The sequence below is a fragment of the Streptomyces sp. NPDC054961 genome (assembly GCF_053609145.1).
This window is the reverse complement of sequence record NZ_JBSGWY010000053.1, coordinates 1-51492: the sequence shown is the minus strand read 5'-3', so window position 1 is coordinate 51492 and position 51492 is coordinate 1. Positions and strand designations below refer to the sequence as shown.

Genomic DNA, 51492 nt, shown 5'->3' with positions numbered 1-51492 from the left:
CGCGTGGGGGGGGCCCCCCCCCCCCCCCCCCGCGGGGGGGGGGCCCCCGGGGGGGGGCCCCCCCCGCGCGGCGGACGTGGTGATGCCGGCCCGGTCCGCACGCCGGTAGCCTGCCTCGTCACGATCAGGCCAGAAGGGGTCCCTCAACATGACCAGCACATCGTCGTCGTTTCCCGAACGGATCGAGATCGCGCAAGAAGGTCTCGTCCTGCGCGACTGGACGGAGACGGACCTGGCCGCGATGCCGGAACTCTTCGACCATCCCGACATCGCGTACTGGACGCCGATCGTCTCCCCGTTCGACGACGCGGCCGCCCGCACGCGCCTGGACCGCGCCCGGAAGCTGCGCGCGGACGGAACGGCGATCCTCCTCGCCATCACCGTCGACGGCGGCGCCCCGCTCGGCGAGGTGATGCTCCGGCGCGCCCCCGAAGGAACCGAGATCGGCTACGCGGTCGGTCCGGCCCACCGGGGCCGGGGGCTGGCCGTGCGGGCGGTGCGGGTGATGGCCGCCCATGCCTTCGAACAACTGGGGGCGGAGCAGGTGATCCTGGAGCTGGAGGCCGCGAACACCGCCAGCGTCGCCGTGGCCCGGAAGGCGGGCTTCCGGCTGCTCGACGTCCCACTGATCACCGGCGAGGAGAAGGGACGCCCCTTCGAGCTGCAGACGTGGGGTCTCAACCGCCCCGGATCCGCCCCGGCATGAGAAACCCCGGACGCGGACGGGTCAGGGGGTGCGGGGTCCGCTCTTCACGGTCGTCCAGCTGCCGCCCTTCACCGCGTACACGGTCAGTTGGCGGTTGACGGTGTCGCCGTACTCGTCGAAGGCCACGCGACCCGTGACCCCGTCGAACGCCAGCCCCGACACGGCCTGCGCCATCTTCTCCCGGGCATCCGGGGGGAGGGTGCCGCCGTGGGCCTCCACGACGGCCTTCACCGCCTCGATGACGGCCCAGGTCGCGTCGTACGCGTAGGGGCCGTACGAACCGGCCGCCTCCGGGTATCCCGCCTTCTGGTACTGCGCGAGGAAGTCCCCGCCCTTGGCCAGCGCTTCGGCGGGAACGCCGATGCCGGTGGCGAGGTCGCCCTCGGCCTTCGGGTTCGTCGTGATGAACTGCTGGTCGAAGACGCCGTCGCCGCCCATCAGGGGGATGGTCACGCCCGCCTGCTTGAGCTGCTGGGAGAGCGGCCCGGCGGTGGTGTGGTAGCCGCCGAAGTACACGGCGTCGGCGCCGGAGCTGCGCACCTGGGAGGCCAGGTAGGAGAAGTCGTCTTGCGCGGGATCGACTCGGTCCGTACCCACGACGGTCCCCCCGAGCTTCGTGAACTCGGCCCTGAGACCGGAGGCGAGCCCGGTGCCGTAGGCGCTGCCGTCGTCGACGACGTAGAGCTTCGTCTTTGCGGCCCCGTCGTGGAGGTAGCGGGCGGCGAAGGGCCCCTGGTCGACGTCCGTGGCGACGGTACGGAAGTAGGTCTCGTACGGGCGGGACTTGGCGTTCGTGGCCCACTGAGGGCCCAGCGTCAGCACGGGGTTGGTGTTGGCCGGTGACACGTTGACCAGGTTCGCCCGTCCGAGCGGTTCCGCCATCGTCTGCGCGACCGAGGAGTTGACCGGCCCGACGATCCCCAGCACCTTCTCGTCCGCGATGAACCGCGCGGCGTTCGCCTGGCCCTTGGCGGGAACGGCCTCGTCGTCCAGGGCTCTGATCTCGAAGTTGACGCCGGGTACGTGACGGGTCTGGTTGGAGGTCCTGACCGCGAGGTCGGCGGAGTTCTTGATGCCGAGGCCCATGGCCGACAGGTCACCGCTGAGCGGCGCGTCCACCCCGATGACCACGGTGACGGGGGAACCCGCGGAGCCGCCGCCCGCCCCGCCGTCGGGCGGGGTGTCACGGGTCAGCTTCCAGGTCAGCACGGAGCCGGCCACGAGCGTGGCCATGGCCACCGCCAAGACGGCCGAGCGCCGCGTGAGGCCGGGCCGCCGGGCCGACGTCGCCCCGTCCCGCCCCTGGCGGTCCGTTCCGCCGAGCGGGAACACGTCCTCGGCCGGGGGTACGGCCACGGGCGGGCTGGTCGGCCGCTCCGGCACGGGTCGGCGGGGGGTGTCGGCCGTGTGCGCCGCATCCTTGGCCGTGGGCGTGGGCGTGGGCGTGGCCGTGGGCGTCGGCAGCGGTGACGGGGACGGGGACGGGGCGGGCTCCGCCGGGGTCCGGGCGTGCTCCGTCTCCGCCTCCGGGACGGGGGCCGGCCCGGGCCCGCGCGGGACGGCCTCCGCGGTCGTGTCCGCCCGGGACCGGGAGGACCGCAGCGCCGACGCCAGCAGGTCTGCGGCCTCGGCGGCACCGATGCGCTGCGCCGGGTCCTTGGTCAGCAGCGCGTCCAGCACCGGCGCCAGCGGGCCGGCGTGGGCCGGCGGCCGGTGGGGGCGGGTGAAGACGGCGACGGCAAGGGCGTGGAACCCGTCGGCCTCGAACGGCGGGTGCCCCTCGACGGCGTGGTAGAGGGTGGCGCCGAGCGCCCACAGGTCGTTGGCGGGAGTCGGGCGCTTGCCGTCCAACTGCTCCGGCGCCATGTACTGCGGGGTGCCGATGACGGTCCCGCTGTGGCTGAGCTTGGTCGTGGCGTCCGCGAGGTGGGCGATGCCGAAGTCGGTGAGGACGACGCGGTCCTTGGTCAGGAGCACGTTGTCCGGCTTGATGTCACGGTGGACGATCCGCGCGTCATGCGCTTCGTCGAGCGCGTCGAGCACGGCGGCCCCGATCTCCGCCACCCGCTGTACGGGCAACCGGCCCTGCCGGCGGATGGCCGCGGCGAGCGACTCCCCCCGGATGAGCTCCATGACGATGACGGGGGCGCCGCGGTGCTCCACGACGTCGTGGATGGTGATGATGCCGGGATGGCTGAGAGTGACCGCTGCCCGGGCCTCGCCGGTGAAACGCCGGAGCAGGGTCGCGCGGTCGCCGTCGTCCAGGCCCGCCGGGAAGAGGATCTCCTTGATGGCGACCTCGCGTCCGAAGAGCTGCTGGTCGATGCCCCTCCAGACCCGGCCCATGCCGCCCTGGCCGATGCGTTCGACCAGCTGGTACCGGCCGGCGATGAGTTCGGAGTTCTGCTCGGTCACGCGCACACTCTAGGACCTGATGGGCCGGTCGGGTGACGGAACCATGGCTTGATCACGCACCCCGGCCCGGTGGGCGCGATGAGGCGGCCGAGGGTGCGGGCCCCCTGCCCGTGGCGTCGCCGCCCGGCTGTCCGGATGGACCGTCCGACCTGGTGCGTGCCCAGGGCGGCGGGCCGGTCGTGGACGTGGGTGTGGGACGGGCAGGATCACAGGTCACTTGCGGAGGCTGGACCTGGACGCGTTCGGCATCGATGTGGCCCGTTGTGATCACCCCGGCGTGCGGTTCGACCTCGGTTCCATGACGGACCTCACCTTGGCCGATGCCTCGGTGACCGGCCTGGTCGCCTGGTACTCGCTGATCCACGTTCCTGACGCCGAGATCAGCTCGGTGCTCGCGCATTTCCGTCGCGTGCTCCGGCCCGGTGGGCCGCTGCTCCTCGGCTTCCATGTGGGCGATGAGTCGCAGTTGAAGACCGAGGGTTATGGCGGGCACCCGATGAAGGTCCATGTCCATCGCCGGCAGCACGACCGGACGATCGCCTGGCTCGACGAAGCCGGCTTCGCCGTCGAGGCCCACACGACCCTCACCTCGGCCGAGAGCAAGCTCGGAGGGATCATCCTCGCTCGCCGTCAGCCCTCGGCCACGCCGCGCTCGCCGTGAGCGCGGGCGGCACACGCGAAAAGGACGCCGCGGAGAGCGGCCACCGCTCCTTGCCGCGACGCGTCGACTTGGGGCCATTGCCCGGCTCGTCCCTGTTCCGATTCTGCGGGCTTCCTTAGGGGACCCTGAAGAACCCCTCCAGGGCGCTCTTTTCGCTGGTCACGACCCTAGGCTCGGGCGGACCCCGTCCTCCCCTCTCCAGTGAGGTGTTACCGGCATGAGCCGCAGCCGAACTCCCGGAACCCCGTCCCGCGTCGAGGCGCGCCGGAAGAAGACGGCGCGCACGCGCATCGTTCTGTGCGTCACCGCGGCCGCCGCGGCCGTGGCGGTCGGGGTCGCAGTGGCCGACTCCAGCGGTGACGACCACACGGACCAGCGGGCCGGCGGTGCGGCCGGTACGGCGTCCGCCGCGGGAGCGATGCCGACGGCGGCCCCCACTGACGCGGCCCCCACGGGCACCCCCGAGGCATCGGCCTCGATGAGCACCGGCCCGTCCGGGACGCCCGACACCGGCGCCACGGCATCGACCCCTCCGGCCGGTCCCGCGACACCGGCGAGCAGCGCTCCGGCCAAGTCGGCAGCGGCCCAGCCGGCCAAGCCGGCGCCCAAGCCCGCCCCCACGAAGAACGGCGGCTCCGGCGGCTCCGGCGGTTCGGGCACCGTCAACGCCGACGCCGAGTCCGCGGTCCTCGCCCTGGTCAACAAGGAGCGGGCGGCGGCCGGCTGCGGTCCCCTGGCGACCAACGCGAAGCTGAGCGCCGCCGCACGGACGTACAGCGACACCATGGCGCGCAGCGGCGTCATGTCCCACACCGGACCCGACGGGTCCACCATGGCCGGCCGGGTGGAAGCCGCCGGATACCAGTGGTCCCGCCTCGGCGAGAACATAGCCCGCGGCCAGGCCGACGCCGATTCGGTCATGAACGCATGGATGAACAGCTCCGGGCACCGGGCCAACATCCTCAACTGCGATTTCCGGGAGATCGGCATAGGCGTCCACAAGGGCGACGGCGGCCCGTGGTGGACGCAGGACTTCGGCACCGGGAAGTAGCAGAGCCCCCCAGCCCCGCCCTGCCCCGCCCTGCCCGCCCGTCCCGCCACCCGTCCGGCACAGCCCCACCCGCCCGCCGACCGGCGCCGGCACGACCTCCGACCCCTTCCGGGGACGGGGGACGTCGGCGTTTCCGGGCCGTCCGTCCATGCGCCCGCCGGCGCCCCCACCGGGCGGCCGTGGACGTTCGAGGGGGACCGGTGACGGGCCGCCCCGCGCGTCGGCCACTATGGGGCCGTGCCCCGAACTCCGCGCTACCTGCTCATATGGCTGTCGTGCACGGCGGCCAGCGTCACCGCCGTCCTCGCCACGGTCCAGTTCGTGGTCGGGTCGACCAGGCATACGCCCCCGGTCGCGCGCTCCGCCCCCGTGGTCATCGACACTCCCCCCGCCTGGCAGGCGGGCAGCCAGGCGCCGGACCAGCCCTCACCCACCGCGACCACCTCCGCGAGCCCCTCCCCCACGCCGACGCAGCCGCACTCCTCCTCCCCCGCCACCCCCTCCCGCGCCAAGGCCTCGTCGGGCGCCCCGGGGACCAGCGCTCCGAGGACCGGCGTCGACTGCGAGCAGGGCGGGGCGGGCCTGCACACCGTCCCCTCGCAGGGCGGCAAGGTCACGGTCCGGTACGGGGCCCGCGGCGTGTGCCTGATCTCGGCGGTGCCCAGCACCGGCTTCAAGGCGACCACCTCGCAGACCGCCGACGACACCCTCACGGTCACGTTCACCAGCGACGACCACCGGTCGGAGATCACGGCGACGGTCGTACCGGGGGCCAAGGCCAGCGTCCGCGAGACCTCGTTCTGAAGCCCGGTCACGGCAGCCGGTCCGCTGCCCCTTTTACGGGGGTTCACCGTCCTGTGTGTGCTCATGCACCGCGTTCCGCCGAAGGGGAAGGTGAGCTGTTCCTTAGGGCAACCTCAAGATCGCGCCGACGGGGTTCCGCGGGCCCCGAGCGGTCCTATGCTCGCGTCAGCCGAGTGGCCTCGGGCACCGGGGCAACAGCCCCGTGAACCGCGGGCCCCCGGTTTCACCGAGCCGGGGTGCGTCCAGCCCACCCCGCAGTCCGAACCTTGCCTTGGGGTGTCTCCGCCATGAGTTCTCGCATGCTCCGATCCGCCCGCACCGAACGCCGTACGACGCCTCCCCGCTCCGCCTCGCCCTTCGGGAGGCGCCTGCCCCTGGTCGCCGCGGCCGTGGTGGCGGCGGGGCTGACCGCCGCGTGCGGGCCCTCCTCCGAGCCCGCTGGGTCCTCCGCGCCGGTCGGCGCCGGGCAGTCGTCCACGGCGCTCCCCACCGGGACGGCGTCGGCGAGCACGTCCCCCGAGGCCTCCCCGACCGCGTCGCCCTCGCCGTCCGCGTCCGCCACCCCGGCCGGCGCCTCGCCGAGCCCCTCCCGCACCGGATCGGGATCGGGCGGCTCGGCCGCGACGCCCTCCAAGCCGCCGCGGACCTCCGCCGCGCCCGCGCCGGCCTCCGTACCGGGCCCCGGCTACGACAGTTCGGCCGACGCACAGAAGCTGATCGACGCCGCCCTGCGCGCGGCCAAGTCCGACGGGCGGCCCGTGCTGCTCGACTTCGGCGCGAACTGGTGCGGCAACTGCAAGGCCGCCGACAAGGTGTTCGCCCAGCCGCCGACCTCGGCGATCCTCGGGGCCTCGTACCACCTCGTCAAGGTCGACATAGGCGGCAACAGCTCCGCCAACTCGGCGCTCCTGCGCAAGTACAGCCCCTCGGGCGGGACGTACACGATGCCGGTCCTGGTGGTCGTCTCCCCTTCCGGCACGCTGCGCACCGACACCCATGTCACCGGCAACCCCTCCCTGACCTCGGAGGGCATCAACTCCTTCCTGCGCAAGTGGGCTTCGTGAGACGAGGGATACGGGCGGCCGCCGTCCCGGCCGGCGCCGGCCTCGCGGTCGCGGCGGGCCTGATCCTGGCCGGCGTCTGCACGGACGACGGCGGGGCATCGGGCGGCAGCGGGGCATCGGGCGGCGGCGGGCCGGTCGGGCTCAGGGCTGCCGCCGGGGCCACCGTCGTGGACCGGGGCGCCCGCGAGGAGACGCCCGCGCTGGCCGGCGACGACCTGGACGGGAATCCGGTCTCCCTGACCGGGTTCCGCGGCCAGGTGGTCGTCCTCAACGTCTGGGGTTCCTGGTGCGCTCCCTGCCGTGCGGAGGCCGACGACCTGGAGCGGCTCAGCCGGCAGACCCGGGGCGACGGGGTCCGGTTCCTCGGGATCAACACCCGGGACCGCGACCGGGCCGCGGCGCAGTCCTTCGTACGCGCGCACGACGTGAGCTTTCCCAGCCTCCACGACCCCACCGGCGAGCTCCTGCTCCGCTTCCCTCCCGCGGTGCTCAATCCGCAGGCGCTGCCCTCGACCCTCGTCATCGACCGCCGTGGACGGATCGCCGTCGCCATCGGCGGCGCCGTCACCGCCGAGCAACTGCGGCCCCTGCTCACCCGCGTGGTGGAGGAGGAGGGATGACGGCCGTCGTGCACGGGCCGCTCGCCGCTGCCGCGGACGTCTCCTCCCTCGTCAACGGAACGGTCCTGATAGCCGCCCCGGTGGCCTTCGTCGCGGGGCTCGTCTCCTTCCTCTCGCCCTGCGTGCTGCCGCTCGTACCGGGCTACCTCAGCTACGTGACCAGCCTGTCGGTCGCCGACCTGGCCGACGCGCGCGGCGGACGCCGCAGCCGCATGGCGACCGGCGCGCTCCTGTTCGTCCTGGGGTTCACGGCGGTCCTGGTTTCCGGAGGCGCCCTGTTCGGATACTTCGGCCGCACCCTGCTGGCCCATCAGGAGGTGGTCACGCAGGTGCTCGGCGTCCTCACCGTGCTCATGGGGCTGTCCTTCATGGGCTTCCTGCCGGGCTTCACGCAGCGGGAGTTCCGCAGCCACCGGCGCCCCGCGCTGGGCCTCGCCGGAGCGCCCCTGCTGGGGGCGGTCTTCGCGGTCGGCTGGACCCCCTGCATCGGCCCGACGCTGGCTGCCGTCCAGGCCCTCGCCTGGACCGGGGCGAGCGCGGGCCGCGGAGCCCTGCTGATGGCCGTCTACTGCCTCGGGCTGGGGCTGCCGTTCGTCCTGGCCGCGCTGGCCTTCCGCCGGGCCCTGAGCGCATTCGGCCTGGTCAAGCGCCACTACGCGTGGGTCCTGCGGATCGGCGGGGGCATGCTCGTGCTCGTCGGCGTGCTGCTGGCCACCGGCGTGTGGAACGACCTCGTCTACCGCATGCAGGTGTGGAGCGCGCACTTCAGCACGGCCCTGTAGGACCCGGGCGCCGTCCCCACCGGGGCCCGTCAGCCGATCCGGCACACCACTCGCGACGCAAAGGCACACACATGAACGTTTCCCCACAGGTGGGCCGCTCCCGGCGGGCCCGCATCGCGGCCGCCCTCGTCCCACTGGCCGCGCTCGTGGCCTGCGGCGGGGCACCCGCCGGGGCGTCCGGCGGCCCCGGCCCCGCGTCCACGACGCGGTTCTCCGAGAACGGGGTCACCGTCGCGCTCTCGCTGTCCGACTGGCACGCCTCCCAGGGAACCCTCACCGTGGTCTTCACGCCCGAGGCCAAGGGATTCCACCTCTACAGCACCGATGTGCCACCCACCGGCATCGAGGGCGTGGGCCGGCCGACCACGGTGGCCGTCACCGGCGCCCTGGGGGCGGAGGGCAAGCTGCGGGCCGCCGCGGAGGTACGGTCGATCGAGGTTCCCGGGGTCGACGCCCCCGTCCCCGTCTACCCGGACGGACCGGTCACCACGACGCTGGCCGTCCGCGCCTCGGGGAACGGGGAGGCGACGGTACTGCTCGGCTACGCGAGCTGCAGCACGCGCGACGGCTGCACCATCCCGGTGTCCGACCACCCCGTACGCCTGCGCGTCACGGACGACGGCCCGACGTTCGTCGCCCCGTAGCGGGCGTACGGGGCGGGCCCCGGCGCGCAGGCGGAGTTCGACGCCCCACGACACGGGCCCCCCACCCCGTGCGCCCCGAGGTGGTGACCTGTCCGCAGCCCGCCCCGGCCGAGCCCCTAAGGTGTCCGCATGCCGAGCGTCCTGGTCGTGGAAGACGACCCCAGCATCCGCCAGTCACTGATCGAGGTCCTGGCGGAGCACGGGTATGCCGTACGCAGCGCGGCCGACGGGTTCGGCGCGTTGCGGGAGGTCACGCAGTCACCCGTCGACGCGGTGGTCCTCGACCTGGGGCTGCCCGATCTCGACGGAGGGGACGCCCTGCGCATGATCCGCGGAATCTCCTCCGTACCCGTGCTGGTGGCGACCGCCCGCGACGACGAGGCGGAGATCATCAACCTCCTGAACGCGGGCGCCGACGACTACCTGGTCAAACCCTTCTCCGGCGGGCAGCTCCTCGCCCGCCTCTCCGCCGTCCTGCGCCGCACCAGCAGCGCGCCCCCCGCCGGCGGGGTCGCCGCCGGGGCGGCGGTCGCGTCGGCCGCCGAACCGCTGCGCCCCACCACCGTGGGCGAGCTGTCGGTGGACCCGGGCGCGCGCACCGCGTACCTGGCCGGACGGGAGCTGCGCCTCACCCGCCGGGAGTTCGACCTGCTGGCGTTCCTCGCCCACCACACGGGTCAGGTCGTCTCCAAACGGCGCCTGCTGACCGAGGTCTGGCGCGAGCCGTACGTGGACGACCAGACGGTCGACGTGCACCTGTCGTCCCTGCGCCGCAAGCTCGGCGAACGCGCGGCGGCCCCGCGCTACTTGCTGACCGTCCGCGGGGTCGGAATAAAGCTGGTGGCACCGCGTTGAGACGCTCACTGGCCGGCGTGGCGCTCGCCGTGACCTCCATGGTCGCCCTCTCCTTCCTCATCCCGCTGGCCGCCCTGGTGATGTCGCTGGTCAAGGAGCAGGGCGTCACCGCCGCCGAACAGCGCGCCGCCGCCCTGGCACCGGTCCTCACCCTGACCACGGATCCGGACGCCCTGCGGGAGTCCGCGGCGAGTCTGGACGCGGCGGAGCACCTGGTCGTCCATCTGCCGGGGGCGGGAGCCCTGGGCACGTCCAAGGCCCCCGCGGCCCTGCTCGAACGGGCGCAGCGGGGACGCGAGTCGATCTCGCAGGAGGTACCGGGCGGCTGGATCTGCCTGCAGCCGGTGGTGCTGCCGGGCGACGAGGTCGCCGTCATCGAGAACTTCGTGCCCGAGGCGGAACTCACCCGCGGGGTGAAGGAGTCGTGGGCGGTGATGCTCTTCCTCGCCGTGGGGCTGATCGCCGGTTCCGTCCTGGTCGCCGACCGCCTCGGCTCGAAGGTCGTCCGCTCCTCGAAGCGGCTCGCACAGGCGTCGCGCGCGCTCGGCCAGGGCGACCTGGACACCCGTGTGGACCCCATGGGCCCCAGGGAGTTGCGGGACGCGGGCGTCGCCTTCAATGCGATGGCCCACCGGATGAACGAGCTGCTCGCCGTCGAACGCGAACTCGTCGCCGACCTCTCCCACCGGCTGCGGACCCCTCTGACCGCCCTGCACCTGGCCTCGGAACGCATGGCCGGCACACCGGAGTCGGCCAGGGTCGAGGCGGCGGTCGGTGAGCTGGAGGCGGAACTCCAGTCCATCATCGCCACGGCGCGCACTCCGCTGGCCGTGGGCCCCATGGGCCAGGGCATGCTCGGTGCGGAACCGGCCGCGGGGCGGCCGGCAGGCGGGGCGAGGCCGTCCGGCCCCCGCTGCGAGGCGGCCGAAGTCGTCCGGCGCCGGACCGCCTTCTGGACGGTCCTGGCGGCGCAGCAGAACCGGTCCTGCTCCCTCGACCTCACACAGGAGCCGGCGGCCGTCGGCCTCTCCGACGACGACGTCGCCGCGGTGGTGGACGCGCTGATCGGGAACGTCTTCCGCCACACCCCCGCCGGGACCCCGTTCGGCGTCCGCGTCGTCCGCACGGCCCAGGCCGTGGAGCTGGTCGTGGAGGACGGCGGACCGGGCATCCCGGAACCGGACCGGGCGCTCTCCCGGGGGAGCAGCACCGCTTCCACGGGGCTGGGCCTCGACATCGCGCAACGGGCCGCGAGCGCAACGGGCGGCACGATGCGCATCACCCGCGGGCCGCTCGGAGGGGCGCACATCACGGTGACGCTCGCCCTCGCCCCGCCCGCCCCGTCCGGACACCGCTCCCGCATCTCCCGGCGCCGCAAGCGATAGGCCGTCCTCCCCTACGCCCACCGGCCCCGCATGCGCCGCGGCCCGGAGTCAGACGGCGGCCCGGCGCCTGCCCCGTTGGCGGCGCGGGTACGGGAAGAGCCGCGGCGAGCGCTTGGCGGCCACGTCCTCGACCCACCCGAAGGCCAGCACCAGCAGGCCGAGCAGCACGATGGCCACCAGCAGGGTGAACCAGGAGCTGGCCAGCAGCCACTGGAAGTTCCGGTAGAAGAAGTGGACGGTCCACAGGGGGTCGATCAGCGGGACGGCGACCACCAGCGCGGCCTCGTGCCAGAGGTAGACGCTGACCGCGCGTCCGTTGAGCAGGCTGACCAGGCCGTTCCAGCGTTCCAGTGGCTTGGGCCACCGCTCCCAGGACGGGCTGACGTGCAGCAGGAGGGCGACGAAGCCGAGGGACCACAGGGCCTGGGCGATCGGCCAGGACTCGATGTCGGTCGGTTCGCCCGGATCGACCGGCCGGGTCTGCAGGTACCAGAGGCCGGCCACCATGATCAGGGGCGCGATGGACGGCAGTACGTACTGCGGGATCTTCTTGAGCAGCCCCTCCTGATGGGCCATGCCGAGGATCCAGCAGGCGCCGAACGTGGCGAAGTCGTTGGCGGTCTCCCAGACCCGGCTGTAGACGAACTCCTGGTCGGCGAAGAACCCGTTCATGACGATCACCACCGCCAGGGGCGCGGACAGCGTCAGCTTCGGCCATCGTCGCAGTGCCCGGAGCATCAGCGGTGAGAGCAGGACGTACCAGAGGTAGGCCCGGAGGTACCAGAGCGGGACGGTGATCTGCGCGGCCCAGCTGTGCTCCACATGATGGTGGAAGCCGGCCAGTTCGTCCGCGTACGGCGGGGTGCTCAGCGGCAGGATCCAGAACGCCAGCTTGGCCCACCACCAGGTGGGGTGGCCCTCGGAGTCGGGGCCCCAGCCGTCGAGGATCTGGAGGGTGACCACGACGGCGCCGAACAGCCACATGGGCGGCAGCAGCCGGCGCAGTCGGCCGCGGATCACGCCGAGAGCGGGACGGCTGAGCGAGCGGGTCATCAGCGAGCCGGCCAGCGCGAACATCACGCCCATCGAAGGGAAGGCCAGGGGAAGCCAGAACCAGCCGAAGTTGTGGTAGATCACCACGCGGACCAGCGCCAGCGCGCGCAGCAGGTCCAGGTAGCGGTCCCGGCCGCCCGTGCGCGCGGCCGGTGCCTCCGGTTCCGGTGCCGTCTCCGGCTCCGGCTCCGCCCCCTGTCGCAGAGCGGCGGGAACTCTCAACTGGACGGTGTCGTGACCGCGCCCGAGCTCGATGGATGCGGTCACGGTCGGGCCTCCACGGGTACGGCTACCTCGCCGGTGCGCCGGAGCTTCTGCCAGCGCAGTCGGCCACCGGTCATCGCCGTGATCGCGGACTGCAACAGGACGATGTACATCAGCTGCCGGTAGACCAGTTGCTGGATCGGCAGGCTGATCAGGTGCCACGGCTTCTCGCGGTCCAGCCGGAAGGCGTACCAGGACAGTGCGCCCTGGAGCAGGATGAAGCCGCCCCAGCTGGTGAGGGTGACCGGGGCGTCCCCGAACAGCACGCCGTAGAGCAGGAACATGTCGACCAGCGGCGCCAGCATCGGGGCGACCACCCCGAACAGCACGACGAGCGGCAGCCCGATCCGGCCGAAGCGCCCGGCCGGGCCGCGGGAGGTCACGGAGCCGCGGTGCTTCCACATCGCCTGCATGCTGCCGTAGCTCCAGCGGTAGCGCTGGGACCAGAGCTGCTGGAGGCTGGCGGGTGCCTCGGTCCAGGCGCGGGCGTGCTCGGCGTAGACGATCCGCCAGCCGTCGCAGAGCACCGCGATGGTGATGTCGGTGTCCTCGGCGAGGGTGTCGTCACTCATCCCGCCGGCGCCTCGCAGGGCCTCCTTGCGGAAGGCGCCGACCGCGCCGGGGATGGTCGGGATGACTCCCAGCATGTCGTACATCCGGCGGTCCAGATTGTGGCCGAGGACGTACTCGATGTGCTGCCAGGCGCCGATGAGGCTGTCGCGGTTGCCGACCTTGGCATTGCCCGCGACCGCGCCGATCGCCGGGTCGCCGAAGGGCTGGACCAGCTCGCGCACGGTGGACGGCTCGAAGACGGTGTCGCCGTCCATCATCACGACGATGTCGTACGAGGCGGCCGCGATGCCGGTGTTGAGCGCGCTGGACTTGCCGCCGTTGACCTTGCGGATCAGCCGTACGAACGGCAGGTCCATCGCCTCGACGATGTCCGCGGTGCCGTCCGTGGAGCCGTCGTCGATGACGATCACCTCGATCGGGTGGTCGCAGGCGGCCAGGGAGTTGAGGGTGTTGGCGATGCACTCGCGCTCGTTGTAGGCCGGGACCAGTACGGTGACCGGCTCGGTGACGGGCCGCCCCCAGATGTCCCGCCGCTTGGAGCGGCGGGCGTGGATCGGTGCGAGAACGAGCATCAGCGCGAACCGGCCGAAGTTGAGGAAGCCGACGAGGGCCAGCAGCCAGACCAGCACCGGCAGGGTGAGCACGGCGACGTGCGTGGCCCAGATGAATCCCTTGCCCGCCCACAGCTGGAGACCGTGCACCGGCACGGTGGCGCTGGGGGCGCCCAGTGCCTCGGAGATGGTGGTGAAGCGGTAGCCCTGGGCCTGCAGCTTGTCGATGATCTGCCCGAGCGCGGTGATGGTCTGGGTGCGGTCGCCACCCGCGTCGTGCAGCAGGATCAGCTCGCCCGCACCGGGCTTGGAGGGCATCGCCGCCTTGACGATCTCCTCGACGCCGGGACGCTTCCAGTCGTCGGTGTCGCGGTCGATGAACGCGGTGAGGTAGCCGCGCGCGCCCACGTACTTGACCACCGGGTAGTTCCAGTCGTCCATCGCGGAGGCGTCGGAGGAGTACGGCGGCCGGAACAGCGCGCTGTGGACACCCGCGACACCGGCCAGGGCCAGCTGCGTCTGCGCCAGCTCCCAGCTGATCCGGGCGTGGGACTGGTACACGAGGTCGGGGTGCGTGAAGGTGTGCACGCCGAGTTCGTGGCCGCCCGCGACGATCTGCCGGATCAGCTCCGGGTTGCGCGTGGTCATCGCGCCGGTCACGAAGAAGTCGGCACGGATGTCGCGGTCCGCGAGCACCTTGAGAATCTTCGGCGTCCACTCCGGCGAGGGACCGTCGTCGAAGCTCAGCACGACGGTGCGGTCGGGGATGTGATAGCTCACGGGGTGCGCGTTCTTGGCGCCCCGCGCGTCGATGACCGGGCCACCCTTGAGCAGGCTCTGGGGCACGGTGTCCTTGTCGACCGAGATCGCGATCCGGGAGTCGTGGAACGCCTCGTTGGTGGCGAGGCCGCGCAGGACGAGGAGCGCGAGCAGGCAGGCCAGCAGCGACAGCGGCATGAAGAAGCGCAGCGGCGGGGCGGCCAGTCGGCGCGGCCTCGACAGGGACTGCCGGCGGCGCTGGTGGCGGGACAATGACGCTCCTGGAGATGGGTGGTGCGGAAGTTCAGCGGCGCTTGGCCGGTTGGCCCGAAGGCGACGCCCCGTGCGGCGTGGCGGCCGCCGGCTTCGACACGGCGGTCGCGGTCTTCGACGCGGTGGCCGCGGGCCTCGATGCGGTGGCCCCGGGCTTCGACGCGGTGGTCGCGGGTTTCGACGCGGCGGCCGAGTTCTTCGTCTGGGGCGTCGCGGACCGCGCGGCCGTCCGGGGCGAGGACGACGTGGCCGACGGCGTGGGCGACGGCGCGGCCGGCCACGAAGGCTGCGCGGGTACGCCCATCGCCGGGGCGTCCGCCTGCACACCGATCAGGCTGCTGCCCATGGCGACCGCCAGGATCGCGCCGATGACGGAAACCGGCCAGCCGAGGCCTCGCAGCAGACGCCCGCGCAGACCCGACTGGTCGACGAACACCGGGGCTGGAGCAGGCTCCTCGAAGTTCGATCCGGACACGTCAGGCGACGCCTGGTGGGCCGATTCACGGGAGACGGGAGTGATGACTGGGCGCACCTTGCGAGGCCTTTCAGTGCACGGCACGAAGACCGGGGGACAGCAGGGCGCACGCTAATGCACTGGCCTGAATCAACATGGTCTCGATGTCTGGATTTAGCCGATCCGCGCAGATGTTGTTCTCGGATCGAGACCCAGATCGGCAGTACCGGCCAGTAGACGCGCCAGTACGGTCGCCGGGGGTGCGAAGTCCGCCTCGGCGTTCGTGCAGGTCAGCCCGCACCCTAGGATGACCCCCTCGTCCGACCCGTCGTCGATCCCCGTGCAAGGCGTGTGCAGGCACCGCCTCTACGCCCCCAGGAGCCCGTGTGAGCCAGCCCCGCCGCACCTCTCGTCGCCGCGCGTGGATCGCGCTCACCCTGCCCGCCCTGCTGTGCGTGCTCGCCGCGTGTTCCGGCGGCCCCGCCGGCCCCGGTGACGATGCCGCCGCGACCGCCCCCAGCGCGTCGCCGACCCCGTCCGGACCGCCGGGAACCCTGTTCGACGCCTTCCGCTACAGCGGCCCCGAAGACCCCGCGCTCACCGCCCACGGCTGGGAGGTCCGGACCGGCGGGGGCGGCCCGGGGATCAAGGACACCTGGTCCGCCGGCGGCGTCGGCTTCCCCTCCGACCCGACCGCGCAGGGGGGCACGGCCCTGCAACTGCGTTCCTCCACCGACGGCACGAAGCAGGGCACCCAGCAGGCCGAGGTGCAGAGCACCGGCAAGAACCTCTTCACGGGGACCTTCGCCGCTCGGGTCCATTTCAGCGACAAGCCCACGACCGGCCGCAACGGCGACCACGTCGTCCAGACCTTCTTTCCGATCTCCCCCTCGGACTCCTCGCCCGACTACAGCGAACTCGACTACGAGTACCTGCCGAACGGCGGCTGGGGTTCGGTGGGCCCGCGGCTCGACACCGTCACCTGGTACAAGGCCGATCCGCCGGACCGGGTCAGCCACACGCTAAAGCAGCACCTCGAGGGGTGGCACGTCCTGCTGGTCACCGCCGTGAACGGAAAGGTCACCTACTCCCTGGACGGCAAGGAGGTGTTCACGAGCTCCGGCACGTACGTCCCGCGCGAGAAGATGGACGTTCACTTCAGCAACTGGTTCATCGACCTCCCCTTCACGGGTGGTCCGCGCGCCTGGGACGTGAAGGTCAACTGGTTCTACTACAAGGCCGATGAGGCCCTCTCCCAGGCCGATGTCCAGAAAACGGTGGACGGCTTCTACAGCGCCGGTACCCACTTCGTGAACACCGTGCCACAGTCCTGACCCCGGTCCGGGCCCGTCCGACGCGCGCCCGCGTCCCGGAGAAGCCGCGCGGCGCGTGGAGGGCGTCCTCCGCTCACTCCACGATCGCGATCGCGATCGCCGCACCGTCGTGCCGGAGGACGTCCGCGTCCGCCGGACCGTCCGCCGTGTGCTCCCAGACGCGCACGTACGCGGCCTTCGCGGCCCAGGCCCCCAAGTCCGCGGTGTCGGCGCTGTAGTCCTGCCAGGTCCTGCCCCGCTCGCCGCGGCGGCTGTCCGGCCTGGACTCCCACACGGTGACGGTCGTGACCCGGCGCAGCTCTTGCCGGAACAGGTCGTCGGGGTCGGCCGGCGAGCTCGGGGCCCGCAGGGATCCGAGTCGGCTCAGGCCCAGGTAGGCGAGCGAGTACGCGACGGCCTCCCCGCCCGCGTCCCACGGGTCGGGCGGCAACGTGACGGCGTTCCCCGCGTAGTACGTCGCCTCGTACAGCGTGGCGTCGTACGGCGTGGTGTTCTGCGGCGTGGCGTCGTGCGGCGTCGCCGCGGTCGTCGGGCCGGCGTGGTCTGCCATGACCCCATTGTCCGCCGTTTCCGGCGGCTCGCCCGTGTTCCTCCCCCGCCCCGGACGGGGACCACGTGCGCGGGGCGTGCGAGCCGTCGGTTCACACGGTGCGGGTGACGGTGACCAGGACGGTGACGGGAACGCTCGCGCCCTGCTGGGTCAGGCAGGCGGTGACCCCGGTCCGCACGGCCTCGCGCACCTGTCGGGCGACGTCGACGAGGCGACGGTCGGCGTGCAGGACGCAGCGCACCTCCACGTGCCATCCGCCTTCCGGGGTGTGCCGGCAGCGGATGCCGGCCGCCGCGCCGTGCGCGGTGGTTCCCGCCGTCACGGCGCGGGAGGCCGCGAGAGCCAGCCGGTCGGCGAGCGCGGGCTGGAGCGCGGCCACACCGGAAGCTCCGAGGGCCGCCTCGGCCGCCGCCTGCTGGATGTACTCGCGGTGGGAGGCGTTCATCGGTCGCTCAGCTCGAACCGCTCGGCGCGCGGCCCACGGAGGGGTTCCAGTACGGCGTTGATTTCCAGGTCGACGGCGGTGACGGTGAGACCGAGGGAGTGCTCAGCCGCGTAGAAGACGGCCTGGCGCACCTTCTCGGCCCGTTCCCGCAACGGCTGGTCGAGCGCGGCCGCCACCGTGATGGCGACGACGTGGACGGGGAGCCCCTCGCGCACCGGGATCAGGCGGCAGCTGGCAGCGCGGGCGCCGGGGACGGTGTCGGCGGCCCGGCGCAGCACTTTGGCAGCGGCGGTCTCGGCGATGCGCAGATTGCGATCGGGATCGTCGAGCCAGAGCATGGCCCCCAGGCGTACCTCGGCCCGTACCGCGTTGATGACGCGGTTGGCGAGGCGGTGGCCGTCGGGCTGTTCCTCGGCGCGCAGCGCACGAGTGGCCCGGTCCAGGGCGGCCAGCCCTCGGACGGCCTCCAGGCAGTACGGGCAGCTGACGCCGTGCGGGTCCGCCGCACCGGCGGGGTCGCGGGCCCGGTCCCAGGCGTGGCCGAGGGAGCGGCCACAGGGCAGCGGTTCCGCGGCGGCCGGCGGCTCGGCGTCGGGGATCCGGGGCGCCCGCGCCCTCGTGGCGCCCACGCTCTCGGGCTCGTCGTGGAAGGTGGGGTGCGGGTCGTCTAGCGCCATGGGCGCATCGCCTCCATCAGAGCGCGTCGTGCGCGAAAGAGTCTGCCGCGCACCGCCTGTTCGCTGCTGCCCACCACGTGGGCGATCTCTTCGTAGTGCAGGCCGTGCAGTTCGCGCAGGACCCAGCACGCGCGCAGCTCGGGGCGCAGTTCCAGGAGCGCTCGCGCCAGCGCGGCCCCCGCCGCGTCCGATTCGGCGACCCTGGGCGGTGAGCTGTCCGCATCCACGGCAGCGGGTTCGGGGACGACGTCCAGGGGCAGAGGGCGGGGCCGCTGACGCAACGTGTTGAGGCAGCGGTTCGTGACGATGCGGTACATCCAGGTGCCGAACGAGGCGCCGTGGTGGAATTCCGGCAGCCTCCTCCAGGCGCTGAGGAAGGAGTCCTGGACGGCGTCCTCGGCGTCCGCGCTGTTGCCGAGCAGGCGCTGGGCGAGGGCGAGCAGGCGGCCACCGTGCCGGCGGACCAGTACGGCGAAAGCTTCCTCGTCGCCTTCGGAAGCCCGTACCGCCAGGACACCGTCGTCCAGGCGACCGGCGGCGTCCCGGTCCGCGGCGACGTCGGCGATCGGCCGCGGCGCCGGCCGTGGTGCCGGCCGCAGCGGGAGGGCCTCGCCGCCGTACCGGGGCGGGGCGGGTCTGGTCCGATTGCGCATCCGCCGCTCGCTTTCTGCCGGAGACGGTCGTCGCGGCCCGCGTACGCACTCCTCGATGGTATGCGGCGTGCGTCGCACGAGCCCGGTGAGGAATACCGCCGCGGTGTGTCTAAAGCATGAGGGCACCGCACCGGCGCCCGAACGGACACCCTGGGGAGATCCTCATGTCGGACACCATCAACCCCATCGCGGGCGGGAGCGGCCCGCGCCCTGCGGGCAAGGCCCTCACGGGCCACACCGGCGCCGGGACGGATCCCGAGACGCGGGGCCGGACGACCATCGCCGACAGCGTCGTCGAAAAGATCGTGGGAATGGCCACCCGTGAGGTGCCGGGCATCCACAGCCTCGGCTCGGGCATGGCCCGCACGCTCGGAGCGGTGACGGACAAGGTCCCCGGCGGGCGCACCAACGTGGGGCGCGGCGTGAAGGTCGAGGTGGGCGAGCGGCAGGCCGCCGTCGATCTCGACGTGGTCGTGGAGTACGGCGTCGCCATCGTGGACATCGCCGCCGACGTCCGCACCAGCGTCATCACGGCCGTGGAACGCATGACGGGTCTGGAAGTCGTCGAAGTGAACATCACCGTCGACGACGTCCACCTGCCCGACGAGGAGGACGACGACGAGGGCGAGGGCCGCGTGCAGTGACCCCTCCCAGCCCGCGGCGTCCCGCCGTCGGGCCGAGAAGCGAACGACGTGAAATCAAGGTGAGTGAGATGAGCGCAGCAACGACGGGCCTGCTCGCCGGCATGGCCCTGGGCTTCGCCGCATTCTTCGGCGGCTTCTGGGCGTTCCTGCTGGTGGCCTTCCTGGGCCTGCTGGGCCTGATCATCGGCCGCGTGCTGCAGGGTGACCTGGACCTCTCCGACCTCACGCGCTCCCGGAACCGGCAGTGACCTCGCAGCCCGCCGCTGCCTCCCCCGGCGGAGCAGCAGCCACCCGGCCGGTCCTGCCGGCCGCGGAACGCGGCGCCACAGTGATCCCGGTCAAGGTGGTGGCCCGCATCGCGGCCCGCGCCGCGCGGGAGGCTCTGGCGACGAACCCGGACACGTCAGACGTTCACACGAAGCTGGGCGCTCCGAACGCCTCGGTCACCGTCGGGAGCGGCACGGCCCGTCTGGCACTGACGCTGGACCTGCCCTACCCGATCGACCTCGCCGGCGCCTCCCGCCAGGTGCAGGAGTACGTCAGCGAGCGGGTCGCCCGTCTGACCGGGATGCGCGTCACGGAAGTCACCCTCGCCATCGAGCACCTGGTTCCCTCCGGCGGCCCGGCAGGCCGACGCGTGCAGTGAACCGCCCGCAGGCACACCGGGAAGGAGAGCCGGTATGAAACGGGACCAAGACCCACCGGCCGGGACGGAGCAGGCCGGCGCGACCGACGAGGCCACCTCCCGCACGGTGGGACAGCCGGCACAGGAGCCTTCGCCCGGTCCACGACCGCCCGTCGGGCGCCCGTGGTCCGCACGCCGGATACCCGCCGCGGTGACCGCCCTGCTCATCGGGGCCGTGGCGGGGATCCTCCTGTTCGACATCGTCAGGGCCCGTACGGGCCGGGCCACCGCGGCATGGCGCACGGACCTGGCCGACGAACTGGCCACGCGCCCGCTGGATGACACCTGGATACGGATCGGGGCGGTCGTCATGGGCCTCCTCGGACTCTGGCTCCTCGTCCTCGCCCTCACCCCTGGCCTGCGGCACCAGTTGCCCCTCGCCTCCCCCGACGCGCGGACGCGCGGCGTGCTGGACCGCGAGGCCGCGGAACTCCGTCTGCGGGACGCCGCCCTGCGTGTCCCCGGGGTCAGCGCGGCCAGGATCCGGGTCTCCCGACACCGTGCCCGCGCACGGGCGGACGTGCGTTTCCGTTCCCCCGCCGACGTCAAGGCCGATCTCCTGGTCGCTCTGCGCGAGGAGATCGACCGGCTTGCCCTCGCCCGCCCTCCCGGGCTCGCCGTGCACGTACGCCCACGCCGGAAGTGACCGCTCGCCGACATGGCACGGCCGAGCAGCGAAAGACAGGAAACGGATCCCATGAAGAGGAAATCCGCAGTCAACCGCGTCCTGCTGGCCCTGACAGGCATCGTCCTGCTCGGCGCAGGCATCCTGATCCTGGCGGGCGGCTTCGACCTGTACCGGCGCTGGCGGGTGACACCACCCGAGGGCTGGCGCCTGAGCATTCCCCAAGCGGTCCTGCTCTCCGACGCCGATCGCACCCGCTGGATGGACGAAGGTTGGTGGTGGCCCACCGTCATCGCCGTTCTGGCCGTCGTCGTGCTGCTCGCCCTGTGGTGGCTGCTGGCGCAACTGCGCCGCACGCACCCGGGCCACATCCCCGTGGGGGGACCACCCGCCGTGGACGGTGTGGAACTGCGCGAGCGCGTCCTCAGCGACGCTCTGGCCGCCGACGCCGGACAACAGCCCGGCGTCCACAAGGTCCGGGCACGGATGGACGGTTCGGCCAAGCATCCGGAAGCCCACCTCGACCTCACCCTCACCCCCGACGGCGAGCCCGGCCCGGTCCTCCAGGCGCTGGGCGACGGCGCGTTGGAACGCGCCCGCCGATCCACCGGCCAGACCCTGCTCCCCGCGACGGTGCAGCTGCGGGCAACTCCCCACAAGGCCCACCGCGCCGACTGAGCCACCTGCCCGACCGCGCCCCGCGGACCCGCGGACGGGCCTGCTTGTGTACGACCGTGCCCCGGCAGGGGCGTGGGAGGTGAAAGAGATGGCGGCAGGCAAGACCGGCGGTCGTGCTGGCCATCGCCGACATCGATCTCGTCCGTCTCGATCTCGGCCCGCTAGGGCCTCTCTTTCCGCCGCGGAACTGAACCGAGCCGAACTGAGCTGAGCCGAACTGGACAAGTGAACCGAATCGCGCACGGGCCGGAGGGCTCGTCGTGCGTCGTGCTGCACCCGAGTGGAGTAGAGCACCAGCTCGGCGCCGGGAATCCGGCCGCCCGCCGCGCGATGATCACAGCAGGGGGCCTTCGACCGCCGGCACGCGGACGTGCCCGAGCGCACCAGCAACGACGCCGCGGCCGCCACGGCCGGGATGGAGAAGTACACCGATGACCAGCCAGCACGACGGTAACGAGCCCTCTTCCCCCGCTGGAGATCCGCCGGAGAAGGAGCGCACGCAGGGCGCACCCGGCCCAGCCGGAGACCCGTCAGCCGACGGCAGGACCACGGCCAAGGAGAAGACCGCCGAGCTCAAGGAGCACACCATCGCCAGGGCCAGGCAGGCCGGCGCCCAGGTCCGTGAAAAGGCCGGCCACGCGACGGAGCTGGCGAAGAGCAAGACGCCCGAGCCTCTCCTGAGCACGGCAACCCACACCGCGGCGCACGTCCGCGACACCGCGGCGCACGTCCGCGACAGCGCATCCCGCGCCGGACACCTCGCAGCCGACAAGACCCCTGACGCCGTCCGCGAGAGGGCCTATCAAGCGGCGCACGCGGCGGGATCCAAGTGGACCCCCGTGCTCTCGGCGGGGCTCGCCCTTCTCATCTTCCTCCTCGTGCGCCACAGTCGGCGGAACCGCTGAAAGCACCGAAGGGACCGCTCGGCCCTGCCCACGCCGGGGTACGGGGCGGGGGCAGGGTCTGGGTCGGGGTCTGAGTGGGGATCGGGGGCGGGGTCTGGGTCGGGGTCAGCCGCAGATCGCCGGGGCGGGCGACGGGGGTACGGCCTCCAGCCGGAAACCCGTGACGAGGTCCGGGCGGATCCGCAGGGCGCTGGTCGTCTGTGGTGCCGCCCAGGGGCGCAGGAGGCCGGCGTACCGGTCGGCATCCTGCGCGCCGTCGACCGGTCGGGCGTAGCCGGTGACGACGACGCTCCAGCCGAGGTGGGTCTCGGGGTCGATGACGTCCGCCTCGTACGCCACCACCACGCCGGGCGCGTCGGCGGGCGCGTCGCCGGGCGCCGCCCATGAGGCGGGCGCCCCGCCTTCGGGGATCCGGATGATGATGTCCTCGCCCTCGACGCGGTGGTTCACCGGCCGGACGGCGGGCAGCGCGTGCCGCGTGAAGACGATGCGCCCCAGCGACACCGTGGCGAGGAGCCCGAGGGCCTCCGCCGTGTCCAGCTCCCGCATGTGCCGGGCGGCCGCGGTGCCGCCGGTGCGCCCGGCGGGACGCCGTATGCCTTCCTGGTCCATGATGCGTACCTTCGTCCGGCCCCGCTCGGTCATCACGTTTTCCGGCCTCTCCGCCCTCCTCTTGATCCACCGGTGGGACCAGGGCCACAAGGTCCCCTGCCGGGGCGCGGACCCGATCGGCTCGGCGCTCACGAGACGACGAGCCTCAGGTCGCGGTCGGCACCGAGCACCCGGATGGACTGGACCACCCGGGATGGCACGTCGCACAGGAGGAGCCGCGTCCCCGCCGCACGGCAGTGACCGTCCAGCCGGGTCAGGAGGTCGATGCCCGCACTGTCGCAGAAGGAGAGGCCGCGCAGGTCCAGCACGAGGTTCCGGTGCCCGGATCCCGCGAGTTCGCACAGGCGCGGCCCCAGCTGCCCGGCCGTGTAGAAGTCGAGCTCTCCGGCCAGGGCGACGCGCAGGCCGCGGTCGTCCCGGGCCACGGTCCTCAGGTCGATCAAAGCAGTCGTCATGGCGGCCTCCGCGCTGCGTGCGGCTCCGTGGAGTCGCACCCTTCCCGTGCGCCCCCAGTCCATCCGGTGCCGCGCCCGTCCGGGAAGGTCCGGCAGGCCCTCCGGACAGGGCCGAAGGTCCCTTCCCGGAGGGCCCGGCCGGTCCCCGTCGCCGGGAGCCGCCGCCCGACGAGGGCCGGTCCGGCCCGCCGGAGCAGCGGGCGGCGGCCTCCACGGCCGCGTCGACGCTGCGGCTCGTGCACGCGGCTCGTGCACGCGGCCGACCGGGCCGCTCGCCCCCTCCCCGGCTCGCCGGGTGCACCTGTCACCCTCCTGGGACAATGCGGAGGGAAGCATGCTCACGCGACGTCATGCGGATCAGGCGGCGACCATGTCCGACGTACCGAGCGCCTCCGCGCAGGCGCCCATCAAGGTGTTCCTGCTCGACGATCACGAGGTGGTCCGGCGGGGGCTGCGGGACCTGCTCGACGCCGAGGCGGACATCACCGTCGTGGGCGAGGCGGGCACGGCGGACCAGGCCCTGGCCCGCGGACCTGCGCTGCGCCCCGACGTCGCGGTCCTCGACGTCCGGCTGCCCGACGGTGACGGGATCACGGTGTGCCGGGAGCTGCGCTCCCGGTTGCCCGACCTGGCCTGCCTGATGCTGACGTCCTTCGACGACGAGGACGCCCTGCTGGACGCGATCATGGCAGGGGCGGCCGGGTACGTACTGAAGCAGATCAAGGGGACGGACCTGGTCTCCGCCGTCCGGACGGTCGCCACCGGGCAGTCGATGCTCGACCCGGCGACGACCGCCCGCCTGATGCACTCCCTGCGCGACCCGGATGCCTCCAAGACGCCCGAGGACACTCGCCTGGCCGCCCTCTCCGAACGGGAGCGCGCCGTCCTCGGACTGATCGGTGACGGCCTCACCAACCGGCAGATCGCCACACAGCTCTACCTCTCGGAGAAGACCGTCAAGAACCACATCTCCCGGCTGCTGGGCAAGCTGGGAGTCGAACGGAGGGTCCAGGCAGCAGTCATCGCGGCTCAGGTCCACGACCAGGGGCACGACCAGGGGCACGACGGTGCGGGGCCGTCCGCGAGGGCGGCCGGGCGGACAGGTTCCGGATCGTCCGGTCCGCCACGGTGACCCTGGACGCTCGTGTGCCGGGCCGGGCAGGCAGGGCCGGGCGGGCAGGGCGGGTGGGCAGGCAGGCGGGCCGCCGACGGCTGTGGTCACGGCGGCGGCGCGGCGAGCGGCACCCACCACTCGAGACGCGTGCCCGGCTCCTGTGCGCCGCGCGAGGTGACCTCCATGCGGCCGCCGAGCCGTTCGGCGGGCTCGGCGAGATTGCGCAGCCCACTGCGCGGGCCTCCCTCGGGCAGGCCCACTCCGTTGTCCGTCACCAGCACGGTGACGACGCCGCCCTCCACGACGATCGACGCCTCCGCGCGCGTGGCCCTGGCATGGCGCGCGGGCGATCATCTCGTCCGGGCTTCCCGGGGTGCCGGACTGCTCGTCGTGGGCCGCCGTGCGCACCGCTCCCCCCTCGGCGCGCACCTGGGCGCGGTGACTCACGCGGTCCTGCACCACGCGGCCGCTCCCGTGGCCGTCGTCGCCCACGAGTGACGGACGACGTCGTTGTCGGTCCGGGGACGTTCAGCGGCACCACCCTGCCGTGCCCGGGCCGCAGCCCGTGACGGAGCCGATCGGTCCCCGATGGGACCAGTCGGCCCTTCCCCGGAACCCTGCCACCGGCGGAGTCTGGAACAGTCGGCCATCACGGCCCAGGAGGAACGCCATGTCGAACCGGATCACCGTGGGTCTGGACGGAACGGACGTCGGCAGCGCCGCAGCCGACTGGGCGGCCCACGAGGCCGACCTGCGCGGCGCCGGCCTGGAACTCGTCCACGCCGAGGACTGGGCGCAGTACGGACCCTTCGCCGTTCCGCTCCCCGAACCGCGCCGTCAGTGGGCGAAGGACCTCCTTTCGCTCACCCGGAACCGGCTGCTGCGCGAGCACCCCGCGCTCGAGATCAGTACCCGCGGCACGGAGGGCGTCGCGGCGGCTTCGGCCCTGGCCTCGGCCGCGGCGGACGCGGACCTGCTCGTTCTCGGCTCGCGTGGTCGCGGCTCCCTCGCCGGATTCCTCATGGGCTCGACCGGCTCGGCGACGATCCCCGAGACCGACACCCCCGTGGTCCTCGTACGCTCCGCCTCCGTCGACGGCTCGCACCGCCCGGCCGCGCACGTGGACGACGCCGGGCCGGTGGTCCTCGGCGTGGACGTGCGCAGCGACTGCGACCGGCTCCTCGCCTTCGCCTGCGAGGAGGCGGAACGGCGGGACTGCCCGCTCGTCGTCGTCCACGGCTGGTCGCTCCCGCCCGGCTTCTCCCACGCTCCCGGTCCCGGTCTCGGCTCCGGTGCCACCGGGGATGCGTCCGACGGCCTCCAGGGCGGCCTCCGCACCCTGCTGAGTCCCTGGGAGCAGAAGTACCCGCGACTCGCCGTCGATGCGCGCGCGGTCATCGGGAAGCCCGCCCTCCAGATCCTGGACGCCGCATCCGGCGCGGCACTCGTCGTGGTCGGACGGCGCATCCGCCGCTCGGCGCTCGGCCCCCGTATCGGCCCCGTCACCCACGCGGTGATGCACCACGCCACCTCACCGGTCGCCGTCGTGGCACACGACTGAGCCCCCACGACTGAACCCCACCGCGGAGACCCCACAGACAGGACCAGTCCCGTGACCGCACCCCGCATCACCACCGAGACCGTCGCCCAGCTCGTCGGTGACGCCGTCACCGCCCCGTCCATGCACAACGCCCAGCCGTGGAAGTTCGTGTACCGCTCCGACAGCGGCACCGTCGAGCTGCACGGTGATCCGGAACGCGCCATGACGCGTAGCGACCCTGACCACCGCGCTCTGCACGTCGGTTGTGCGGCAGCCCTGTTCAACCTGCGCGTGTCCGCGGTCCACCGCGGCCTGCGGGCGCGCGTGCGGCTGCTGCCCGACGACGCGCGACCGTGGCTGCTGGCCGAGGCGGTCATCGACGGCCCCTCCGGCGAGGACGACGAGCTGGCGGCCCTGCACGACGCTCTCGGCCGCCGGCACACCAGCCGCTTCCCGTTCAGCGACGAGCCGGTGCCGGACGCCGTCATGGACGGCCTGAGGAGCGCCGCCCGTCTGGAGGGCTGCCGGCTGACCCTTCCGGGCGACTGGCACCTGGAGACCGTGCTCGGGCTGGTGCGCGACGCCGAGCACCGGGAGGAGACCGACCCGCTCGTCCGCGCGGAGACCTCTGCCTGGACCTCCGCGCAGCCCACGACCGGCACGCGCCACGACGGCATTCCCGCCGCCGCCTTCGGTCCGCGCAGCTCCGGAAGGCCCTCCCCCGTACGCGACTTCGGACGCGACCGGCCCACGCCGGACCGCCCCTGGGCCGTGTTCGAGAAGCGCCCTCAGCTCGCCCTGCTCGGCACCTCGACGGACACGCGGGTCGACTGGCTGCGGGCCGGCCAGGCGCTGGAGCGCGTCCTCCTCCAGGCAACCGCCGACGGCCTCGCGACGTCGATGACCTCCCAGCCCCTGGAGTGGCGGGAGCTGCGGTGGACGGTCCGCGACCCCGCCGAGGCCATGGGCCACGTCCAGATGGTCCTGCGCCTCGGCTACGGCCCGCAAGGACCGGACACCCCCCGCCGCCCCGTCGACGAGGTCCTGACGGTCGCATGACGCCCCGCAGACGATCCGCTCGGCGAACGATCCGCTCGGCGCCCGCCGGAGGCCACCTCCGTGCCCGCCGCTCGGGGCGCGAGGGCTAGCACGGCGGTGCGGAACGCGATGCCGGCGTGGAGCCGGCCTGGCCGTATCACCGGCCCTCCGGCCTGTTTCAGGACGCCTTCCGGTCGGCGGGCTTCTCGATCTCGGTGGTCATCCGTGCTCCCCGGAAGAGCACCGGGAGCCACAGGAGGCATGCCAGCAGGGGGACCGCGGCGTAGGTGGCCATGCCCGCACTGGAGCCCAGCCCGTCCATGAGCGTGCCGAGGACGAGGTAGCCGATGCCGATGAGCGCCGACTCCACGCATGCGATCATCGACAGCAGGCTCGCCCGGTGGCGCGACGGCACCGCCTCGTTGAACACGTTGTCCACGATCACGGCGGTGATCTCAGGGACTCCGACCAGGACCAGGAACGCGGCGATGGTGACCCAGACGAGGCCGAGGCCGCTCAGGCCGAGCGCCACGGCGAGAGCCAGGAGAGACACCGGGACGATGACCCGGTAGCCGACGCGCCGGTCCGCGCGGTCCGACAGCAGGGGAGTCAGCCCGCCGGCGAAGAATCCCGCCGATATGACCACGCTGACCCATGCGGTGCCCGCTCCCTGATCGGAGAGGGTCTTCTGCGTGAAAATGATGTACGGCGTCAACGTCGCATGCATCAATCCGGACACCACGACGAGCGTCACGAGTGCTGGCGTGGCGACCCGGAGCACGGCCCTCCATGCCGTGGCGTCGCCGTGCCCCTCCTTGGCTCCGTCCCGCTCGTCCACCGCGTCCGCGCCGCGGATCTCGGGCACCCGCGAGGTCAGCACCACCACGGCCAGGACGAGGCAGGCCGCCGGCCCGGCGTAGACGATTCCCCAGGAGATCTGCTGCAGTTGGCCGCCGAGGACGATGGCGACTCCCGAGGTGACCGTCCCGAGCATGGTGAACCGAGATCTGATCTTGACGTAGCCGGCCGTTGCACCACGACGCACGAGCAGGTCGTACAGCAGGGCGGTGTCCGAACCGGATACGCATGCCATGCCCACGCCCTGCCCGATGAACAGCGTCAGGAACACCCAGTAGTGGGTGGACGTCACCTGACCGAGCAGACATCCGGCTATCAGCACCTGGCCGATCACGATGCTGGCACGCCGGCCGATTCGGTCGGCGATGATTCCCGTCGGCAACTCCGCAAGTCCGCTGACCAGGTAGAGCAGCGTCTGGAGCAGGGCCACTTGCCCTGCGGAGAAGCCCCGTTGCTGCAGGAAGAGGACGAACACGCCGCGCTGGAACAGGGCGTTGGCGAGCACGGCGTACACGTAGAACGGGCGCGTGACGCTCCGTGCTCCATCGTCGACTGCAGCCGACCCGTCAAGGGCCTCCCTGGTGCCGGTCATACTGCGGACTCCCCCTGGTGACTCCGGTGATCATCGATCCGGCCGGGGCGGAATGCGGTACGAGGCGAGGCGGCGCCAAACCTGACCCCAACTGGTCATCCATGGGAAGCGCCGGCACCCCGGAGATGATCTCCACGGAACCCCTGCCGGCCCTCCGGCTGAAACGATCTCCACCCTACTGGCCTCGGCCCTGGCGGTGCAGCTGACTATCGCCGCGGCCCCTGCTCCATCGAGCACGACGCGGGCGTTCGCCCAGTGCCGCAGCGGGCGCGGCCAGGTGTGCCGCGGCAAGGCACCCTCGGGGCCCTGCATGCACAGGGCAGTGCGGATGGAGTCCAACCCGTCACACACGTAGGCCATGTCCTCACGCTGCTCCGATGAGTTGTCCCACGAAGCTGTCCCCCGCAGCCGACCCGCCGCGGCCGACCGGCACAGTGCCAGGACCGGTACTCCGCTGCTCCGCAGGAGACGCGGTTGCCCGGTCCGCCGTCCGGAGCCTGCCACGCCAGCACGGCGCACAGCTCGACCCGCCGAAGCCGGGCCCCGACGGCAGCCCGGTGAAGTGCTCCCATGCCGCCCAATACCCACCGGGGCCGATTCACTGACGGTCCTCTGACGCGGTCGGCCGCGTTTCTGACGCGTTGCTGACGCCTCGTGTCCCCGGCCGTCAGTACTCCGTATGAACTCCGGCCGGCGCCGTCAAGATCCTGTCAGGGGCCGACCACAGAGGCACTGGACCGGGGATAGCTTTCGAGTGGCCGCCCCGGACTGCCTCCCCGCATCCGGGCACCATCCTTCTCCCTTGACGGCTCCCCCAGGAGGGCCCCATGTGCCTGTTCCAGTACGACGACGACCCCGAGCCCGAGGAACGCGTCCCGGCCGGACTCTTCTACGTGCCCGTCCGGCCGGGAACTGCCGAGGTGGTGGTCCGCCTGTTCCGTACCCCGCTGGGTGCGCGGACCGCGGTCGGGTTCACGGACCCCGGCCGACTGGCGGCCACGCTCGGCGCGGAGCACCCGTGGATCAGGATCTCCGAACCGGCGCTCCGGGCGATGTCCGAGCCGCTCGGGGTGGAGACGCTGACCGTGGATCCGACGTTCACCGCACCTGCGGTCATCAGGTCCGTCACGGGGTCCGTCACCGGGTCCGTCACCAGTGGTTCCCCCTCGCTCGCCCCCAAGCCTCGGCGAGCCTCTTCGGCCCCGGCCGCGTGAGAAAGGAGACCGTGCGATGACCACAGCTGTCCTTCCGGCCTCGGCATCGGGTACGGACGACCTCTCGGTCTGGCCGGCGTCCACTAGCCGGCTCGCGCACGGCGGCCTGGCCGTCGGCGGGATGGAGCTCGCGGAGGTGGCGGAACGGTTCGGTACCCCCGTCTACGTACTGGACGAGGGCGAGGTGCGCGCACGCTGCCGGACGTACCGGAACGCGTTCCCGGAGGCCGAGGTCCTGTACGCGGCCAAGGCCTTCCTCTCCCGCGCCATGGTGCGCTGGGTCCACGAGGAGGGGCTGGGCCTCGACGCGTGCTCGGCCGGAGAGCTCGAACTGGCCGTCATGGCGGGCTTCCCGCCCGAGCGGATCGTGCTGCACGGCAACGCGAAGTCGCCCCGCGACCTCGACACGGCGCTGCGCCTCCGGGTCGGGCGGATCGTCATCGACAGCCCGTCGGAGATCGCCCGCATCGCCGCAGCCGTCGGGCCGGACGGGCGGCAGAAGGTCATGGTGCGGGTGGTGCCGGGCGTCTCCGCCGGCGGCCATCGCAAGATCCGCACGGGTACCGACGGGCAGAAGTTCGGGCTCTCCCTCAGCGACGGGTCCGCACTGCACGCCGTGGCGCGGGTGCTGGCCCAGCCTCAGCTGGAGCTGACCGGACTGCACTGCCACATCGGCTCCCAGATCACCGAGGTCAAGCCGTACCTCACCGCCCTGCGCCGCATGGTCGGGCTGATGGCCCGCATCCGCGACGCGCACGGCCGCGTGCTGCCCGAGCTCGACCTGGGCGGCGGCCACGGCATCTCCTACCGGCCGGGCGAAGCGGCCCTGGACATCACCGCGCTCGCCCGCAAGCTGCGCGGCGAGCTGATCGGGGCGTGTGCGGCAGCCGGGTTGCCCGTCCCGCGGCTGGCCATCGAGCCGGGCCGGGCCGTGGTGGGTCCGGCCGGGGTCGCCGTCTACCGGGTCCTGGCCGTCAAGCACACCGGGGACACCGTGTTCGTCGCCGTCGACGGCGGTATGAGCGACAACCCCCGGCCCGCCCTGTACGGGGTCCGCTACGCCCCCCGGCTGATCGGCCGCGCCCCCACGGCCGCGCCCCGCACCGCCACGGTCGTCGGCCGGCACTGCGAGGCCGGGGACGTCCTCGCCGACGGGGTGGAACTGCCCGGCGACGTCCGGCCCGGCGACCTCATCGCCGTACCGGTGTCGGGCGCCTATCACCTCTCCATGGCCTCCGGCTACAACATGGTGGGCCGGCCGCCGGTGGTCGCGGTCGGCCAAGGCACCGCCCGGCTCCTGGTCCGGCGCGAGACCCTGGACGACCTCCGCCTGCGGGACATCGGCGGGTGAGGCCGGCTCGCCGATCCTGCCGAGCGTGCGGTGGAACACCCGTCTACGGCTGGTGGACGAGCTCGATCACCGGCCGTAGACGGTGTGAGTCGGCTTCCTTGCGCCGCCCGTCAGCCGGCGTGCACGTGCGGGCGGCGGCTGCGGTCCGGTTCGGCTTCGCGGATGACCTCGCGGGTGACGGGGGCGACCTCGCCCTGGCCGAAGAGGAAGAACCGGAGGAAGTTGGCCATCGGGTTGCCCTCGGTCCACTCGAAGTAGATGTGGGGCCGCTGGCCGGTCTCGTCGCGGACGTGGAGCAGGAGGGCGGCAAGGGCGTTGGGGATGCTGGAGCTTTCCAGGGTCAGGACGCGGTAGCGGTCGTGCAGGACTTCGCCGCGTACGCGCATGCCGGACTCGAATTCGGAGGCGTCCAGGACCGTGACCTCGACGAACACGACGTCGTCCTCGGCCGGGATGTCGTTGTCCGCGCGGATCTGTGCCTTCTTCTGCCGGTACTCCTCCACGTCCCGGTTGTCGGGCTCGTTGGCGATGAACCGGATCGTGCGGTTGGCGGTGTCGCGGATGAACCGCTGCGCCATGTCGTCGAACTCGATGTGCGTGACGCGCAGCTCGAAGACCCGGGCGAGGCGCGAGAGGAGGGAGAGCGCCATGATGCCGCCGATGAAGCAGGCGCCGATCTTCACGCCGTCCGGGCGCTCCACGACGTTGACGGCGGTGGTGTAGATGAAGACGGCCGAGATGATGCCGAAGCCGATGGTCCAGCCCCGTTCCCCGGCCCGGCGGGCCGCGATGGTCACCGCGACCGCCGCCGAGGTGATCAGGACCAGGACGCCCGTGGCGTAGGCGCCGCCCTGTGCGTCGACGTCCGCGTTGAAGATCCAGGTCACGAGGAACGCGACGAGGGTGAAGACGATGACCATGGGGCGCAGGGCGCGGGCCCACTGCGGGGCCATGCCGTAGCGGGGCAGGTAGCGCGGCATCAGGTTCAGCAGGCCGGCCATCGCGGAGGCTCCCGCGAACCACAGGATGCAGATGGTCGAGATGTCGTAGACGGTGCCGAAGGCGGAGCCCAGGTACTCGTGGGCCAGGTAGGCCAGGGCACGGCCGTTGGCTTCGCCGCCCGGCTGGAACTGGGCGGCCGGGATCAGCAGGGTGGTGATGAGGCTGGAGCAGATCAGGAAGATGCTCATGATCACGGCCGCCGTGGTCAGCAGCTTCTTGGCTCCGCGGATCCGTCCGGCGGGCTTCTCCTCGGTGTCCGCGGGGTCGCCCTCGACGTGTGGCATGACCGCGACGCCGGTCTCGAAGCCGGACAGGCCCAGCGCGAGTTTCGGGAACACGACGAGCGCGATGGCGATCATCATGAAGGGGTTGCCGTGCTCAGCGGTCAGCGCGGTCGTCCAGTCGGTGATGACCTGCGGCTCCGTGAACACGTTCCACAGCCCGACGGCCACGACGACGACGTTCAGGCTGAGGTAGGTGGCCACCAGGACCACGGCGACACCGATGGCCTCGCTGAACCCCTTCAGGAACACGCCGCCGAGCAGCGCGATCAGGATCAGGGTGATCAGGACCTCGTGGCCGTGCAGGGTACTGGTGAGGTGCGGGTTCTCCACCATGTGCGCGGTCGCGTCGGCGGCGGAGAGGGTGATGGTGATGAGGAAGTCGGTCGCCGCGAACCCGAGCAGGGTCAGGACGAACAGCTTCCCCTTCCAGAACGACAGCAGCTTCTCCAGCATGGCGATGGATCCCTCGCCGCGCGGGCTCTCCTCGGCCACCCGCCGATAGACGGGCAGCGCGCCGAAGAGGGTCAGCAGCACGAGCACGATGGTCGCCAGGGGCGAGAGCAGACCGGCCGCGAGGAACGCGATGCCGGGCTGGTAGCCGAGGGTGGAGAAGTAGTCGAGACCCGTCAGGCACATGACCCGCCACCACGGCCGGCCGTGCGGCTGTGCCGCCGCCTCCTTGGCTGCGGGCGAACTGTTCTCGGCGGTCAGGCCTTCCAGCATCCACGCGCGCAGGCGCGAGGAGCGGGCAGGGGTGGCCATCGTCGGGCGCTCCTGTCGTACGGCATGGATTCGGCCATCGGAGTCGACGGCTGGGCCAGCGTACGCAGCGAGAACTCAGCCAATACGTCTATAGCCCAGCCCGACGGAATCCTGACGCCCTCTTAACGCCTTTCCTTCCGGTGGCGTAGCGAACGCACCCACCCTTGGAGGCGAAACCCGCACGTCGGGTGAGGAGACACGGAGATGCCGAAGGCCGGAACCTGGTCGAGGCCTTCCGTTGCGATGTGCCGGACGGCCCCTTTCGCGAGACTGACGGCGAGTACCGCGCGGACGGGGCGCGGCCCGCACATCGGGGCCGGTCGGCCCCCGCTCCGGGCCCACACGTCCCTGCCCTCGAGGATGCCGGGTGCGGAGACTGGAGGGGTCAAGGCCCGCCCCGCGCCTCCGGGCGTCGTGGGCAACCCCTCGACCACGGCGAAGGAGCCGGTCATGCCCGCAGCCCGCTACACCGTCAGTGACGTCATGACGCACACCGCCATCGCCATAGGTCGGGAGGCGTCGTTCAAGGAGATCGTCGAGCTGATGCACGAGTGGAAGGTCAGCGCGGTCCCCGTTCTGGAAGGCGAGGGCCGCGTCGTCGGCGTCGTCTCGGAAGCCGACCTCCTGCCGAAGGAGGAGTTCCGCAGGGACGAGCCGCTGCTGCCCGACGAACTCGAGGAGGCCTCGAAGGCCAGTGGCGTACTCGCCGAAGAACTCATGTCGAGCCCGGCCGTCACCGTCCACCCGGACGCCACCACCGCCGAGGCCGCCCGCATCATGGCCCGCAGGCACGTCAAACGCCTGCCCGTGGTCAACGACGTCGGAATGCTGGAGGGCGTCGTCAGCCGCAGTGATCTGCTGAAGATCTTCCTGCGGCCGGACGAGGAGCTGGCGGAGGAGATCCGGCAGGCTGTGCTGACCGAACTCTCGCCGGGTGTGCCGCTGGATTTCACTGTGGAAGAAGGTGTCGTCACCCTGCGGGGACAGCTGCGTGACCGCGCTCTGGTTCCCCTCCTGGCTCGCGCCATCAGCGCGGTCGAAGGGGTCGTCGATGTGCGGATGGAGCTCGACCGGGCGGCTTCCGCCCGTGCTGAGGCGAAGTGACTGCCGACCGGCCCCGAGAGAGACTCTCCCTGACGGCGGGTTCACCGATGCGTACGTCCCCTGAGCTGAGACAATCCTGGTGAAGGCTCGCACAGCACGGTTGTGATCAGGCGGCGAACATGTCCGATGTGCCGGATGCCCCCTCAAAGGCGCCGATCAAGGTGTTTCTCCTGGACGACCACGAAGTGGTGCGGCGGGGCCTGCGTGACCTCCTCGACGCCGAGGCGGACATCTCCGTCGTCGGCGAAGCAGGGTCCGCGGAGCAGGCGCTGGCTCGCGGGCCGGCCCTCCGCCCGGACGTCGCCGTCCTGGACGTACGCCTGCCCGACGGCGACGGAATCACCGTCTGCCGGGAGCTGCGCTCGCGGATGCCGGGTCTGGCCTGTCTGATACTGACGTCGTTCGACGACGAGGACGCCCTCCTCGACGCGATCATGGCGGGGGCCGCCGGCTACGTGCTCAAGCAGATCAAGGGATCGGACCTGGTCGCCGCCGTACGGACGGTCGCCACGGGCCAGTCCATGCTCGACCCTGCCACCACGGCCCGTCTGATGCGTTCCCTGCGCTCCCCCGAAGCGGCCGGGGAGCCCCAGGACGCCCGGCTGGCCACCCTCTCCGAACGCGAACGTGCAGTGCTGGCGCTGATCGGTGATGGTCTCACCAACCGCCAGATCGCCAAGCAGCTCTACCTTTCGGAGAAGACCGTGAAGAATCACATCTCGCGGCTTCTCGGCAAGCTGGGAGTCGAACGCCGCGTCCAGGCGGCCGTCATCGCCGCGCAGTTCCGTCGCGAAGGCCACGGGGGCGGGACCTCGCCCCCGAGACGCTGACCTGCCCGCCTGAGCACGGGACCCGGCCAGTCGCCCCCGGGACCCGGTCGGCCCTACTGCTCGCGGTCGCGCACGGCCAGGCTGGAAGGGCGGACCTCACTGTCTGGACTGCCACATTCAAGGACATCGTGCGGGCGCTGCGCGAGCACGAGGTGTCCGCCGTGGCGGTCACCGACACCGCGGGCCGCCCCCTCGGAGTGATCTCCGAGGGCGATCTGCTGCCGAAATCCGCCGATCAGGGCGACTGGTTCCGCTCGCTGCCGCGCCCAGAACCGTGGGAGAGCGACAAGGCGGCCGGCACCACGGCGGAGCAGCTCATGTCAGCGCCTGCCATCTGCGCGCAGCCGGACTGGACCGTTGCGGAGGCCGCCCGGCTCATGGAGAGCCAGCGGGTGAAGAGGCTCCTGGTCGTCGACGACGCCGACGTGCTGGTCGGCATCGTCACCCGTGGCGACCTGCTGCGGATCTTTCTGCGCGACGACGATTCCATCCGCCGCGAGATCACCGCGGACGTCCTGGACCGGACCTTGCGCCTGGAGCCCGCAGCCGTGTCCGTCGAGGTGGTGGACGGCCAGGTGACCCTGCGCGGCGCAGTGCGTTTTCGGAGCCTCGTCCCCGTCGTCGAGCGGCTGTGCCGGACCGTCGACGGCGTCGTGCGGGTCACGCAGCAGCTCGCGTGGGAAACGGACGACACCGACACGGGCCGCTGAGGCGGCCGGGGCAGACCTCCCGGCCCGAGCGGGGCCCGCTCGGGCCTCGCCTGACACGGACACCCACGCCTACGGTGAAGTGAAGGGGAGGGAGTCCGCGAAAGGTCTCCACGATGAAAGTGACCGCAGCCATGTCCGCCCCCGCGGTGTCCGTCGCCTCCACGGCGAGCATCGGCGAGGCGGCCCGCCTCATGGACGTGCACGGCGTTGGCGCTCTCGTTGTGATGCAGGGCGAAGCACTGTGCGGCATCGTCACGGACCGTGATATCGCCGTGCGGGCCGTGGCCACGGGGCTGGAGCGCGACGAGCCGGTCTCCAGGGTCATGACGGCCCCGGCCGTTGCCGTCGACGCCGGAGATGACATCCATGCCGCGTACCGCACGCTGCGCAGCCGCGGTGTCCGGCGGCTGCCCGTCCTCGATGGTCGGCGCGTCGTGGGCATGGTGACCGTGGACGACCTGCTGATGGACGTCTTCCGGAGAGTGGCGGACCTGCTGGGCCCCGTCGCCTGGAGCGTCCTGGAGCAGCCGCCCGGCCCTCAGGACGAACTCGGCCCTCGGACACGAGCTGACGGAAGGAACCCACCCGCTTCTCGCGGATCCTGATCGTGCGGTGCACGGCCGTCAGCCGCTTCTCCGCATCCTCACCGGGGTCCTTCCGTCACCTTCAGCACATCGCGCCGCGCCCCACCAGGGCCGATCGGTTCCCTTCCGGCCCCCGGACAGCCCTGCCCACCACGCTCGGCATACGGCCGACCCGCCTCCCAGCGGGCCGGTTCGTCGGGTCGGCCGCTCATGCGGCCGAGGTGAGCTCGCTGCTGATGTGGTGGGCCCAGGTCTGGATCCGCTCCGGGTTTCGGAAGTCGCCGCCCTTGCCGTGGTGGACCAGGGCCTTGGCGACGAGTCCGGGGGTGTCCGCGGTGAGGCTTCCTCCGAAGGTGATGTGCTCGCGGGCGCCCAACCGTTCCCTCTGCCGGGCCACGGCCGGTACCGGCAGGACCTCGTGCTGTCCGCGGAACTGTCGACCGGGCCACTGCTGAACAGGAAGACCCGGCGGTGCCTGAGGTAGTGCTCGTTGCGTTCGGCGCAGGGGCGTGGGAAGAGGCTGCGCCTCCGCTCCCTCGGCGCCGACATGGGATGCTCCTGGTTCTCCGGCGCCGTGCGACGGGCGCCCTCTTGCAGGGTCTTCACCACCACTGTGCGGCACCACGCACACTCCGGAGCAGCGCGTTACACATCGTCGGCCCGGAGCGCGAAGCCGGTGACCACGCCCGGTCGGATCCGGACGGCACCCAATTCCGGAGCGTCGGGCCAGGGCGTCAGCAGGTGTGCGTAGCGGTTCAGCTCGGCGGGATCGGTGACTGCGCTCGCGTATCCAGTGGCCACCACGCTCCAGCCCCGGCCCGTGCCCGGATCGATGGAGTCCGCCTCGTAGGCGACGACCACGTCGGAACCGTCCTGTGCCGCGAGCACGGCCGCGAGGGTCGAGCCGTCCTGCACACGGACGATGATGTCGTCGCCGTCGAGGAGATGACTGACGGGGCTTATGGCCGGAAGCGCGTGCCGCGTGAAGACGATGCGGCCCAGCCCGACGGACTCCAGCAGCCGCAACGCCTCTTCGCCGCCGAGCTCGGCCGTGCGCCTGCCTGCCATGCGGTCCGCCGGAGCGTCGGAGGGCTGGTCTGCCGGGCGGCTGCTCTTCATCGTCGGCATCCTCGCTTCGCCTGGCGGGCCACAGACCGGGGCCGCCGCCGGAGATCCGGCTACGCCCTCGTGCCGGGGGCGGTGCCGCGCAGCACCATCAGTCGGTGCTGGTACTCCTCGTCGTCGATCTCGCCCCTCGCAAAACGTTCTGCCAGCAGGTTCTCGGCCGTGTCGGACGCGGCAGCACGCGGGCGGGACACAGCCCGCCCAGCCTCGTCCTGCCGGAAGGCCCTGGCCACCAGGACGGCTACTGCCACGGCCAGGGCCAGGGCGATCATCGTGGTGAAGGACATGGCGAACCATCCCCAGGCCCCCATGCCATGACCGTTCCAGTACATCTCGCACCTGCCATGTTCGACGGGAACCGCGGCCGCGAACCGGCCGTCTGCTGTCCAGGGTCCGCGCTCCTTCCCGCCCGGGCATGGGCCGTTCGGTCCCCTGCGGGGGCCCACATGACCCATGCCCGGCCAGGCACATGCGCCGAGACTGGAAACGGAACCGACCAGGAGGCCACTCACCCGTCTCTTCCGTGAAGGTGGTCGTGCGGACAGGTTCTGGATCGTCAGGTCGGGCACGGTGACCCTCGACGTGCACGTCCCCGGGCGGCGCCCGGCCGTCATCGAGAGCCTGGGAGCCGGTGAGCTGGTCGGTTGCTCGTGGCTGTTCGAGCCGTACGTCTTGTGACGGTGAGTCCTCGGAGCCGGCTTCGGCCGAGTGTCACGCTGGTGGCTCGGAGAGCGGCACCGACCACTCGAGGCAGGTACCGCAACCGCCCGGTCCTGGCGAGGTGAGGTCCATCCGGCCGCTCAACCTCTCGGCTCGTTCCGCGAGGTTGCGCAGTCCGCTGCGGCGGCCCCCCTCGGGCAGGCCGACTCCGTCGTCGGTCACCCTGACGGTCAGGGCCCCGTCGGCCGCGACGACCGAGACCTCCGCCCTGCTGGCCCCGGCGTGGCGGGCGACATTGGTCAGGGCCTCGCTGAGCACGGCGAGCACCTCGTCGGCGACGGCCGCCGGCACGTCGGTGTCCACCAGGCCCTCCATCCGCAGTGCTGGCGCGAAGCCGAGGGCTGCGGCGGCTTCGTCCACCGCTCTGACGGTGCGGAAGCGCAGTTTGGGTGAGCCTCCGGCGGGTTCGTGTTCGCGGAGTCCGAAGATGGTGGATCTGATGATCTTGATGGTGGCGTCGAGGTCGTCCACGGCGCGGGCGAGGCGTTCGGACGCCTCGGGGTGGTCGACGAACCGCTGGGCGCTCTGCAGGGTCATGCCGGTGGCGAAGAGCCGTTGGATGGCAAGGTCGTGGAGGTCGCGGGCGATGCGGTCGCGGTCTTCGAGCAGGCTCATCTGTTCGGCGTCGCGGCGCCGGTCGGCCAGTTCGAGGGCAAGGGCCGCCTGGCCGGCGAAGCCCGGCAGGGAGGCGACTTCGGCCGTGGCGAAGGGCGGGCGGCCGTGACGCCGGGCCAGGGCCAGGATGCCGCTGAGTTTCTTGTTCGCCCCGACGGTGACGGCGACGGCGGGCCCGAATTCCGCCCACCGCTCGGGCTGGACGGTTACGTTGGCGTCGCTCGCCACATCCGCGACCGTGATCAGCCCGCCTTCGGCCAGTGCCGCCTCGGCCAGCGTCCCGGCAGCGCTCGGCAGCACGACGCCCCGGTGTGCTGCGGCACCGTATCCGAGGGCCAGGGACCCGCGGAGTTCTCCCGATGCGCCGAACAGATACAGGACGCCGAGGTCGGCGCTGGTGATGTCCTTGGCCCGCTCCAGCATTCCGGCGAGGACCTCGTCCTGGGGGATCCCGGAGAGGAGGGCACTGGTGATGTCCGAGCTCGCTTCCAGCCAGCGCCCGCGCAGGCGCACCTCCTCGAAGAGGCGGGCGTTCTCGATGGCAATGCCGGCTGCGACGGCGAGCGTGGACAGGACGGCCTCGTCCTCCTCGTCGAAGGCGACTCCGCCGCGCTTCTCGGTGAGGTAGAGGTTGCCGAAGACCTCCTCGCGCACGCGGATGGGCACGCCGAGGAAGGTGTGCATCGGGGGGTGGTGGGGCGGAAAGCCGTACGAGGCGGGGTGCTCGGCCAGCTCGGACAGCCGCAGGGGTTCGGGGTGCCGGATCAGTTCGCCGAGGATGCCGTGGCCGGACGGCAGGTCGCCGATCTGGGCACGGAGATCGTCCGTGATCCCGACGGGCAGGAACTGAGCCAGCTTGCGGTCGTCACCGATGACGCCCAGCGCGCCGTATTCGGCGTCGACGAGGACGACGGCGGCCTCGACGATGCCGTTCAGGACCTGTGGCAGGTCGAGCTCCCGGCCGACCGACATGACGGCCTCAAGGAGCCCGTTCAGCCGGTCCCTGGTGCCCCGGACCTCGTCCATGCGCACCTGGAGCTCGTCGAGGAGCTCGTCCAGCCGCAGCCTCGGCACGCCGCCCGGGGTAGGCCGGCCGTGCGCGCTCATGTCCCACCTCCGGCCCATGGTGACGGTGGGGGCCACGGTGCCCACCACCTCCACGGTAGTCCCGGCGGGCACGGCTTTCCGTTCAGACAGTGTGCTGCTGCTCCGTTCGGCGGGGGCGTCCACGCTCGGTGTGCAGGTGTCGGACGTGTGCGTCGGGGCCAGGGAAGAACACGGTGGTGCGGCCGGTGTCGGACCAGCGGACTTCGTAGGGCGGGGTGCCGTCGTCATGGTGCAGGGCGACGACTTCTCCGTCACGGCCGGGGGCTCCGACGGTGGGACCGTCGACGACGATCTGATCGCCCACTTCGGCGTGGACGCCGTGTCCGGGTGCGTGGGTCTTCATGATCATGCCTTTCTGTGGAAGGCGCCCCGTACGAGGCGCGCGGCGGCGAACGCCGCGAGGCCGGCGGCGAGGGCGAGCGCCGTGCCGGACCGGCCGACGGGCTCGGTGTCCAGCAGCGACCGCAGCGCGGGAACGTGGAGGGCGGCAACCGCGAGAAGTGCGGAGGCCGCCACGGAGGCGGGGAGGCAGAGGTTCCGGGCAGTGAGGAGCCGGGCCCGCAGCCCCAGGGCCACACCCAGCTGGGCCGCGAGCAGGGCCAGGAAGAGCGTGCTCTGCCAGGGCACGTCCATCGCACGCGCGGCGAGCCCGGCGCCCAGGCTGAACGCCGTTACGGCCACGGCGAGGACGAGGAGGCGCTGCCACACACCCGCGGCGAGGATGTGCTGTCCGGGAGGTCGGGGCGGGCGGTGCATGGCATGCGGGCTGACGGGTTCGGCGCCCATCGCCACGCCCGTCAGTCCGTGGGTCAGGAGGTTGATCCACAGGATCTGGCCGGCGCGCAGGGGCAGGGACAGGCCGAGCAGGGGGCCGGCCAGCATGACCAGGATCTCGGCGGTTCCTCCGGCCATGGCATAGACGAGGAAGCGCCGGATGTTGTCGTAGACGCGGCGGCCTTCCTCGACGGCGGTGACCACGGTGGAGAGTTCGTCGTCCGTGAGCACGAGGTCCGCCGCCTGGCGGGCCACTTCCGTACCGCGGGCACCCATGGCCACGCCGATGTCGGCCTGACGGAGCGCCGGACCGTCGTTCACGCCGTCCCCCGTCATCGCCGTCACGGCACCACGGGCGCGCCAGGCGTGCACGATGTCCAGCTTCTGCCGGGGGTCGGTTCGCGCGAACACCCGTACTGCGGTCAGGTCGGTTTCCGGTGCCGCGGTCAGCTCGGGGCCGGTGAGGACCTCACCCACCGTTCCGTCCTGGACGAGGCCGGTGCGTACGGCGATGGCGTGGGCGGTCGCGGGATGGTCGCCGGTGATCAGCACGGGTGTGATGCCCGCCTGACGGCACGCCTCGAGGGTCGTGGCGGCCGTCGCTTTCGGCGGGTCGCTGATGGCTACGAGGCCCAGGAGGGCGAGCCCGTGCTCGGCCTCGGGAACGGGCCGGTCCCAGACGAGCCGTTCGGCGCCCGCCACGGCCAGCACGCGGTACCCGTCGGCGGCCAGGCGAGCGGCGTGGCTGCGGGCCCGGTCCACGAGTTCCCGTGGTTCGGCGAGGACGGTGGGCGTGAGCACTGATTCCGGCGCTCCCTTGAGGCACACCAGGACGTTTCCGTCGGGAAGGTGGTGCAGGGTGGTCATCCGCTTGCGCAGGCTGTCGAAGGGTGCCTCGGCGATTCTGGGGCAGGCTGCGCGCAGCGCAGCCCGGTCCGGGCAGTCTGCCTTTGCGGCAGCCGCCAGAAGGGCGGCCTCCATGGGGTCGCCCACGGCTGTCCAGGCGTCGGAGCCCTCACGGGGTGGCCGCAGGCTCGCGTCGTTGCACAGGGCCGCGGTCGTGAGCAGCTCCCGCAGCGAACGGAGTTCTTCGGGCGTCAGGGGGCGGCCCGCGCGGGTGAGGCGTCCTTCCGGGGCGTAGCCGGTGCCGGAGACATCGGCCGTGCCGGAGGCCGTCCACAGCCGCTGGACAACCATGCGGCCCTCGGTGAGGGTGCCGGTCTTGTCCGTGGCGAGGACGCTCACCGATCCCAGTGTCTCGACCGCCGGCAGGCGCCGGACGAGCGCGTTCCGTGACGCCATCCGGCGGGCTCCCAGCGCCAGGGCGAGCGTGACCACGGCGGGAAGGGACTCCGGTACGGCGGCGACGGCCAGGCTGATGGCGGTGACGGCCATGGTGCCCAGGGACAGGCCGCGCGCCAGGCCGAGGGCGAAGAAGAGCACGCACAGGGCGAGGGTGACGATCGCCAGGATGCGGCCCAGAGAGGCGAGCCGGCGCTGCAGGGGGGTGGGGTCGCGTCCCTCGTCGAGCAGTGCGGCGATCCTGCCGAGGGCGCTCGAAGAACCTGTGGCGGTGGCCGTGGCCACCCCTCTGCCGCGTACGACGACGGTACCGGCGCTGAGCGACCCGTCGACCGACGTGTCGACGGGCTCGGATTCGCCCGTGAGCATGGACTCGTCCACCAGCAGCGCGGATGCCTCGGTGACATCGGCGTCCGCCGCGACGATGTCCCCTTCCCCCAGCAGCAGCCGGTCGCCCGGCACCACGAGGGCTGCGGGCACCTCGTGCGGAGCACCGTCGCGCAGTACCCGGGCGTGGGGGGCGGACAGGGCGGTGAGCGCCGCGACGGCGCGGTCCGCTCGCACTTCCTGCGCCACTCCGACGGTGGTGTTGAAGACGACGACCAGACCGATGACGACGGCGTCCGGGTGGTCGCCGATCGCGATGGTCAGCAGCGCGGCTCCCAGCAGCACCATGATCAGGGGGTCCCTCAGCTGCGCCAGCACCCGTTCGTGGAGCGGGGTGGGTCGCGGGGGCGCCACTTCGTTGCGGCCGTACCGGGCCAGCCGGCGTTCCGCCTCGGCCTGTGTCAGCCCCGGGCCCGTCGGAACCGCGGCGGTCCGTGTGTCGGTCGTGCGGCTGGTCATGGCGGTTTCATTCCGCCGGAACGGTGATCACGGGGCAGTGCGCCCGGTGCAGCAGGCCGTGGACGACGGACCCGAGCCTCATGCCGGTGTACCCGCCGCGGCCCCGTCGGCCGACCACGACCGACAGGGCGTGCTCGGCCGCACGCGCGAGTTCCTCGACGGGGTGCCCGGCCAGGATCTCGTGCGTGACGTGGACGTCCGGGTACTTCTGTGACAGACCGGCAGTGGCCTCGGCGAGCAGGACGCGTTGAGCGCCCAGAGCCACTTCCCCGTCGTCCAGCATGAAGGCCGGCGGCTGCCACACGCAGACGGCGCGGAGCGCGGCCCCGCGCAGATCAGCCTCGTCGAACGCGAAGGCGAGCGCGCTCGTGGCGGTGGCACTGCCGTCAATGCCTGCGACGACGTAGGGCGGCTGCTGACTGATGTGTTCCGAGTCGCCCACGACGACGACCGGACAGCGAGCCTGGGCACTCATGGGCACCACGATGGATCCGGCGCTGAAGAACTCGGCGGTGCGGCTCAGGTGCCGTGAACCCAGCACGGTCATGCGCGCTTCCTCCGCCGCGCCGCCCAAGGCGGCGACGGGAGGTCCTCCCCGCATCTCCACGCGCACGTTCACCTCGGGATGCCGGCCGCGCACCCAGTCGCGAGCCTGTCCGAGTCTGTCGGCGCCCGCCTGTCGCAGGGCAGTCTGGCCGGGGGTGTCGTCGACGTGATGCGTGTCGTGCTGGGGCGGTACCGCGAGGACCAGCCGCAACGGCAGCCGGCGGCGCTGTGCCTCGTCGGCGGCCCACGCCACGGGCAGGTGCCAGTCCCTGGCCGGGTCGATCCCGACGACGATGTCGCGACCCTGGTGGGCGTTCATGACCTGCTCCCGAAGTCGCTGCCCGTCCGCGGAATGAGGAGGACGGGACAGTGCGCGTGGTGCAGGACACTGTGCGTGGCCCGGCCCAGGCTGCGGCCGATGCCCAGGGAGCCCGGCACCCGGCGGCCCCCCATGACGAGCAGGTCGGCCTGGCGGGAGGCCTCGACGAGGACGCCGGCCACGGTGATGCTCTTCTCCGCGTCGGCCCGTACGTCGAGATCAGGGAACTCGTCACGGACCGCGTCCGAGACAGCACGCAGGACCCCCGCGTGAGCGCCGGCGATCGCGTCGACGTCGTCGAGCATGCCGACCACTTGCCCGACGGACTCCATCATGTTCCAGACGTGCAGGATCCGCAGCGATCCCTTGCGCAGTTCGGCCTCGCGAGCGGCGTACCGGGCGTACAGAAGGTCGTTCTCGTCACGGACGGCCGCGAGGACGGTGCCGGTCTCCTCGGCCCCGTCGACACCGCGGACGACGATGACCGGGGTCATCGCCGCTGCTGCGACATCCAGGCCGACCGAGCCGAGCATGAGGGATTCGAACCCTCCGTAGCCGCGATGGCCCACCACGACCGTGTTGTGCAGGGCACCGACCCGGTGCAGGCTGCCGACGGCGTCCGTCCGGCTGAACTCCGTGGTCACGCTCAGACCGGGATACTCGGCCTGCACGGCGTCCGCGGTGTCGTCCAGGAGCTCCCGGCCGTTGGCGCGGACCCGTTCGATGGTTTCCACCGACACGTACAAGGCCCTGCCATCGGTGTCGGCCGCGTAGATGATGTGCAGGGGGCGGTTTCGGCGCACGGCTTCCCCGGCTGCCCACAGGGCGGCGGTGCGTGCCGCCTCCGATCCGTCCACGCCGACGACCACCGAGCTGGTGTCCGGAGTGCGGAATGTGCTTTCCACGATTCCTCCCAACCGAGAAACCCGTGAGGGACACCACCCACGCTGGCATCGGAGGCAGCCCGGTGCAGAGGGCCGCTCGGGACCGTGGCCGGGGCCAAAGGTCCCCATCAGCCCGTGCCGGGCCCTCCGTCCGGACCCCCAGGGTCCTCCTGGCCCCCGGACGGGACCGTTCGGCCCTCGCACGGGGGCACGCACCGGCGGATGGTGGGGCACAGCGACCCGACACGTGCTCGCGTGACGCGGCGGAGCAGGAGGACACGATGAAGCACATCAAGGTGGGCGACCTGATGAACGGCGAAGTCGTCTCCGTGACGCCGGGCACCTCTTTCAAGGAGGTCGCGAAGCTCCTCGCCCAGTACGACATCTCCGGGCTTCCGGTGCTTGACGACGACGACCGAGTGGTGGGTGTGGTCTCGCAGACCGACCTGCTGGCCCGCGCGGCACCGGACCTCCATCAGGACCAGGAGAGCGACCGGGTAGAGCCGCCCACGGCCGGGGGCATCATGTCCGCGCCTGCAGTGACCGTCCGCGCCGAGGAGACGGCCGCCGACGCCGCCCGGCTGATGACCCGGCGGGGCATCGAGCGCCTGCCGGTCGTGGACGAGGAGGAGCGCCTCGTCGGCATCGTCACCCGCAGAGACCTGCTGCGCCTGTTCGTACGCCCGGACTCCGAAATCCGCCGACGCGTCACCGACGAGGTACTCGGTGAGCTGCTCGGAGTGCAGGCAGGTGACGTCGCGGTCCACGTGGTGGACGGCATCGTCACCGTGGACGGCCGGGTCGGACGGCGAAGCCAGCTCACCGCACTCGTCGGTCTCGTCGAGCGGCTCGACGGGGTCGTCGCGGTGACCTCCCACGTCACGGCCCGCATCGACGACACGCCGCCTTTCCCGGCCGGCCGCACCCGCCACACCATGCCCTGGTGACGTAGCCCGCCCGCACGAAGGGATGACCGTCCATGGAAGACCACGTGACCGTCGGAGTCGACGGATCCCCGGAGAGCCGGGCGGCCGCGCGCTGGGCTGCTCAGGAGGCCGTCCTGAGGCAGGTACCCCTGCGCCTCGTGCACGCCGTCGACTGGCCCCTGGACCCGGTTCTCCCGGGCCTGGGGCGCCAAGACGTGGATCGCTGGGCCGACCGGGCCCTGACGCAGACCGCGGAGGAACTGCACCGCCGCCACCCCCACCTGGAGATCACCACTCGCTGTCTGGCGGCGCGTCCGCCGGCCGCTCTCGCGGCCGAAGCGGCCGGGGCCGGACTGCTGGTCCTGGGCTCACGGGGCCTGGGCGGCCTGGCCGGGTTCCTCGTGGGCTCCGTGGCGATCTCCACCGTGGCCGCGACCGGGACACCGGTCGTCCTGGTCCGGATCGCCGACAGCCACGAAGGACCGCCGGTCGTCTCCGGAGCCGAGGTGGTCGTCGGCATCGACATCCGCGAATCCTGTGACCCCGTGCTCGCCTTCGCCTTCGAAGAGGCGGACCGGCGCGGCTGTGGACTCGGGACCGTACACGGCTGGAAGCTGCCGCCCGCCTACACCTACGTCCCCTTCTTCGACCCGGACAACGAACGCGACATCGGCAGAAGCGTTAGGCACAGGGTGGAAGACATCCTGCTGCCCTGGCGAGGCAAGTTCCCCGGGGTGGAGGTCGGTCACGACGTGTTCATGGGGTCAGCGGGCGACCGTCTGGTCCGGGCCTCACAGGGCGCCGCGATGGTCGTCCTGGGCCGCCGACTGCGCCGCTCGCCGCTCGGCGCCCGTCTCGGACCGGTGGCCCACGCGGCCCTGCACCACGCGGCTGCTCCGGTGGCCGTCGTCGCCCACGAGTGAGTACACGAGGGAAAGGCGAGAGCGATGAACCGGCACCCGCGCACCGTAGGCGACGTCATGACGCGTTCCGCGATCTCCGTCGACCGGACCACCGCGTTCAAGGACATCGTCGAGACGCTGCGCACGTGGAACGTCAGCGCCCTCCCGGTCGTCGCCGAGGACGGCAAGGTGGTGGAAGTCGTCTCGGAGGCCGACCTGCTGCTCGACGCACCGCGCGCCGACACGGCCGACGCCACCACGGCGGGCCGGCTGATGACCAGGCCGGCCGTGACCGTGGCGAGAGACGCCACCCTCCGCGCCGCGGCCCGTCTGATGGCCCGCAGCCATGTGAAGCGTCTGCCCGTCGTCGACGGCGACAGGCGGCTGACCGGGGTCGTGAGCCGCGGCGACCTGCTGAAGGTCTACCAGCGCCCCGATGCCGACATGGGGTCCGAGATCCGCGAGATGATCGCGTACGAACTCCTGCCGAGCCTCTCGGCCGAGGTACACGTCCATGTGGACAACGGGATCGCCTACCTGTACGGATCACTGCCGGACCCCGCCATGGAGGACGCTGTCAGGCGGGCCGCGGGAACCGTGCCGGGCGTGGTGGCCGTCAGGTCGGACTTCACCGTTCCGGTGTCCGCGTGAGGGACGGCCGTCATGAGGCACCGCAGCGTCTCGGCCCTGATGACACCGTCCCCGGTCACGGTGCGGCGTACGACCGCCTTCAAGGAGATCGCGCGCCTGCTGGAGGAGTTCGACATCACCGCCGTCCCGGTCGTCGACGCATCGGGGCATCCGGTGGGTGTGGTCTCCGAGGCGGACCTGCTCCGTCGCGGTACGGCGACGGCCGAGGGACTGATGACCAGCCCGCCGATCACCGCCCGGCCCGAGTGGAGCGTGGTCCGGGCGGCCCGGGTCATGAGGCGGCACCAGGTGAAACGGCTACCGGTGGTCGACGCGGAGGGCCGTGTGATCGGCGTGCTCAGCCGAAGTGACCTCATCCGGCTGTTCCTCCGCAGCGATCATGCCATCCGGGAGGAGATCATCGAGGACGTCCTCACCCGGACCCTCGGCATCACCCCGTCGGCCATCACCGTCGTGGTCGACGACGGTGTGGTGACGCTCAGCGGCGCGCTGCCACAGCCCGAGCGGATGCCGGCAGTCCTCCGGCTCTGCCAGAGCGTCGACGGCGTCGTCGACGTCGACAGCAGGCTCACCTGCGGAGCGGGGCACTGATCACGAGCAGGCCGTCCGGACCGGGGAGGGGCACCACCTACGCCGCGACGGCATCCCGGCCGCCGCGTTCGGGCCGCGCAGCAGTGGAGGTCCGGCCCCCGTGGGCTCAGAGACCGCAACGGTGCTGCGGGTGACCACGCCAGCGCGACGAAGTCGACGGCGAAGCCGACCGCTCCGATCGCGATCGTCGGCGCGGTGGTGCGAGCGGGCCATCCGGAACCACGACCCGTGCATCTCCTGCTCCGCGCGTTTTCTGGAACTGGACGTCCAGCGCACGCAGGGGGTGGAGGAGTGAGGAGTGCTCCCGCTACTCGACAGTGACTTCCGGTCGCACGATCGTCACCGGACACGGGGCGTGCAGTGCCACCTGCTGGCTCACCGACCCCAGGAGTGCCCGGCGGAAGCCACCGCGGCCGCGGCTGCCCACCACCAGCATGTCAGCCTCTGCCGCCGCGTCCACCAGGACGTCGGCCGGGTGCCCGTGCACCAGACGCTCGTGCACCTGGGAGGCGCCGTCCTCGCCCAACACGGTACGGACCTCCTCGACCAGCAGCCGTTGCGCTTCTTCCTCGTCGAATTCGGTGTCCACGGCAGGGGCCGACCACGATGCTTCGCCGGGTACCTCCCAGGCCGTCACCGCCTCCACCCTGCCTCCGACAAGACCGGCGTAGCGCATCGCCCAGCGCAGCGCGGTCTGGGACGAGGGCGACCCGTCGAGGCCCACCACGATCAGCGGGACCTCAGGTCGTGTGTCCATGGCCTTTACCCCTTCCGACGCTCTCCCTCCCAGCGTGTGCGAAGCGCGGTCGCGCCGCCACGCGAACAGGCCGCGGGGGTCCGTCGAGGTGAGATCGCCACCTATTCGGCGGACAAGCGGAACCACCGCTCCTGACCTGCTCCAACGTGTTTCCGGCGGCCACCGGGGAGGATGAGCGGCACCGGTCCGTGGAGCGACGCCGGCACCTCTACTCCGAGCCTGCCGGGCCGGAAGCGGATGCGGATGTCCCGGTGCCCGAGGTAGCAGACCGAGAACGCGGAGGCGGGAATCTTGGAGAACGGCACGGGGTCGATGTGCAGACCGTCCGCGCCGGGCCCGAGCCCCACGACTGCGCGCTCGACGAGGTCGAGGGTGCCCGCCATGGCGCCGAGGTGGATCCCCTCGCCGGTGGTGCCGCCCTGGACGTCGGCGATGTCGCTGAGGAGGGCCTCCCGGCAGTACCCCCAGGCGTCCGCGCCCTGCTGCCGGGCGAGGATCCAGCCGTGGACGAGGCTGCTCAGGGTCGAACCGTGGCAAGTGCGTCGCAGGTAGTACGCCACCGTACGCGCCCACAGCTCGTCGTCCAGTGGATACCCGAGCCGCCTGAACAGGCGGGCGAGTTCCGCCGGACGGAAGAGGAAGCCGAGCATGAGCGTGTCGGCCTGTTTGGACGCCTGGTAGCGGTTCGGGCTGTCACCTTCCGCCTCCAGGATGCGGTCCAGGCGCCGGATGTCGTGGTAGCGCGCCCGGTAGGTGTCCCAGTCGAGTTCGGCGAGGTCTCCGTATCCGTGGAACTGGCTGATCACGTCGCGGTGGTGGGGCACGTACATGCGACGCGAGATCTCCTCCCAGCCCTGGAGGCCCTCCGCGTCAAGGCCGAGCTGGGCGAGGAGCTCGGCGCGCCGGGCGGCCGGGACCTCCCGGTACAGGTCGAGGGCGCGGGTGATCACCCAAGCTGCGGTGACGTTGGTGTACGTGTTGTCGTCGATGCCGGGCGCCGCGGCGTCGGGGTAGGCGTCGTGGTATTCGTCCGGACCGACGACACCACGGATCCGGTAGCGGCCGAGGCCGGCGTCCCAGATGGCGGCGCCGGCCCAGAAGTGTGCGATGTGCAGCAGGAGTTCGGCGCCGGGGCCGTGCATGAACCCGGTGTCGCCGGTGGCCAGTCCGTATTGCCACACGTTCTATGCGACGACCGATCCGACGTGTCGCTGGAGGTGGGAGTGATCGGGCAGCCAGCGGCCGGACCGGGGGTTGAGATGCAGCCGCTGGGTCTCCTCAGTGCCGGAACTGCCGCTCTGCCAAGGGAACATCGCCCCAGAGGAACCGGCTCGCCGTGCCTCCTCCTGAGCGGCGGGGAGCCGCCGGTGGCGGTACATCAGCAGGGCTCGGGCGGTCTCCGGGAAGTGCAGGGCGAGGTAGGGCAGGACGAACAGCTCGTCCCAGAAGACGTGGCCGCGGTACGCCTCCCCGTGCAGGCCGCGGGCGGGCACCCCGGCATCGAGTTCGGCGGTGTGCGGCGAAAGGGTCTGCAGGACGTGGAATGCGTGCAGGCGCAGGATCCTGCCGGTCTCCCCCGGCGTCCGCTGCCCTCCTTGGCTCCACAGCCTCGACCAGGCCGCCCGGTGGGAGGCAAGCAGGGCCTGGAAGGCGGCGGCGTGCTCGGCGTACTCGATGCTGCGCCGCACCGGCTCCGCCAGGGGGCGGTCGAGCGAGGTGAACAGGGCAGCGGTCTTCACCACCACGACGTCCTGGCCGCGCCGCAGGGGCAGGACGGACGACTGCGTCGCGGCGGTGGCCGTACACGTCCCGGCCACGGCCGCGAGGGGACGGACGGACAGGCGGACGGCGAGGCCGATCCGCACGGCGGAGGCGGCCGTGCGGCAGGACAGCCAGGCGGTACCCGCCGCCTCCACGCCGACCCGGTGCCCGACCAGATGCCGCCCGGCCAGGGGGCGGTAGCGTGCCACGCCTTCGTTGACGACGTTTCCGTCAAGGACGGAGGCGACCTCGATACGGCCGCTCCATCCGTAAGCCCGGATGACGGTGCGCTGCGCGGCCAGGCAAGGATCCCCCATGTGGACGAGGCGTGTGTGGGTGACGCCCAGGCGGCGGCCCTCGGTATCGAGGAAGAGCATGCGCCGGGTGAGCGTTCCGGTGCGGAGGTCGAGCGAAACGTGGTAGTGGCGCAGGGTCGGGTGGTCCGGGGTGAGCCAGTCGCCGGGCGGCGCGTCATCGGGAAGGCAGCGGTAGCGCAGAGCGGTCCAGTCGGGCAGCCGGACCATGTCCTCGTTGGAGACCGTGCGGCCGGCGACGGTGGAGGTGAGGCGGTCGTAGCAGCCGGCCAGGTAGGTGGCCGGGTAGTGGATGTCGTCGGCGGTCGTCTCGGGGGCCGATCCCCTGGTGGCGAACCGCCCGTTCCCCAGCGCACAGAGCGACTCCACCAGCCGTTCCGACTTGGGGTCGTAGCGCTGGTACTCCCAGCGCCATGATCCGTTCATCGCGGGTGTCCTTCGAGAGTGGCCGGCAGGCCGTCGAGTCCCGGCAGTCCGAGGTCGGCGCCGTGCGCCGTACCGGCTGCCGAGGCCAGGAGTGCCCCGTCGGTGTCGAAGACGACCGCACGCACGCCACTCACCAGTCGTGCGTCACACGACGGCCGGTCAGCCGGACGGGGGTGAGGTTCATCCATTGATCACGCTCCCCGCCGGCCCAGGGGCTGGAGCGGGCCGTGGCGTTCAGATGCCGGAGCAGGCCGGGATCGGTGACCCCTTCGAGTGCGCCGACCGCGAGTACGCTCCAGCCGCTGGCCGTCACCTCGTCGATGTTGTCGATCTCGAAGGCGGCTTCCCTCCCCGCCGACCTCGCCACGACGGAAACAGCCGAGGTGCGGAAGGCCACCCCGGTTCCCGCGACCAGATAGTTGACGGGCAGAACCGCGGGCCCCTCAGGTGTGAAGACCGCGATGCGACCTACCCCGTGGGTGCCCAGCAGCTCCCGGCATTCGTGCTCGTCCAACGGCACCAGTGCGGTGTCGCGGCGGGCGGTGGATCGGCCGGGGACCCGTTCGGCGCTCGCGCCGGTCAGGTCGTCGACCGTGACGCCGAGTTCGTCGGCGACCCGGACGAGGGTGCCGATGGAGGGCGAGGCGGCATGCTCCTCCAGGTAGGCGATGTAGGGTCTGTTGCGAAAGTGGATCTTGATCGGTGATGATCTTGGTGTGGCGCGTGGAGATCTGACGGATGCACAGTGGGCAAGGCTGGAGCCGTT

General features: G+C 72.1%; 53 protein-coding genes and 4 pseudogenes. 33 read left to right on the top strand and 24 right to left on the bottom strand.

Going from position 1 to position 51492, the window contains the following annotated elements; all coding sequences use genetic code 11:
* Positions 1-148: 148 nt before the first annotated feature.
* Positions 149-706: a GNAT family N-acetyltransferase gene (locus ACWF9Z_RS32630; protein WP_453608382.1), complete on the top strand. Its 558-nt coding sequence runs from the start codon at positions 149-151 to the stop codon at positions 704-706.
* Positions 707-727: 21 nt separating this feature from the next.
* On the opposite strand, the gene ACWF9Z_RS32625 is transcribed toward ACWF9Z_RS32630, so the two are convergent.
* Positions 728-3121 carry a bifunctional serine/threonine-protein kinase/ABC transporter substrate-binding protein gene (locus tag ACWF9Z_RS32625; protein ID WP_453608379.1) on the bottom strand — a complete coding sequence of 798 codons (2394 nt, stop codon included), beginning with the start codon at positions 3119-3121 and terminating at the stop codon, positions 728-730.
* A gap of 217 nt (positions 3122-3338) precedes the next feature.
* Between ACWF9Z_RS32625 and ACWF9Z_RS32620 the strand changes: the two genes are divergently transcribed.
* From ACWF9Z_RS32620 to ACWF9Z_RS32580, 9 genes are all read left to right on the top strand, one after another.
* The gene (locus ACWF9Z_RS32620) at positions 3339-3782 is read left to right on the top strand and encodes a methyltransferase domain-containing protein (RefSeq protein ID WP_453608377.1); all 444 of its coding nucleotides are present in this window, start codon (positions 3339-3341) and stop codon (positions 3780-3782) included.
* 217 nt (positions 3783-3999) lie between these two features.
* Positions 4000-4833, top strand: coding sequence for a CAP domain-containing protein (locus tag ACWF9Z_RS32615; RefSeq protein ID WP_453608375.1), 834 nt, complete (start codon positions 4000-4002; stop codon positions 4831-4833).
* Between the two features lie 237 nt (positions 4834-5070).
* Positions 5071-5637: a hypothetical protein gene (locus ACWF9Z_RS32610; RefSeq protein ID WP_453608372.1), complete on the top strand. Its 567-nt coding sequence runs from the start codon at positions 5071-5073 to the stop codon at positions 5635-5637.
* 299 nt (positions 5638-5936) lie between these two features.
* On the top strand, positions 5937-6701 hold the full coding sequence (locus ACWF9Z_RS32605) for a thioredoxin family protein (RefSeq protein ID WP_453608370.1): 765 nt from the start codon (positions 5937-5939) through the stop codon (positions 6699-6701).
* Complete coding sequence (locus tag ACWF9Z_RS32600; protein ID WP_453608367.1) at positions 6698-7321, top strand: TlpA disulfide reductase family protein; 624 nt, start codon at positions 6698-6700, stop codon at positions 7319-7321. Before ACWF9Z_RS32605 ends, ACWF9Z_RS32600 begins: the two co-directional genes overlap by 4 nt.
* The gene (locus tag ACWF9Z_RS32595) at positions 7318-8103 is read left to right on the top strand and encodes a cytochrome c biogenesis CcdA family protein (RefSeq protein ID WP_453608364.1); all 786 of its coding nucleotides are present in this window, start codon (positions 7318-7320) and stop codon (positions 8101-8103) included. The genes ACWF9Z_RS32600 and ACWF9Z_RS32595 overlap by 4 nt, the downstream gene beginning before the upstream one ends.
* A 71-nt stretch (positions 8104-8174) precedes the next feature.
* Entirely contained in the window at positions 8175-8747 is a 573-nt protein-coding gene (locus ACWF9Z_RS32590) for a hypothetical protein (RefSeq protein WP_453608361.1), read from the top strand.
* A 129-nt stretch (positions 8748-8876) separates the two neighbouring features.
* Positions 8877-9602: a response regulator transcription factor gene (locus ACWF9Z_RS32585; RefSeq protein ID WP_453608358.1), complete on the top strand. Its 726-nt coding sequence runs from the start codon at positions 8877-8879 to the stop codon at positions 9600-9602.
* Entirely contained in the window at positions 9599-10987 is a 1389-nt protein-coding gene (locus ACWF9Z_RS32580; protein ID WP_453608355.1) for an ATP-binding protein, read from the top strand. The genes ACWF9Z_RS32585 and ACWF9Z_RS32580 overlap by 4 nt, the downstream gene beginning before the upstream one ends.
* A gap of 48 nt (positions 10988-11035) precedes the next feature.
* Here ACWF9Z_RS32580 and ACWF9Z_RS32575 read toward each other — a convergent pair whose 3' ends face one another.
* Both ACWF9Z_RS32575 and ACWF9Z_RS32570 read right to left on the bottom strand, forming a co-directional pair.
* A complete protein-coding gene (locus ACWF9Z_RS32575; RefSeq protein WP_453608352.1) occupies positions 11036-12307 on the bottom strand; it encodes an acyltransferase family protein in 1272 nt (423 codons plus the stop codon).
* Entirely contained in the window at positions 12304-14385 is a 2082-nt protein-coding gene (locus tag ACWF9Z_RS32570; protein WP_453608391.1) for a bifunctional polysaccharide deacetylase/glycosyltransferase family 2 protein, read from the bottom strand. The genes ACWF9Z_RS32575 and ACWF9Z_RS32570 overlap by 4 nt, the downstream gene beginning before the upstream one ends.
* 74 nt (positions 14386-14459) lie before the next feature.
* Between ACWF9Z_RS32570 and ACWF9Z_RS32565 the strand changes: the two genes are divergently transcribed.
* Both ACWF9Z_RS32565 and ACWF9Z_RS32560 read left to right on the top strand, forming a co-directional pair.
* Positions 14460-15050 carry a hypothetical protein gene (locus ACWF9Z_RS32565; RefSeq protein WP_453608349.1) on the top strand — a complete coding sequence of 197 codons (591 nt, stop codon included), beginning with the start codon at positions 14460-14462 and terminating at the stop codon, positions 15048-15050.
* A gap of 250 nt (positions 15051-15300) precedes the next feature.
* Positions 15301-16248: a glycoside hydrolase family 16 protein gene (locus tag ACWF9Z_RS32560; RefSeq protein ID WP_453608346.1), complete on the top strand. Its 948-nt coding sequence runs from the start codon at positions 15301-15303 to the stop codon at positions 16246-16248.
* 73 nt (positions 16249-16321) lie between these two features.
* Here the strand turns inward: ACWF9Z_RS32560 and ACWF9Z_RS32555 are convergent, their stop codons facing one another.
* The 4 genes from ACWF9Z_RS32555 to ACWF9Z_RS32540 all read right to left on the bottom strand — a co-directional run bounded on the left by ACWF9Z_RS32555 (position 16322) and on the right by ACWF9Z_RS32540 (position 18573).
* Positions 16322-16798, bottom strand: coding sequence for a hypothetical protein (locus ACWF9Z_RS32555; RefSeq protein WP_453608344.1), 477 nt, complete (start codon positions 16796-16798; stop codon positions 16322-16324).
* 91 nt (positions 16799-16889) lie between these two features.
* Complete coding sequence (locus ACWF9Z_RS32550; RefSeq protein ID WP_453608340.1) at positions 16890-17243, bottom strand: hypothetical protein; 354 nt, start codon at positions 17241-17243, stop codon at positions 16890-16892.
* Entirely contained in the window at positions 17240-17920 is a 681-nt protein-coding gene (locus tag ACWF9Z_RS32545; RefSeq protein WP_453608337.1) for a hypothetical protein, read from the bottom strand. The genes ACWF9Z_RS32550 and ACWF9Z_RS32545 overlap by 4 nt, the downstream gene beginning before the upstream one ends.
* On the bottom strand, positions 17911-18573 hold the full coding sequence (locus ACWF9Z_RS32540; protein WP_453608334.1) for an RNA polymerase sigma factor: 663 nt from the start codon (positions 18571-18573) through the stop codon (positions 17911-17913). Before ACWF9Z_RS32540 ends, ACWF9Z_RS32545 begins: the two co-directional genes overlap by 10 nt.
* A gap of 164 nt (positions 18574-18737) precedes the next feature.
* Between ACWF9Z_RS32540 and ACWF9Z_RS32535 the strand changes: the two genes are divergently transcribed.
* The 6 genes from ACWF9Z_RS32535 (at position 18738) to ACWF9Z_RS32510 (ending at position 22110) form a co-directional block, all read left to right on the top strand.
* Positions 18738-19217 (top strand): Asp23/Gls24 family envelope stress response protein, encoded by a 480-nt coding sequence (locus ACWF9Z_RS32535; protein ID WP_453608331.1) that lies wholly within the window; start codon positions 18738-18740, stop codon positions 19215-19217.
* Between the two features lie 68 nt (positions 19218-19285).
* Positions 19286-19465: a hypothetical protein gene (locus ACWF9Z_RS32530; RefSeq protein WP_453608328.1), complete on the top strand. Its 180-nt coding sequence runs from the start codon at positions 19286-19288 to the stop codon at positions 19463-19465.
* Positions 19462-19863 carry an Asp23/Gls24 family envelope stress response protein gene (locus ACWF9Z_RS32525; protein ID WP_453608325.1) on the top strand — a complete coding sequence of 134 codons (402 nt, stop codon included), beginning with the start codon at positions 19462-19464 and terminating at the stop codon, positions 19861-19863. The genes ACWF9Z_RS32530 and ACWF9Z_RS32525 overlap by 4 nt, the downstream gene beginning before the upstream one ends.
* Before the next feature lie 34 nt (positions 19864-19897).
* Positions 19898-20548: a DUF6286 domain-containing protein gene (locus tag ACWF9Z_RS32520; RefSeq protein ID WP_453608323.1), complete on the top strand. Its 651-nt coding sequence runs from the start codon at positions 19898-19900 to the stop codon at positions 20546-20548.
* A 51-nt stretch (positions 20549-20599) separates the two neighbouring features.
* The gene (locus tag ACWF9Z_RS32515; protein WP_453608321.1) at positions 20600-21205 is read left to right on the top strand and encodes an alkaline shock response membrane anchor protein AmaP; all 606 of its coding nucleotides are present in this window, start codon (positions 20600-20602) and stop codon (positions 21203-21205) included.
* A 431-nt stretch (positions 21206-21636) separates the two neighbouring features.
* Positions 21637-22110 (top strand): DUF3618 domain-containing protein, encoded by a 474-nt coding sequence (locus tag ACWF9Z_RS32510; protein WP_453608318.1) that lies wholly within the window; start codon positions 21637-21639, stop codon positions 22108-22110.
* A gap of 105 nt (positions 22111-22215) precedes the next feature.
* Here the strand turns inward: ACWF9Z_RS32510 and ACWF9Z_RS32505 are convergent, their stop codons facing one another.
* Positions 22216-22722, bottom strand: a complete 507-nt coding sequence (locus ACWF9Z_RS32505; protein WP_453608315.1) for a pyridoxamine 5'-phosphate oxidase family protein — start codon at positions 22720-22722, stop codon at positions 22216-22218.
* A gap of 128 nt (positions 22723-22850) precedes the next feature.
* A complete protein-coding gene (locus ACWF9Z_RS32500; RefSeq protein ID WP_453608312.1) occupies positions 22851-23177 on the bottom strand; it encodes an STAS domain-containing protein in 327 nt (108 codons plus the stop codon).
* Between the two features lie 370 nt (positions 23178-23547).
* On the opposite strand from ACWF9Z_RS32500, the gene ACWF9Z_RS32495 reads away from it, so the two are divergent.
* A complete protein-coding gene (locus ACWF9Z_RS32495; RefSeq protein ID WP_453608309.1) occupies positions 23548-24309 on the top strand; it encodes a response regulator in 762 nt (253 codons plus the stop codon).
* Between the two features lie 86 nt (positions 24310-24395).
* Here ACWF9Z_RS32495 and ACWF9Z_RS32490 read toward each other — a convergent pair whose 3' ends face one another.
* The gene (locus ACWF9Z_RS32490; protein ID WP_453608307.1) at positions 24396-24566 is read right to left on the bottom strand and encodes a hypothetical protein; all 171 of its coding nucleotides are present in this window, start codon (positions 24564-24566) and stop codon (positions 24396-24398) included.
* Positions 24567-24636: 70 nt separating this feature from the next.
* Here ACWF9Z_RS32490 and ACWF9Z_RS32485 point away from each other — a divergent pair.
* The 3 genes and pseudogenes from ACWF9Z_RS32485 to ACWF9Z_RS32475 form a co-directional block, all read left to right on the top strand.
* Positions 24637-24789 (top strand): annotated as a pseudogene (locus ACWF9Z_RS32485) (universal stress protein); the annotation flags it as partial.
* A 172-nt stretch (positions 24790-24961) separates the two neighbouring features.
* Complete coding sequence (locus ACWF9Z_RS32480) at positions 24962-25852, top strand: universal stress protein (protein ID WP_453608304.1); 891 nt, start codon at positions 24962-24964, stop codon at positions 25850-25852.
* A 51-nt stretch (positions 25853-25903) separates the two neighbouring features.
* Positions 25904-26890, top strand: a complete 987-nt coding sequence (locus tag ACWF9Z_RS32475; RefSeq protein WP_453608300.1) for an Acg family FMN-binding oxidoreductase — start codon at positions 25904-25906, stop codon at positions 26888-26890.
* A 157-nt stretch (positions 26891-27047) separates the two neighbouring features.
* On the opposite strand, the gene ACWF9Z_RS32470 is transcribed toward ACWF9Z_RS32475, so the two are convergent.
* The gene (locus ACWF9Z_RS32470; RefSeq protein ID WP_453608297.1) at positions 27048-28319 is read right to left on the bottom strand and encodes an MFS transporter; all 1272 of its coding nucleotides are present in this window, start codon (positions 28317-28319) and stop codon (positions 27048-27050) included.
* Between the two features lie 827 nt (positions 28320-29146).
* Here ACWF9Z_RS32470 and ACWF9Z_RS32465 point away from each other — a divergent pair.
* Together ACWF9Z_RS32465 and lysA are read left to right on the top strand one after the other, a co-directional pair.
* Positions 29147-29533, top strand: coding sequence for an SAV_915 family protein (locus ACWF9Z_RS32465; protein WP_453608295.1), 387 nt, complete (start codon positions 29147-29149; stop codon positions 29531-29533).
* Positions 29534-29549: 16 nt separating this feature from the next.
* Positions 29550-30884, top strand: a complete 1335-nt coding sequence (gene lysA, locus ACWF9Z_RS32460) for a diaminopimelate decarboxylase (RefSeq protein ID WP_453608292.1) — start codon at positions 29550-29552, stop codon at positions 30882-30884.
* A gap of 110 nt (positions 30885-30994) precedes the next feature.
* On the opposite strand, the gene ACWF9Z_RS32455 is transcribed toward lysA, so the two are convergent.
* Positions 30995-32932 carry an amino acid transporter gene (locus tag ACWF9Z_RS32455; RefSeq protein ID WP_453608289.1) on the bottom strand — a complete coding sequence of 646 codons (1938 nt, stop codon included), beginning with the start codon at positions 32930-32932 and terminating at the stop codon, positions 30995-30997.
* Between the two features lie 450 nt (positions 32933-33382).
* On the opposite strand from ACWF9Z_RS32455, the gene ACWF9Z_RS32450 reads away from it, so the two are divergent.
* The 4 genes from ACWF9Z_RS32450 (at position 33383) to ACWF9Z_RS32435 (ending at position 36181) form a co-directional block, all read left to right on the top strand.
* Entirely contained in the window at positions 33383-34036 is a 654-nt protein-coding gene (locus tag ACWF9Z_RS32450; protein ID WP_453608286.1) for a CBS domain-containing protein, read from the top strand.
* Positions 34037-34155: 119 nt separating this feature from the next.
* Positions 34156-34866: a response regulator gene (locus ACWF9Z_RS32445; protein ID WP_453608283.1), complete on the top strand. Its 711-nt coding sequence runs from the start codon at positions 34156-34158 to the stop codon at positions 34864-34866.
* Positions 34867-34922: 56 nt separating this feature from the next.
* Positions 34923-35576, top strand: coding sequence for a CBS domain-containing protein (locus ACWF9Z_RS32440; RefSeq protein ID WP_453608388.1), 654 nt, complete (start codon positions 34923-34925; stop codon positions 35574-35576).
* A gap of 113 nt (positions 35577-35689) precedes the next feature.
* Positions 35690-36181, top strand: coding sequence for a CBS domain-containing protein (locus ACWF9Z_RS32435; RefSeq protein ID WP_453608280.1), 492 nt, complete (start codon positions 35690-35692; stop codon positions 36179-36181).
* A gap of 187 nt (positions 36182-36368) precedes the next feature.
* On the opposite strand, the gene ACWF9Z_RS32430 is transcribed toward ACWF9Z_RS32435, so the two are convergent.
* The 3 genes from ACWF9Z_RS32430 to ACWF9Z_RS32420 all read right to left on the bottom strand — a co-directional run bounded on the left by ACWF9Z_RS32430 (position 36369) and on the right by ACWF9Z_RS32420 (position 37596).
* Entirely contained in the window at positions 36369-36557 is a 189-nt protein-coding gene (locus tag ACWF9Z_RS32430) for a hypothetical protein (protein ID WP_453608277.1), read from the bottom strand.
* Between the two features lie 248 nt (positions 36558-36805).
* Positions 36806-37279 carry a pyridoxamine 5'-phosphate oxidase family protein gene (locus ACWF9Z_RS32425; protein WP_453608274.1) on the bottom strand — a complete coding sequence of 158 codons (474 nt, stop codon included), beginning with the start codon at positions 37277-37279 and terminating at the stop codon, positions 36806-36808.
* Positions 37280-37338: 59 nt separating this feature from the next.
* On the bottom strand, positions 37339-37596 hold the full coding sequence (locus ACWF9Z_RS32420; protein ID WP_453608270.1) for an SHOCT domain-containing protein: 258 nt from the start codon (positions 37594-37596) through the stop codon (positions 37339-37341).
* A 142-nt stretch (positions 37597-37738) separates the two neighbouring features.
* Between ACWF9Z_RS32420 and ACWF9Z_RS32415 the strand changes: the two are divergent.
* Positions 37739-37957 (top strand): annotated as a pseudogene (locus ACWF9Z_RS32415) (cyclic nucleotide-binding domain-containing protein); the annotation flags it as partial.
* A 39-nt stretch (positions 37958-37996) separates the two neighbouring features.
* On the opposite strand, the gene ACWF9Z_RS32410 reads toward ACWF9Z_RS32415, so the two are convergent.
* The 5 genes and pseudogenes from ACWF9Z_RS32410 to ACWF9Z_RS32390 all read right to left on the bottom strand — a co-directional run bounded on the left by ACWF9Z_RS32410 (position 37997) and on the right by ACWF9Z_RS32390 (position 44419).
* Positions 37997-39727, bottom strand: coding sequence for a GAF domain-containing protein (locus ACWF9Z_RS32410; protein WP_453608385.1), 1731 nt, complete (start codon positions 39725-39727; stop codon positions 37997-37999).
* Between the two features lie 112 nt (positions 39728-39839).
* Positions 39840-40070 (bottom strand): annotated as a pseudogene (locus ACWF9Z_RS32405) (DUF1918 domain-containing protein); the annotation flags it as partial.
* 2 nt (positions 40071-40072) lie between these two features.
* Positions 40073-42649, bottom strand: coding sequence for a cation-translocating P-type ATPase (locus ACWF9Z_RS32400; protein WP_453608267.1), 2577 nt, complete (start codon positions 42647-42649; stop codon positions 40073-40075).
* A 7-nt stretch (positions 42650-42656) separates the two neighbouring features.
* Positions 42657-43514, bottom strand: coding sequence for a universal stress protein (locus ACWF9Z_RS32395; RefSeq protein ID WP_453608264.1), 858 nt, complete (start codon positions 43512-43514; stop codon positions 42657-42659).
* Positions 43511-44419, bottom strand: a complete 909-nt coding sequence (locus ACWF9Z_RS32390) for a universal stress protein (RefSeq protein ID WP_453608261.1) — start codon at positions 44417-44419, stop codon at positions 43511-43513. Before ACWF9Z_RS32390 ends, ACWF9Z_RS32395 begins: the two co-directional genes overlap by 4 nt.
* 260 nt (positions 44420-44679) lie before the next feature.
* Here ACWF9Z_RS32390 and ACWF9Z_RS32385 point away from each other — a divergent pair, with 260 nt between their 5' ends.
* From ACWF9Z_RS32385 to ACWF9Z_RS32370, 4 genes are read left to right on the top strand one after another with little or no spacing between them, the layout of a single operon-like run.
* Positions 44680-45345, top strand: a complete 666-nt coding sequence (locus tag ACWF9Z_RS32385) for a CBS domain-containing protein (protein ID WP_453608258.1) — start codon at positions 44680-44682, stop codon at positions 45343-45345.
* A gap of 32 nt (positions 45346-45377) precedes the next feature.
* The gene (locus tag ACWF9Z_RS32380; protein WP_453608255.1) at positions 45378-46247 is read left to right on the top strand and encodes a universal stress protein; all 870 of its coding nucleotides are present in this window, start codon (positions 45378-45380) and stop codon (positions 46245-46247) included.
* 57 nt (positions 46248-46304) lie between these two features.
* Positions 46305-46877, top strand: a complete 573-nt coding sequence (locus tag ACWF9Z_RS32375; protein WP_453608252.1) for a CBS domain-containing protein — start codon at positions 46305-46307, stop codon at positions 46875-46877.
* Between the two features lie 12 nt (positions 46878-46889).
* Positions 46890-47468, top strand: a complete 579-nt coding sequence (locus ACWF9Z_RS32370) for a CBS domain-containing protein (RefSeq protein ID WP_453608249.1) — start codon at positions 46890-46892, stop codon at positions 47466-47468.
* A gap of 307 nt (positions 47469-47775) precedes the next feature.
* On the opposite strand, the gene ACWF9Z_RS32365 is transcribed toward ACWF9Z_RS32370, so the two are convergent.
* The 4 genes and pseudogenes from ACWF9Z_RS32365 to ACWF9Z_RS32350 all read right to left on the bottom strand — a co-directional run.
* A complete protein-coding gene (locus ACWF9Z_RS32365) occupies positions 47776-48225 on the bottom strand; it encodes a universal stress protein (protein WP_453608246.1) in 450 nt (149 codons plus the stop codon).
* Positions 48226-48326: 101 nt separating this feature from the next.
* Positions 48327-50726 (bottom strand): annotated as a pseudogene (locus ACWF9Z_RS32360) (glycoside hydrolase family 65 protein).
* Positions 50723-50860 carry a hypothetical protein gene (locus ACWF9Z_RS32355; RefSeq protein ID WP_453608244.1) on the bottom strand — a complete coding sequence of 46 codons (138 nt, stop codon included), beginning with the start codon at positions 50858-50860 and terminating at the stop codon, positions 50723-50725. The pseudogene ACWF9Z_RS32360 and the gene ACWF9Z_RS32355 overlap by 4 nt, the downstream one beginning before the upstream one ends.
* A partial coding sequence (locus ACWF9Z_RS32350) for a helix-turn-helix domain-containing protein (protein ID WP_453608242.1) occupies positions 50857-51492 on the bottom strand: 636 nt, incomplete at its 5' end. The genes ACWF9Z_RS32350 and ACWF9Z_RS32355, both read right to left, overlap by 4 nt.

What these genes read in the sequence shown, in the direction of transcription:
- ACWF9Z_RS32630 (WP_453608382.1), top strand. Translation starts at nt 149, where the DNA reads ATGACCAGCACATCGTCGTCGTTTCCCGAACGGATCGAGATCGCGCAA.
- ACWF9Z_RS32615 (WP_453608375.1), top strand. Translation starts at nt 4,000, where the DNA reads ATGAGCCGCAGCCGAACTCCCGGAACCCCGTCCCGCGTCGAGGCGCGC.
- ACWF9Z_RS32605 (WP_453608370.1), top strand. Translation starts at nt 5,937, where the DNA reads ATGCTCCGATCCGCCCGCACCGAACGCCGTACGACGCCTCCCCGCTCC.
- ACWF9Z_RS32595 (WP_453608364.1), top strand. Translation starts at nt 7,318, where the DNA reads ATGACGGCCGTCGTGCACGGGCCGCTCGCCGCTGCCGCGGACGTCTCC.
- ACWF9Z_RS32590 (WP_453608361.1), top strand. Translation starts at nt 8,175, where the DNA reads ATGAACGTTTCCCCACAGGTGGGCCGCTCCCGGCGGGCCCGCATCGCG.
- ACWF9Z_RS32585 (WP_453608358.1), top strand. Translation starts at nt 8,877, where the DNA reads ATGCCGAGCGTCCTGGTCGTGGAAGACGACCCCAGCATCCGCCAGTCA.
- ACWF9Z_RS32570 (WP_453608391.1), bottom strand. Translation starts at nt 14,385, where the DNA reads ATGCCGCTGTCGCTGCTGGCCTGCCTGCTCGCGCTCCTCGTCCTGCGC.
- ACWF9Z_RS32565 (WP_453608349.1), top strand. Translation starts at nt 14,460, where the DNA reads ATGACGCTCCTGGAGATGGGTGGTGCGGAAGTTCAGCGGCGCTTGGCC.
- ACWF9Z_RS32555 (WP_453608344.1), bottom strand. Translation starts at nt 16,798, where the DNA reads ATGGCAGACCACGCCGGCCCGACGACCGCGGCGACGCCGCACGACGCC.
- ACWF9Z_RS32550 (WP_453608340.1), bottom strand. Translation starts at nt 17,243, where the DNA reads ATGAACGCCTCCCACCGCGAGTACATCCAGCAGGCGGCGGCCGAGGCG.
- ACWF9Z_RS32545 (WP_453608337.1), bottom strand. Translation starts at nt 17,920, where the DNA reads ATGGCGCTAGACGACCCGCACCCCACCTTCCACGACGAGCCCGAGAGC.
- ACWF9Z_RS32540 (WP_453608334.1), bottom strand. Translation starts at nt 18,573, where the DNA reads ATGCGCAATCGGACCAGACCCGCCCCGCCCCGGTACGGCGGCGAGGCC.
- ACWF9Z_RS32535 (WP_453608331.1), top strand. Translation starts at nt 18,738, where the DNA reads ATGTCGGACACCATCAACCCCATCGCGGGCGGGAGCGGCCCGCGCCCT.
- ACWF9Z_RS32530 (WP_453608328.1), top strand. Translation starts at nt 19,286, where the DNA reads ATGAGCGCAGCAACGACGGGCCTGCTCGCCGGCATGGCCCTGGGCTTC.
- ACWF9Z_RS32520 (WP_453608323.1), top strand. Translation starts at nt 19,898, where the DNA reads ATGAAACGGGACCAAGACCCACCGGCCGGGACGGAGCAGGCCGGCGCG.
- ACWF9Z_RS32515 (WP_453608321.1), top strand. Translation starts at nt 20,600, where the DNA reads ATGAAGAGGAAATCCGCAGTCAACCGCGTCCTGCTGGCCCTGACAGGC.
- ACWF9Z_RS32510 (WP_453608318.1), top strand. Translation starts at nt 21,637, where the DNA reads ATGACCAGCCAGCACGACGGTAACGAGCCCTCTTCCCCCGCTGGAGAT.
- ACWF9Z_RS32505 (WP_453608315.1), bottom strand. Translation starts at nt 22,722, where the DNA reads ATGGACCAGGAAGGCATACGGCGTCCCGCCGGGCGCACCGGCGGCACC.
- ACWF9Z_RS32500 (WP_453608312.1), bottom strand. Translation starts at nt 23,177, where the DNA reads ATGACGACTGCTTTGATCGACCTGAGGACCGTGGCCCGGGACGACCGC.
- ACWF9Z_RS32495 (WP_453608309.1), top strand. Translation starts at nt 23,548, where the DNA reads ATGTCCGACGTACCGAGCGCCTCCGCGCAGGCGCCCATCAAGGTGTTC.
- ACWF9Z_RS32480 (WP_453608304.1), top strand. Translation starts at nt 24,962, where the DNA reads ATGTCGAACCGGATCACCGTGGGTCTGGACGGAACGGACGTCGGCAGC.
- ACWF9Z_RS32470 (WP_453608297.1), bottom strand. Translation starts at nt 28,319, where the DNA reads ATGACCGGCACCAGGGAGGCCCTTGACGGGTCGGCTGCAGTCGACGAT.
- ACWF9Z_RS32465 (WP_453608295.1), top strand. Translation starts at nt 29,147, where the DNA reads ATGTGCCTGTTCCAGTACGACGACGACCCCGAGCCCGAGGAACGCGTC.
- lysA (WP_453608292.1), top strand. Translation starts at nt 29,550, where the DNA reads ATGACCACAGCTGTCCTTCCGGCCTCGGCATCGGGTACGGACGACCTC.
- ACWF9Z_RS32455 (WP_453608289.1), bottom strand. Translation starts at nt 32,932, where the DNA reads ATGGCCACCCCTGCCCGCTCCTCGCGCCTGCGCGCGTGGATGCTGGAA.
- ACWF9Z_RS32450 (WP_453608286.1), top strand. Translation starts at nt 33,383, where the DNA reads ATGCCCGCAGCCCGCTACACCGTCAGTGACGTCATGACGCACACCGCC.
- ACWF9Z_RS32445 (WP_453608283.1), top strand. Translation starts at nt 34,156, where the DNA reads ATGTCCGATGTGCCGGATGCCCCCTCAAAGGCGCCGATCAAGGTGTTT.
- ACWF9Z_RS32435 (WP_453608280.1), top strand. Translation starts at nt 35,690, where the DNA reads ATGAAAGTGACCGCAGCCATGTCCGCCCCCGCGGTGTCCGTCGCCTCC.
- ACWF9Z_RS32425 (WP_453608274.1), bottom strand. Translation starts at nt 37,279, where the DNA reads ATGAAGAGCAGCCGCCCGGCAGACCAGCCCTCCGACGCTCCGGCGGAC.
- ACWF9Z_RS32420 (WP_453608270.1), bottom strand. Translation starts at nt 37,596, where the DNA reads ATGGGGGCCTGGGGATGGTTCGCCATGTCCTTCACCACGATGATCGCC.
- ACWF9Z_RS32410 (WP_453608385.1), bottom strand. Translation starts at nt 39,727, where the DNA reads ATGAGCGCGCACGGCCGGCCTACCCCGGGCGGCGTGCCGAGGCTGCGG.
- ACWF9Z_RS32400 (WP_453608267.1), bottom strand. Translation starts at nt 42,649, where the DNA reads ATGACCAGCCGCACGACCGACACACGGACCGCCGCGGTTCCGACGGGC.
- ACWF9Z_RS32395 (WP_453608264.1), bottom strand. Translation starts at nt 43,514, where the DNA reads ATGAACGCCCACCAGGGTCGCGACATCGTCGTCGGGATCGACCCGGCC.
- ACWF9Z_RS32385 (WP_453608258.1), top strand. Translation starts at nt 44,680, where the DNA reads ATGAAGCACATCAAGGTGGGCGACCTGATGAACGGCGAAGTCGTCTCC.
- ACWF9Z_RS32380 (WP_453608255.1), top strand. Translation starts at nt 45,378, where the DNA reads ATGGAAGACCACGTGACCGTCGGAGTCGACGGATCCCCGGAGAGCCGG.
- ACWF9Z_RS32375 (WP_453608252.1), top strand. Translation starts at nt 46,305, where the DNA reads ATGACGCGTTCCGCGATCTCCGTCGACCGGACCACCGCGTTCAAGGAC.
- ACWF9Z_RS32370 (WP_453608249.1), top strand. Translation starts at nt 46,890, where the DNA reads ATGAGGCACCGCAGCGTCTCGGCCCTGATGACACCGTCCCCGGTCACG.
- ACWF9Z_RS32365 (WP_453608246.1), bottom strand. Translation starts at nt 48,225, where the DNA reads ATGGACACACGACCTGAGGTCCCGCTGATCGTGGTGGGCCTCGACGGG.